The sequence below is a fragment of the Variovorax sp. M-6 genome (assembly GCF_052114385.1).
GTDB lineage: Bacteria > Pseudomonadota > Gammaproteobacteria > Burkholderiales > Burkholderiaceae_C > Variovorax.
Genome location: NZ_JBFREQ010000012.1, coordinates 113,268 through 162,262, shown reverse-complemented (window position 1 = coordinate 162,262; position 48,995 = coordinate 113,268). Strand labels below are relative to the sequence as shown.

The 48,995-nt window shown below is 67.4% G+C and carries 51 protein-coding genes (1 of these 51 only partly in view); 29 read left to right on the top strand and 22 right to left on the bottom strand.

Annotated elements, in window-relative coordinates; translation table 11 throughout:
* Positions 1-1,028 (top strand): DNA-binding protein (locus AB4Z46_RS16165; RefSeq protein WP_442284520.1); only part of this gene is annotated, 1,028 nt, incomplete at its 5' end.
* 282 nt (positions 1,029-1,310) lie between these two features.
* On the opposite strand, the gene AB4Z46_RS16160 is transcribed toward AB4Z46_RS16165, so the two are convergent.
* The 9 genes from AB4Z46_RS16160 to AB4Z46_RS16120 form a co-directional block, all read right to left on the bottom strand.
* A complete protein-coding gene (locus AB4Z46_RS16160; protein ID WP_442284519.1) occupies positions 1,311-2,012 on the bottom strand; it encodes a maleate cis-trans isomerase family protein in 702 nt (233 codons plus the stop codon).
* 53 nt (positions 2,013-2,065) lie between these two features.
* On the bottom strand, positions 2,066-3,112 hold the full coding sequence (locus AB4Z46_RS16155) for a carbon-nitrogen hydrolase family protein (protein WP_442284518.1): 1,047 nt from the start codon (positions 3,110-3,112) through the stop codon (positions 2,066-2,068).
* A 78-nt stretch (positions 3,113-3,190) separates the two neighbouring features.
* Positions 3,191-4,543, bottom strand: coding sequence for an FAD-binding oxidoreductase (locus tag AB4Z46_RS16150; protein ID WP_442284517.1), 1,353 nt, complete (start codon positions 4,541-4,543; stop codon positions 3,191-3,193).
* 35 nt (positions 4,544-4,578) lie between these two features.
* A complete protein-coding gene (locus AB4Z46_RS16145; protein WP_442284516.1) occupies positions 4,579-5,565 on the bottom strand; it encodes a tripartite tricarboxylate transporter substrate-binding protein in 987 nt (328 codons plus the stop codon).
* Positions 5,566-5,731: 166 nt separating this feature from the next.
* Entirely contained in the window at positions 5,732-6,643 is a 912-nt protein-coding gene (locus AB4Z46_RS16140; protein ID WP_442284515.1) for a fumarylacetoacetate hydrolase family protein, read from the bottom strand.
* Positions 6,644-6,751: 108 nt separating this feature from the next.
* Positions 6,752-7,873, bottom strand: coding sequence for a cupin domain-containing protein (locus tag AB4Z46_RS16135; RefSeq protein WP_442284514.1), 1,122 nt, complete (start codon positions 7,871-7,873; stop codon positions 6,752-6,754).
* 40 nt (positions 7,874-7,913) lie between these two features.
* Complete coding sequence (gene kynU, locus AB4Z46_RS16130; protein ID WP_442284513.1) at positions 7,914-9,143, bottom strand: kynureninase; 1,230 nt, start codon at positions 9,141-9,143, stop codon at positions 7,914-7,916.
* A 3-nt stretch (positions 9,144-9,146) separates the two neighbouring features.
* Positions 9,147-10,088: a tryptophan 2,3-dioxygenase gene (locus AB4Z46_RS16125; protein WP_442284512.1), complete on the bottom strand. Its 942-nt coding sequence runs from the start codon at positions 10,086-10,088 to the stop codon at positions 9,147-9,149.
* On the bottom strand, positions 10,085-10,924 hold the full coding sequence (locus tag AB4Z46_RS16120) for an alpha/beta hydrolase (RefSeq protein WP_442284511.1): 840 nt from the start codon (positions 10,922-10,924) through the stop codon (positions 10,085-10,087). The genes AB4Z46_RS16125 and AB4Z46_RS16120 overlap by 4 nt, the downstream gene beginning before the upstream one ends.
* Before the next feature lie 153 nt (positions 10,925-11,077).
* On the opposite strand from AB4Z46_RS16120, the gene AB4Z46_RS16115 reads away from it, so the two are divergent.
* Entirely contained in the window at positions 11,078-11,569 is a 492-nt protein-coding gene (locus AB4Z46_RS16115; protein WP_442284510.1) for an Lrp/AsnC family transcriptional regulator, read from the top strand.
* Positions 11,570-11,593: 24 nt separating this feature from the next.
* Here AB4Z46_RS16115 and AB4Z46_RS16110 read toward each other — a convergent pair whose 3' ends face one another.
* The gene (locus AB4Z46_RS16110) at positions 11,594-11,860 is read right to left on the bottom strand and encodes a hypothetical protein (RefSeq protein ID WP_442284529.1); all 267 of its coding nucleotides are present in this window, start codon (positions 11,858-11,860) and stop codon (positions 11,594-11,596) included.
* Here AB4Z46_RS16110 and AB4Z46_RS16105 point away from each other — a divergent pair.
* A complete protein-coding gene (locus AB4Z46_RS16105; RefSeq protein ID WP_442284528.1) occupies positions 11,753-12,022 on the top strand; it encodes a type II toxin-antitoxin system RelE/ParE family toxin in 270 nt (89 codons plus the stop codon). The genes AB4Z46_RS16110 and AB4Z46_RS16105 overlap by 108 nt on opposite strands.
* Positions 12,023-12,256: 234 nt before the next feature.
* Here the strand turns inward: AB4Z46_RS16105 and fba are convergent, their stop codons facing one another.
* The 12 genes from fba to AB4Z46_RS16045 all read right to left on the bottom strand — a co-directional run bounded on the left by fba (position 12,257) and on the right by AB4Z46_RS16045 (position 24,673).
* Positions 12,257-13,261 carry a class II fructose-bisphosphate aldolase gene (fba, locus tag AB4Z46_RS16100; RefSeq protein ID WP_442284509.1) on the bottom strand — a complete coding sequence of 335 codons (1,005 nt, stop codon included), beginning with the start codon at positions 13,259-13,261 and terminating at the stop codon, positions 12,257-12,259.
* 35 nt (positions 13,262-13,296) lie between these two features.
* Positions 13,297-14,475 (bottom strand): phosphoglycerate kinase, encoded by a 1,179-nt coding sequence (locus AB4Z46_RS16095; protein WP_442284508.1) that lies wholly within the window; start codon positions 14,473-14,475, stop codon positions 13,297-13,299.
* A 13-nt stretch (positions 14,476-14,488) separates the two neighbouring features.
* Positions 14,489-15,508 (bottom strand): type I glyceraldehyde-3-phosphate dehydrogenase, encoded by a 1,020-nt coding sequence (gene gap, locus AB4Z46_RS16090; RefSeq protein ID WP_442284507.1) that lies wholly within the window; start codon positions 15,506-15,508, stop codon positions 14,489-14,491.
* Positions 15,505-17,589: a transketolase gene (gene tkt / locus AB4Z46_RS16085; RefSeq protein WP_442284506.1), complete on the bottom strand. Its 2,085-nt coding sequence runs from the start codon at positions 17,587-17,589 to the stop codon at positions 15,505-15,507. Before tkt ends, gap begins: the two co-directional genes overlap by 4 nt.
* Before the next feature lie 13 nt (positions 17,590-17,602).
* On the bottom strand, positions 17,603-18,481 hold the full coding sequence (locus AB4Z46_RS16080) for a phosphoribulokinase (protein WP_442284505.1): 879 nt from the start codon (positions 18,479-18,481) through the stop codon (positions 17,603-17,605).
* 34 nt (positions 18,482-18,515) lie between these two features.
* Positions 18,516-19,586, bottom strand: a complete 1,071-nt coding sequence (locus AB4Z46_RS16075) for a class 1 fructose-bisphosphatase (protein ID WP_442284504.1) — start codon at positions 19,584-19,586, stop codon at positions 18,516-18,518.
* 23 nt (positions 19,587-19,609) lie between these two features.
* Positions 19,610-20,293 carry an HAD-IA family hydrolase gene (locus AB4Z46_RS16070; RefSeq protein ID WP_442284527.1) on the bottom strand — a complete coding sequence of 228 codons (684 nt, stop codon included), beginning with the start codon at positions 20,291-20,293 and terminating at the stop codon, positions 19,610-19,612.
* A complete protein-coding gene (gene rpe, locus AB4Z46_RS16065) occupies positions 20,293-20,991 on the bottom strand; it encodes a ribulose-phosphate 3-epimerase (protein ID WP_442284503.1) in 699 nt (232 codons plus the stop codon). The genes AB4Z46_RS16070 and rpe overlap by 1 nt, the downstream gene beginning before the upstream one ends.
* Complete coding sequence (locus AB4Z46_RS16060; RefSeq protein ID WP_442284502.1) at positions 20,988-21,803, bottom strand: HAD-IA family hydrolase; 816 nt, start codon at positions 21,801-21,803, stop codon at positions 20,988-20,990. The genes rpe and AB4Z46_RS16060 overlap by 4 nt, the downstream gene beginning before the upstream one ends.
* Positions 21,804-21,864: 61 nt before the next feature.
* On the bottom strand, positions 21,865-22,764 hold the full coding sequence (gene cbbX / locus AB4Z46_RS16055; RefSeq protein WP_442284501.1) for a CbbX protein: 900 nt from the start codon (positions 22,762-22,764) through the stop codon (positions 21,865-21,867).
* An 8-nt stretch (positions 22,765-22,772) separates the two neighbouring features.
* Positions 22,773-23,192, bottom strand: coding sequence for a ribulose bisphosphate carboxylase small subunit (locus AB4Z46_RS16050; RefSeq protein ID WP_442284500.1), 420 nt, complete (start codon positions 23,190-23,192; stop codon positions 22,773-22,775).
* A 23-nt stretch (positions 23,193-23,215) separates the two neighbouring features.
* Positions 23,216-24,673, bottom strand: coding sequence for a form I ribulose bisphosphate carboxylase large subunit (locus AB4Z46_RS16045; RefSeq protein WP_442284526.1), 1,458 nt, complete (start codon positions 24,671-24,673; stop codon positions 23,216-23,218).
* 122 nt (positions 24,674-24,795) lie between these two features.
* Here AB4Z46_RS16045 and AB4Z46_RS16040 point away from each other — a divergent pair, with 122 nt between their 5' ends.
* The 26 genes from AB4Z46_RS16040 to AB4Z46_RS15915 all read left to right on the top strand — a co-directional run.
* Positions 24,796-25,761 carry a LysR family transcriptional regulator gene (locus AB4Z46_RS16040; protein WP_442284499.1) on the top strand — a complete coding sequence of 322 codons (966 nt, stop codon included), beginning with the start codon at positions 24,796-24,798 and terminating at the stop codon, positions 25,759-25,761.
* Positions 25,758-27,035, top strand: a complete 1,278-nt coding sequence (locus tag AB4Z46_RS16035) for a DUF3422 family protein (RefSeq protein ID WP_442284498.1) — start codon at positions 25,758-25,760, stop codon at positions 27,033-27,035. The genes AB4Z46_RS16040 and AB4Z46_RS16035 overlap by 4 nt, the downstream gene beginning before the upstream one ends.
* A gap of 81 nt (positions 27,036-27,116) precedes the next feature.
* Positions 27,117-27,602: a nickel-responsive transcriptional regulator NikR gene (nikR, locus tag AB4Z46_RS16030; protein WP_442284497.1), complete on the top strand. Its 486-nt coding sequence runs from the start codon at positions 27,117-27,119 to the stop codon at positions 27,600-27,602.
* Positions 27,603-27,809: 207 nt separating this feature from the next.
* On the top strand, positions 27,810-29,894 hold the full coding sequence (locus AB4Z46_RS16025; RefSeq protein ID WP_442284496.1) for a TonB-dependent receptor: 2,085 nt from the start codon (positions 27,810-27,812) through the stop codon (positions 29,892-29,894).
* A gap of 318 nt (positions 29,895-30,212) precedes the next feature.
* Positions 30,213-31,304, top strand: coding sequence for a hydrogenase small subunit (locus tag AB4Z46_RS16020; protein WP_442284495.1), 1,092 nt, complete (start codon positions 30,213-30,215; stop codon positions 31,302-31,304).
* Positions 31,305-31,338: 34 nt separating this feature from the next.
* The gene (locus AB4Z46_RS16015) at positions 31,339-33,195 is read left to right on the top strand and encodes a nickel-dependent hydrogenase large subunit (RefSeq protein WP_442284494.1); all 1,857 of its coding nucleotides are present in this window, start codon (positions 31,339-31,341) and stop codon (positions 33,193-33,195) included.
* A gap of 27 nt (positions 33,196-33,222) precedes the next feature.
* Positions 33,223-33,840, top strand: coding sequence for a HupE/UreJ family protein (locus tag AB4Z46_RS16010; protein WP_442284493.1), 618 nt, complete (start codon positions 33,223-33,225; stop codon positions 33,838-33,840).
* A gap of 32 nt (positions 33,841-33,872) precedes the next feature.
* Complete coding sequence (cybH, locus tag AB4Z46_RS16005) at positions 33,873-34,601, top strand: Ni/Fe-hydrogenase, b-type cytochrome subunit (protein WP_442284492.1); 729 nt, start codon at positions 33,873-33,875, stop codon at positions 34,599-34,601.
* Positions 34,602-34,605: 4 nt separating this feature from the next.
* A complete protein-coding gene (locus AB4Z46_RS16000; protein ID WP_442284491.1) occupies positions 34,606-35,241 on the top strand; it encodes a HyaD/HybD family hydrogenase maturation endopeptidase in 636 nt (211 codons plus the stop codon).
* 7 nt (positions 35,242-35,248) lie between these two features.
* Positions 35,249-35,593: a HypC/HybG/HupF family hydrogenase formation chaperone gene (locus tag AB4Z46_RS15995; RefSeq protein ID WP_442284490.1), complete on the top strand. Its 345-nt coding sequence runs from the start codon at positions 35,249-35,251 to the stop codon at positions 35,591-35,593.
* Entirely contained in the window at positions 35,590-36,093 is a 504-nt protein-coding gene (locus AB4Z46_RS15990; protein ID WP_442284489.1) for a hydrogenase, read from the top strand. The genes AB4Z46_RS15995 and AB4Z46_RS15990 overlap by 4 nt, the downstream gene beginning before the upstream one ends.
* A 10-nt stretch (positions 36,094-36,103) precedes the next feature.
* A complete protein-coding gene (locus AB4Z46_RS15985; RefSeq protein ID WP_442284488.1) occupies positions 36,104-36,970 on the top strand; it encodes a hydrogenase expression/formation protein in 867 nt (288 codons plus the stop codon).
* A complete protein-coding gene (locus tag AB4Z46_RS15980) occupies positions 36,967-37,209 on the top strand; it encodes a rubredoxin (RefSeq protein WP_442284487.1) in 243 nt (80 codons plus the stop codon). The genes AB4Z46_RS15985 and AB4Z46_RS15980 overlap by 4 nt, the downstream gene beginning before the upstream one ends.
* The gene (gene hybE, locus AB4Z46_RS15975) at positions 37,206-37,763 is read left to right on the top strand and encodes a [NiFe]-hydrogenase assembly chaperone HybE (protein ID WP_442284486.1); all 558 of its coding nucleotides are present in this window, start codon (positions 37,206-37,208) and stop codon (positions 37,761-37,763) included. Before AB4Z46_RS15980 ends, hybE begins: the two co-directional genes overlap by 4 nt.
* A complete protein-coding gene (locus tag AB4Z46_RS15970; RefSeq protein ID WP_442284485.1) occupies positions 37,760-38,899 on the top strand; it encodes a hypothetical protein in 1,140 nt (379 codons plus the stop codon). Before hybE ends, AB4Z46_RS15970 begins: the two co-directional genes overlap by 4 nt.
* Positions 38,892-39,239, top strand: a complete 348-nt coding sequence (hypA, locus tag AB4Z46_RS15965) for a hydrogenase maturation nickel metallochaperone HypA (RefSeq protein ID WP_442284484.1) — start codon at positions 38,892-38,894, stop codon at positions 39,237-39,239. The genes AB4Z46_RS15970 and hypA overlap by 8 nt, the downstream gene beginning before the upstream one ends.
* A 13-nt stretch (positions 39,240-39,252) precedes the next feature.
* Positions 39,253-40,128: a hydrogenase nickel incorporation protein HypB gene (gene hypB, locus AB4Z46_RS15960; RefSeq protein WP_442284483.1), complete on the top strand. Its 876-nt coding sequence runs from the start codon at positions 39,253-39,255 to the stop codon at positions 40,126-40,128.
* A 5-nt stretch (positions 40,129-40,133) separates the two neighbouring features.
* Positions 40,134-41,282 (top strand): Kae1-like domain-containing protein, encoded by a 1,149-nt coding sequence (locus tag AB4Z46_RS15955; protein ID WP_442284482.1) that lies wholly within the window; start codon positions 40,134-40,136, stop codon positions 41,280-41,282.
* Positions 41,273-41,518, top strand: a complete 246-nt coding sequence (locus AB4Z46_RS15950; RefSeq protein WP_442284481.1) for a HypC/HybG/HupF family hydrogenase formation chaperone — start codon at positions 41,273-41,275, stop codon at positions 41,516-41,518. The genes AB4Z46_RS15955 and AB4Z46_RS15950 overlap by 10 nt, the downstream gene beginning before the upstream one ends.
* A complete protein-coding gene (hypD, locus tag AB4Z46_RS15945) occupies positions 41,515-42,669 on the top strand; it encodes a hydrogenase formation protein HypD (RefSeq protein ID WP_442284480.1) in 1,155 nt (384 codons plus the stop codon). The genes AB4Z46_RS15950 and hypD overlap by 4 nt, the downstream gene beginning before the upstream one ends.
* Positions 42,666-43,715, top strand: coding sequence for a hydrogenase expression/formation protein HypE (hypE, locus tag AB4Z46_RS15940; protein ID WP_442284479.1), 1,050 nt, complete (start codon positions 42,666-42,668; stop codon positions 43,713-43,715). Before hypD ends, hypE begins: the two co-directional genes overlap by 4 nt.
* Positions 43,716-43,788: 73 nt before the next feature.
* Positions 43,789-44,010, top strand: a complete 222-nt coding sequence (locus tag AB4Z46_RS15935; RefSeq protein ID WP_442284478.1) for a hypothetical protein — start codon at positions 43,789-43,791, stop codon at positions 44,008-44,010.
* A 1-nt stretch (position 44,011) separates the two neighbouring features.
* Positions 44,012-45,772: an enoyl-CoA hydratase-related protein gene (locus tag AB4Z46_RS15930; protein ID WP_442284477.1), complete on the top strand. Its 1,761-nt coding sequence runs from the start codon at positions 44,012-44,014 to the stop codon at positions 45,770-45,772.
* Positions 45,769-47,217, top strand: coding sequence for a sigma-54-dependent transcriptional regulator (locus AB4Z46_RS15925; RefSeq protein WP_442284476.1), 1,449 nt, complete (start codon positions 45,769-45,771; stop codon positions 47,215-47,217). The genes AB4Z46_RS15930 and AB4Z46_RS15925 overlap by 4 nt, the downstream gene beginning before the upstream one ends.
* Positions 47,218-47,221: 4 nt before the next feature.
* Positions 47,222-48,235, top strand: coding sequence for a HupU protein (locus AB4Z46_RS15920; RefSeq protein ID WP_442284475.1), 1,014 nt, complete (start codon positions 47,222-47,224; stop codon positions 48,233-48,235).
* Positions 48,236-48,244: 9 nt separating this feature from the next.
* Positions 48,245-48,995 carry the 5' portion of a nickel-dependent hydrogenase large subunit gene (locus tag AB4Z46_RS15915; RefSeq protein ID WP_442284474.1) on the top strand. 707 nt of this gene lie beyond the right edge of the window, so only the first 751 of its 1,458 coding nucleotides appear in the window; the start codon lies at positions 48,245-48,247; the stop codon falls past the right edge of the window.

The following is a 48,995-nucleotide window of genomic DNA, read 5'->3' as shown; positions in this document are numbered from 1 at the left end:
AGGAAGGTCTGCGCCCGACCATCGAGCGCGTGCGCCAGAAGATCGGCAGCGGCTCGCCCAACACCGTGAGCCCCATGCTGGAGCGCTGGTTCGCCACGCTCGGCAAGCGCCTGGACAGCCATGGCGCCAACATGGCCGATGGCGAGGCGTATCAGTTCCCGCTGGCCATCGTCCAGGCCGCCAAGCAGTTCTGGGACGCCGCCCGACGTGAGGCCGACCAGGTGCAGGTCCAGAAGACAGAGGCCGCACGGCGCGAGCTCGAACTTGAGCGCAGCGCCCTGGCCCGGAAGGAAGCAGACCTTCAGCAGCGCGAGACCTCCTGCGAGCAGGCCCGGGTGGCGCTCGACGAGGCCCTGACATCCTCGCGCCAGGCGGTCACGGCGATGGAGGCCCAGATGCACACGCAGCAGCAGGAGTCCGCTCGCCTGCTCGGCGACTCGGAAGCCGAGGTGCGACGCCTGCGCAAAGCCCTGGACGAGGCCGTGGCCAGCAAGGAAGCCCTGCGCGAAAAGGCGGCGATGGAACTCGGCGCGGCGCAACGCGATGCGAGGGAGGCCGAGCAACGCCATGTCGCCCACGAGCGCCGGCTTCTGGCCGACGTCGATCGCGAGCGGGTGACCATGCGCCAGGCGGCCGCGGATCTTGCGAAGGAGCAGAAAGCCCGCGCAGCGGACCTGGACGCAGCACGCACCGCGCAGGCAGCAGCACAGCAGGCACTCCAGGACGAGAAGGCCGTGCACCGCGATGCGGCCGCCGCGTGGTCCCGCCAGGAGCAGGAGGGCCAGGTCGAACGCGCGACCCTTCGAGAACGTGCCGCGGGGGCAGAGCAGCGCGCCAACGACCTTGCCGCCCAGCTGCAACGCCAGCAGGAGCAGGCCGAGCGGGAGATTGCACAATTGCGCGAGAGCCATGCGGCGACGGCGGCTGCGTTGCGCCAGCTCGAGGCGCACCGTGGAAAGGGTGATGGAGAGGGAGCCGAGAAGCCTCAGGCCGGCCGTGCCGCGAGGGGCAGGAAGACATCGGACTGAGCGCGTACAGCGAGAACCCGAGTCGTATGTTTTCCCATGCCACCTCGGCCTGGGCAAGCAGGCAGCCCAACGCAGCGTGGACGGCTAAGGAAGTAGCCCACCAGTGCTCGAATCGAAGGGTGGGGCCCTATTGGACCCGGAGATGAAACATCGCGGCTTGAGGCCCCTCGACGCCCGCGCAATTCACCAACACGCCCAGCGCACCGCCGCTGGCGGCGTGCGCCACTTGCTGCAGCGCGCGCACGTCGAACACAGGCGTCGGCGACGCTTCGGGTGCGCCTGCTAGTACCTGCCGCCGAGCAGCGCCCCCCCGCCGGGCACGTGGGTGCGGAGGCCCAGGCGCTTGAGCATCACGAAAGTCGTGGACACCGCCGACGAGACCACCGGCAACCCGGTGCGCTGCTCGATCAGCCCGACAGATGCCAGCGACGGCATCTGCACGCACGCCGATGCCACGATGGCATCCACACCCGAGGTCTTCAGGCGCTTCGTGATCTCCGCTGGCGCCAAGGGGTCCTGCCGCCCCACTTCCAGGTTGTCGGGAATCTCCAGCGAGATGCTGTCGATGACCTCGATGCCTTCGTTCTCAATGTAGTCGATCACCAGTTGCGTCAGCGGCTTCATGTACGGCGCCAGGATCGAGACCTTTCTGGCGCCGATCGCATGCAGACCGTCGACCAGCGCGCCCGCGCTGGTCACGACGGGCGCGGGCGCTCCGTTTTCCACGGTCCGCAGATGCAGCCGTTGCTCGGAGACGCGGTGATACCCCTTGCCCATGCTCATGATCGCCACCAGGCAGGCGTAGCCGAGCACGTCAACGCGCGCATCGGAGAGTTCCAGCGCACAGCGGTCGCTGTCGGCGTCCATCGCGGCCAGCTCTTCGCGTGTGACCTTCTTCATGCGCATCCGGCTCGCGTGGAAGGTGAAGCGTTCGGGCGCCACCGCCTCGCGCGCCCGCAATATCGCGGGGATCTCGGTCTCCATGGTCGTGTTGGATGACGGCACTATTTGCCCGATCCGAAACACTCGGCCTTGCGTCACTGCGCGCCCTCCCCGGCCTGGCCTGCGGCAAGCGCCATCGGGAACGCCGCATCGCCGCAATCGCCCGGGTCTGGAACCTCGTCGTCGCGGAACCGCGCCGGTGCCAGTGCCCGGCGATCAACGCGCAGGTCGAAGATGTCGAAGCGGTTGTAGTGCCCTGTGATGTCGTGCATCTGCCGCGGCTGGATACAGCGCGACAGGTCGATGTCGGCATAGACGATGCCTTCCTGGTCGATCAGGGGTTCTCCGATCGCGCGGCCGTCGGGCCCGAGGATGCCCGAGAAGGCGCTGCTGCGCCGTGACAGCAACTCGCGCGACTTCGGGTGCGTGGCCGCCATGGCCTCGATGATTTCCTCGGAGACCGTCGAGCATGCGACCACGGTGAACACCTTGCCTTCGAAGGAGTGCGCGGCGGCCCGAAGGCGGATGGCCTCGGCCATGTCGTAGTCCGGCGGTGCGACCGGCAGCGAGATGTAGCTGGCCACATGCACGAGCTCGCCCTGGGCCAGCAGGCTGAACCGGGCCAGCGTGTTGGTGTTCTCGCCGCAGGCCAGCGACCCCAGCGGACCTATCGCCGTCTTGTGCACGCGCAGCGACGAGGCATCGCCGTTGGCCCAGGTGAGTTTTTCTGCCCAGGTCGGCACCAGCTTCCGATGGCGTCCCAGCAAGGCGCCATCGGGGCCGATGGTCAGCAAGGTGTTGTAGAGGGTTCCGATGCCGGTCGGGCTGCGCTCGTTGACGCCGATCACGACGTGAACGCCGTGGGTGCGCGCGGCCTGCTGGATGCGCTGGACCTCCGGTCCCGGCACCTCGACGGCCGAACGGCACAGCCGTTCGAACCACGGGCTGCCCTCGATCGGGTTCATGACCCAGCTCCAGTACGGATACCCGGCGACGAAGACTTCCGGAAAGGCGATGAGGGTGGCGCCATGCGCCGCGGCTTCCGCGATCAGCGCGCAGACCTTGTCGATGGTCGCATCGGTATCGAGGTATACAGGCGCAGCCTGCACGGCCGCGGCCTTGAACTTGGGGAGATCGAGCATTTGTCAGTTTCCTGTGGTTCGAGATTTCAATGAGAAGTAGTGCATCCGTGCGTACGCCTGCACCGATGCAGCGGACCGTCAGTTCGTGGCATCGGCAGTCACACCCACGACCCGCCCGGGATTGAGAAGCGCGAGAGGATCGAGCGACTGCTTGAGCCGCCGCATCAGGTCGATCTCTTCGGTGGTCCGCGTGACGGACAGCCACGGCCGCTTCGCCATGCCGATGCCGTGTTCGGCGGACACCGCGCCGCGGCATCGCTTCAGCGGTTCGTAGACGATCTCTTCGACGATTCGCTGGATGCCGGCCTCGTGCGAAGCAGGCGCCACGGAGACATGCAGGTTGCCGTCTCCGATGTGCCCGAAGACCCAGCAGCGTCCCCCGACCCAGCGGCGCCGCACCTCGGCTTGCAGATGACTGACGTAGGCGTCCATCTCCACGATGGGCAGGGACACATCGAAGTGAAAAGCCGGAGAGAAGCTGTGCAGCGCTTCGACGCTGTCGCGAATGCGCCAGAACGCATCGCGGTGTTCAACACTCTGGGCAATGGCGGCATCGGCCACCCAGCCTGCCGTCATGGCGGCCTCCAGTGCATCGGCGAAGTGCGCGGCGTCCGACTCGCCCGCGGACCCGTCGCACTCGACCAGCACGCAAAGCGCAGGCTCGCGGTCGAAGGGCGAACGCCCCCTTGCCGGCAAGGTCGTGGCCAGGTGGAAGTAGTCTTGCCACATCACCTCGAAAGCAGCCAGGTCACCTGCCAGGCGGCGCCCCATGTGCTTGAGCAGGCGCTGCACGCTTTCGAAATCGTCGCACGCGACCATGGCCGTGCATTGACTGCTGGGCAATTCGTGCAGCCGCAACACAGCACGCGTGACGACGCCCAGTGTTCCTTCGCTGCCGATGAACAGCTGCTTGAGGTCATAGCCGGTGTTGTTCTTCAGCATGGCGTTCATCGACGAGATCACCGTGCCGTCGGCCAGCACCGCCTCGAGCCCGAGCACCGAGGCGCGCGTCATGCCGTACCGGATGACGCGGTTGCCCCCGGCGTTGGTGGCGATGCTCCCGCCGACGGTCGCGCTGCCGCGCGCGCCGAAGTCGACGCCGTAGTACAGGCCTTCTTTCTGCACGGCCTCTTGCAGCATCTGCAGCACCACGCCCGCCTGCACTGTGACGGTGCGCCCGACAGCATCGACCTCTTCGATGCGGTTCAAGCGCTCGGTCGAGAGAGCCAGTTCGCCCTGCCCGGCCTCGCAGCCGCGGACCAGCCCGGTGCGCCCGCCCTGGGTGACGACGGGCTGCCGCGCGTCCTTGCACAGCGCCAGTACGGCCGAGACTTCCTGCGTGCTGCGAGGGCGAACGATGGCAAGGGCCGCGACGTCGGTGCCAGTCAGCACCCCGGCATCGCCCGTCACCGCGCGCAGCTTGTCCAGCAACGTGCCTTGCGCCGCCTGCGATCCCGATTCGCCCGTCATTGCGGAACGTAGCCGGCGTTGCGAACCATCACCGACCACGAACGGGTGGTCGCGGCCATCCGCTGCGCCAGTTCGGCCGGCGTACTGGCGCTGGGGACGATGCCCAGCTTGCCGAGCTTTTCGCCGAAGCTCGCGGAGTCGACGATACGCGCGATGGCCGCGTTGTAGCGCTGCACCAGTTCGCGCGACGTGCCTGCCGGCGCGAACATCGCGGTGAAGATCACTTCCTCGTAGCCCTCGATCCCGAGCTCGGCATAGGTCGGCACATCCGGCAGCAAGGGAAGCCGCTTCGTTCCGTTGACCGCCACGATGCGAATCTTTCCGCTCTTCGCGTGCTGCAGCATGGTCCCGACGGAACCGATGCCACCGGACAACTGGCCACCGACCAGGTCCAGCGCAATCGGGCTGTCGCCGCGGTACGGCACGGACTGCAGATTGGCGCCCAGCGCCCGAGCGACGAGGCCCACCGCGAAATCGGGCGCGCTGGCCTGCGCGGGGACGCCGACGTTGCCCTGGCCCGGGTGCGACTTCGTCCACTGGCCGTACTCGCGCAGGCCGGCACTCGGCAGGTCCACGGCCGCCGTGCTGATGGCGAAGACGTCGGGGTTGACCGCGACCAGTCCCACCGGCGCGAAGTCCTTGACCGGGTCGAAGCCCGGCTTGCGCATCGTCAGCGGAATCATCGAGACGGTGTTGCTGTTGGCCAGGTAGAGCGTGGTGCCGTCTGCCGCGGCGGCCTTCAGCGCCAGCGCCGCGACCTGCCCGCCGGCGCCCGCGCGGTTCTCGACGATCACGCTGCGTCCGAGTTCGCGTTGCATTCCCTCCGCCAGAACGCGGGCGATGGCGTCGGTGCTGCCGCCGGCGGCATAGCCGACAAGAATCTTGATCGGCCCTTCTTCCACAGCGGAAGGCGGCGCGGCGCATGCGCTGCCGATCAGCAGCAGGGATTGAAAAAAGCCTAGAACGAGCTGCCTGGATCTCATGATGAGGTTTCCTTCGAGGGGGATGGAGAGCGTGGAGAGAAAGGAGAAGGAGGAAGAACGCGTGGGACGGCGCAGCCTCAGGTGATGACCCGCGCGATCGCGCCAGGATCGGATCGTTGGGACTGGCCGCGAGGTGGCTGAGCACGGGGCGTGCCTCGTTGCAGCCTCAGACGGCGACCACGGGATGGCGCAGCGTGCCGATGCCTTCGACGCCGGCCTCCACCACATCGCCCGGCCACAGCCACTCCTGTGGCGTGCGGCCCGCGCCCACGCCTTCGGGCGTGCCCGTGGCGATGATGTCGCCGGGCTCCAGCGAGATGCCGGCGCTGATGTCGGCGATCAGGTACGCCACGTCGAACAACAGATGGCGCGTATTGGACGACTGCTTCATCTGGCCGTTGACGGTGAGCCAGAGGTTCAGGCCGTGCGGGTCGGGAATCTCGTCGGCCGTGACGATGCAAGGGCCGAACGGACCGTAGGTGTCCTGCCCCTTCGAATAGATCCACTGCCCCGCGCGGCGGCAGTCGCGGGCACTCACGTCGATCATCACGCTGTAGCCGAAGACGTGCGACAGCGCCGCCTCTTTGGTCACGCGGCTGGCGCGCGTGCCCATGACCACTGCGAGCTCGACCTCCCAGTCGAGCTGTTGCGTCAGCCTGGCGTTGTGCGCAATCGCCTCGCCGGGGCCGATCACCGTGGTCGGCGGCTTGGAGAAGATGACCGGCTGCTTCGGCAAATCCTTGGCTGTGTCGAGCGTCCGACTGGATTCAGCCACATGCTCCACGTAGTTGAGCCCGATGCCGAAGATGTTCTTGCGCGGCCTGGGAATCGGCGCCAGCAAGCGCACATTGGCCAGCGGCAGTGCCGATGCGAGGGGCCAGCGCCCGGCGTGCTCCTTCACCAGTTCGCTGGCGACGCGAACGGCATGCGGCCCCAGGTCGATGAAGGCCAGCATGTCGTCGGGCAGGGCCACGCCGGCGGCGGCGCCCAGGGTGGCAAGGTCGACGACCTGTTCGTCCACCAGCGCGCCCAATCGGGCGGCGGCGGCAGGATGGGCGCGGTAGGTGACAAGACGCATGGGTCGGATCTCCGAGGAAAAAAAGACGACAAAGCACCTCCCCGCGCTCGGCGAGGAGCGCATGCGGATAGGACGGTGGGGAAACGAAGAAAGGAAAGCCGCGCGAGGTCAGCCCACAGGCTGGTGCCCCCCGTTCTCGGCCAGCGCCTCTTCGCGATAGAGGCCCAGCGATCGCATCACCGGCAGGTCGCTGAAGCAGAACAGGCAGGCGTCTTCTGTCGTGGAGGCGTTGGCATGTTCATGGAACATCCACGACGGCACGCAGAAGATGTCGCGCTCCTGCCAGTCGAAGCGCTGGCCATTGACGACACTGAAACCGCTGCCCTTGGCTACCTGGTAGATGAAGCTCCCGGTATGGCGGTGGGCTTTCGTGTGTTCGCCGGGGCGCAGCAACTGCATGCTCGCACCGATGGTGGGCATCACCGGGCCGCCGGTCACGGGATTGACGTAGTGCATGAGCACGCCGTCGAACGGACTGCCGCCACTCACTCTGGACCGCCTTAGCAGAGCCTCGTAGGTGGGGCCCCACTCGTACTTGAACAGCGGCGAGTAATTGTTGCTCCAGGCCACGTCGTGCGGCCTCAGGGCCACGCCGCCCCAGCTCGCGGTGGCGTCGTCGACCGCGTGCGTCACGGCTTGCGACAGGTCTGGATGCACCACGTAGAAACCCGCTTCCAGCGCGTTGATCAGCGGAATATCGAGCCCGTCCTGCCAGATGCAGGTGGTGCCTTCGGCGCCAACGCCGTGTTCGTGCCATGTGCCGTTGGGCGTCAGGACGAAGTCGTTGGCACCCAGCGTCATCTTGTGGCCGTCGACGACGGTGTAGGCCCCCGTGCCTTCCATGATGAAGCGCAACGCCGATGCGGAATGCGCGTGCGCCGATGCAGCCTCGCCAGGGTGCATGACCTGCAGGCCTGAATAGAGCCACCCCACCGCGGCCGCAGCATCGCGACGGCCCGGGTTATTCAGGTAGATCACGCGGCGGCCGGCTTTCTCCGGCGTCACCAGGTCGATCGAACGCAGCACATGCGCACGCAGGTCCCGATAGCGCCAGAGTACGGGCACCGAAGCCGATTGCGGTTGCCACGGTTCGATCTTGTTGGCCACAGTCCACAGCGCGGCAGTGTCGAGCCGTTCCAGCTCGTCGTAGTACGACAGCAGCTCCGGCGTGTCCGCCACGTCGGCACGGCCGGCCACGTTTTCGCGAAAGGCGTCATGAACTTTGACCATGGGTTGTCTCTCTTTTCTATGACTACTGGGGGGGAAATCGTCAGGTGAATGCGTGCCTGACCCGATGCTCTTCGCTGCTCCACGACGCATCGCGCATGACCTGCTCGATGGCATCGATCAGCGCCTCCACGTCTTCGAAGGTGTTGTAGAGCGGCGCGAAGCCGAAGCGCATGAAGTCGGGCATGCGGAAGTCGCCGATCAGCTGGCGTTGCGCGAGCGCCTGCATGACGCCATAGCCCTCAGGGTGTCGCAGCGAGACATGGCTGCCGCGCTGCTGCCTGCTGCGCGGCGAAGCAAGCGTGAAGCCATGGCGGGCCAGCCGGGTGTCCACGCCGTCGATGAAGGCATCGGTGAGCGCGCAGCTCTGCGCATGTAGCGCCTCCATGGACGTGCCATCGAAGGCATCGAGCGCCGCATGCAGCGCCGTCAACGCCAGCACCGGGCTGGTGCCGCACTGGAACCGATCCACGCCGGAGGCCGGGGCATAGTCCGGCAAAAACTCAAACGGCCGCGCATGGCCGAACCAGCCCGCCAATGGCTGGTCGCAGGCAGCCTGGTGGCGATGCGCGACATACAGATAGCCCGGTGCGCCCGGCCCACCGTTCAGGTACTTGTAGCCGCAGCCCACAGCGAAGTCCGCGCCGCTGGCGTCGAGTGCGCAGGGCACCGCGCCCGCGGTGTGCGAAAGGTCCCAGATCATCAGGGCGCCCGCCGCGTGAGCCGCCTTGTTGTACTGCGCCATGTCGTGGGCCTGTGCGGTGCGGTAGTCGACATGGGTCAGCACGATCGCCGCGACGTCCGCATCCAGGCTCGACGGAATGTCCGCCGCGCGCACCTGCTGCACGGACAGACCGAACTGCCGGGCGACCTCGTCGATGATGTACAGGTCGGTCGGAAACGAATCCACGTCGGTGACGATGCGCGTGCGGCCCGCGCGCAGCCTCACCGCACTGACGAGCACCTTGTAGAGGTTGACCGACGTCGAGTCGCAGGCGATCACCTGTCCCGGCTCGGCGCCGACCAGGCGGGCGATCTTCTCGCCAGCGCGCTGCGACAGCGTGCGCCAGCCCGCGCTGTTCCACGAACGGATGAGGCCGTCGGCCCATTCGCGCGACACCGCGTTCGACACGGCGTGCGCCACGACATTGGGCATGAGCCCGAGCGAATTGCCGTCGAAGTAGCGCAGCCCCGGCGGAATGTGAAAGCGGTGCCTGAAGCTGCCGGGCGCCGGGTCTTGCGAAGGGCCCGGATGAATGTCGATGAAGGTCACGGCTCAAGCCCCCAACACGGTGCGAATGGCCCAGAGCTCGGGAAAGAACCGGTGCTCCACCACATGCTTGAGCCAGCCGACGCCGGCCGATCCGCCGGTGCCGGGCTTGAAGCCCAGGATGCGCTCCACCGACGTGAAATGCTTGAAGCGGAACTGCGAGAACAGGTCGGCGATTTCGATGAGTGCCTCGCCCAGTTGGTAGGGCTGGTTCTCGGGCCAGGGTTCGGCGTACACCGCGAGCCACGCCTTCTCGACCTCCGGATCGGACTGGTAGGTTTCGCTCCAGTCGCGCTTCAGCGCGCGATCGGGCATCGCGAAACCGCGCCGGTGGAGCAAGGCGAGTGCCTCGTCGTAGAGGCTCGGGGATTCGAGCGACTGCAGCAGGTACGGATAGACATCGGGATTGTTCTCGTGCGCCTGCGCCAGCCTGCGAGACTTGTTGCCCAGCACAAACTCGACATGGCGGTACATGTACGACTGCTGTCCGGACGAGACGCCCAGGCAGTCCCTGAACTCGTTGAAGCCGCTCGTGGTGATGGTCGACAGCACGTCCCAGGTCTTGGTGAGGTACTCGAACAGGCGCTTGATGCGTGGCGCCAGCGCCAGCGCACCCGCCAGGTCGTCGTCGCGCAGGCGCAACTGCATGTTGAAGGCTTCGTAGTGAATGGCCTTGAAGATCAGCTCCTTGCACTGCGTCATCAGGATGAACACCATCTCGTCATGTCCCTCGCTGCGCATGTGCTGCGTGCTGAGCAGCAGGTCGTTGCGGTGGTAGTCGATGAACGGATTGCTCTCGCCGGTGAAATCGATCATCGGCTGGCCGGCGGTGGCCTTGACGGCCTCGTCGCGGCTGTCGTTGGTGGAGATGTCCACCGCCCGGACGAGCGACAGCTCCAGAGCCGGGTCTCTCACCGTGGGGATGACACGGAGTCTTGGTTTTCTCATGGGGTTCCTCGCAGCAGTTGGAAGGTGTCGCGGCCCAGGCGGGTGGCCGGATTGCACAGGTCGAAAACAATGTCGAAGTGGTTCCTGCCCGCGACTTCGTAGACGCTCGCCGAGCGGCCGTTCGCGCCGATGCGGGCGGCGTAGTCGCGGCTCTGGCGCTTGAACGCGCCGGTCTCGCTTTCACCCCAGCAGACAACGACGGGCACCTTGGCCGTCATTGGCAGGAACAGCGGACTCAGCCGCAACGCCCCTTGCGCATCCAGGCCCAACTTGTCGTTGATGTAGGTGCCGACCAGGGGCTGCAGGTCGTACACGCCCGACAGCAAGACCGCGCCCTGGAGCGGCGCGTCGATGTCGTCCAGCGACGCCAGCAGCATCGCCGCCAGGTGCGCGCCGGCCGAACTCCCGGTGATCACGATGCGGGCGCCGGGATGTTGGCGCCGGTAGAAGGCGCAAAGCGTGCGGACCGCCCGGATGCACTGCCAGACGATGGTGACCAGCGAAGCATGCGGCGCCAATGTGTAGTCGATGGCCGCGTAGGAAATACCCTCCCTGACGCATTGCAGTGCGGGGAAGCATGAATCGCTGGCAGACAACTCCTGCCAATAGCCGCCGTGAATGAATATCAGCAATGGCGGCGGTGTCGGAGATTTCGCCTCGAAAAGGATGATCTTTTCATCCGGCGAGTCCCCATAGCCGATTTTGCGTGATTGATGACGCTGCGACGCGAGCGCGCTGAGGCTTTCGTATTCGAAAATTATTTTTGCGAAATCCGGCGCCATGGAGCTTGGCGAATATGCCTTCGCCATTGCTTCTAAATTGACTAAATCCTGCATTCGTGGTGCCCTTTGAATGCATGAATTATGGTTAATTCATCCGGGAAATTCTTGCCTGTCTTGCCACCGCAAACACCGTATATAGGCATGAATTTTCTCCATGGATTGGTAAACTGGAAAAACATCCCCATTCAACGAAACACGGAGCAAAACATGAGCGAAACAGCGCTGACACCGGTCGACCTTGCATTGCTGGCGCAGCTTCAGCGGAACCCGCGCATCTCGATGGCCGAGCTGGCGGAGAAAACGAACAGCTCCGTCTCTCCCTGCTGGCGGCGCGTGAAGCGCCTGGAAGAGTCGAAGATCATTGAAGGTTATGGAATTTCACTGAACCGCAAAGCACTGGGCTTCGGCATCGAGGCTTTTGTCTTCGTGAAAATCGCCTCGCATTCGGAAGAACAGGCGGTTCAATTCGAAACGGCCCTGAAGCCGGTCCGGAATATTCTTTCCTGCCACATTCTTTCCGGGCAAGATGACTACCTTCTGCGCGTCGTGGCCCGGGATATCGACGACTTTGCGGAATTCGGACGCAAGGTACTCGCGGCCTTGCCGCATGTCCGCGAGGTGCGTAGCGCATTCGTGCTCCACACGATCAAGAGTTCGTCAGAACTGCCGTTCGACATTCCGGGCGCCGAGGGGCACTGAGCGGATCGCGGCCCCTTCGCTTCGTCACATGATCCCGGAGATGTCGACGATGTACATCAGGCGCTGCGACTCGTGCACGGAGTCGATGAAGACCTGCTGGCCGTTGCGGCGCCATCGCGGATGCGGGTGCCGGCCAGGACGTGGAGCCGCCTGAATGCCACGACTGATCTGGTCGCCACCGGCATTGCGCGACGTGCAGCGCGTCTTTACCGTTTTCTTTCCGAGAAAAGCCCAGATGCCGCCCGGCGCGCAGTCAAAGCTATCCGTGACGGCATGAAGGTCGTCGAGCAACAGCCAGGCATTGGGCGTCCCGTCGTGGACATGGAGCCCGAGTACCGGGAATGGCTGATCGACTTCGGCGCCAGCGGTTATGTGGCGAAGTACCGATTTGATGGCACTACAGCGGTCGTTCTGGCAGTGCGCCATCAACGAGAAGGGGGGTATGAAGAATGACTGCCAGCCCTCGTCGGTCGCCAGGCAAGTGATGTCTAGTCCAGTCGTAGACCTAAATGCTGCCCGCGAAGAAGGATGCGCTGGAATTCATCTGGCGCAGTCGGGATGCGGCGATTTCAGAGACGCGCGATCGGACTACTTCGAACCCCGCCGCTTCCAGATTGCGGGAGGTCTCGAACGGGGACGGCCGGAGGCTCCCTCGCGAACCACAAGACGGCCATTGGCAGCCGCGGATCATGATCCGATATTTGCGGCGTAGCCGGCACAGCCAAACGCTTCAAAGCGATCCACGCAGAGGTCGCGCGCGGCCAAGGTCGCATCCTTGAGGAACCTGCGGGGATCAAACTCTTGCGGGTTCCTGGTCATCGCGCGACGCAGCGCGCCTGTCATCGCCAAGCGGATATCAGTGTCGATGTTGATCTTGCGCACGCCATGGCGGATGCCTTCGCAGATCTCGGCCACCGGCACGCCGTAGGTTTCCTTGATCTCGCCGCCGTGCTCGCGGATGATCTGAAGCCACTCCTGTGGCACCGACGACGAGCCATGCATGACGAGATGGGTGTCGGGAATGCGCGCGTGGATCGCCTTGATGCGATCGATCGCGAGGATATCGCCGGTGGGTTGGCGGCTGAACTTGTACGCGCCATGCGACGTGCCGATGGCAATCGCCAACGCATCGATGCCGGTGCGCGCCACGAAGTCCGCCGCTTCGTCGGGGTCGGTCAGCAACTGGTCGTGCGACAGCACCCCGACCGCCCCCACGCCGTCTTCCTCGCCGGCCAAGCCCGATTCGAGCGAGCCAAGGCAACCGAGTTCGCCTTCGACCGACACGCCCACCGCGTGCGCCATCTCGACCACGCGACGGGTGACGTCGACGTTGTATTCATAGCTGGCTGGCGTCTTCGCGTCTTCCTGGAGCGAGCCGTCCATCATGACGCTGGTGAAGCCGGAGCGGATCGACTGCATGCAGACGGCCGGGCTCGAGCCGTGGTCCTGGTGCATGACGATCGGGATGCCCGGGTACATCTCGGCCGCAGCCTCGACCATCTTACGCAGGAACGGCTCGCCGGCGTATTTGCGCGCGCCGGCCGAGGCCTGCAGGATGACCGGGCTATCGGTCTTCTTGGCGGCTTGCATGATGGCCTGGATCTGCTCCAGGTTATTGACGTTGAAGGCAGGCACGCCATAGCCGTGCTCGGCGGCGTGGTCCAGCAGCTTGCGCAGGGAAATCATGGCCATAGGGGTCTCCGGTGGTTCAGGAAAAGGAATGTGATTCACGCGCGCTCCTGGAGCGCGCGCACGGCCGGCAAGGTCCTGCCTTCCAGGAACTCGAGGAAGGCGCCGCCGGCGGTGGACACGTAGCCCATCCGGTCGGCGACGCCGAAGGCGTTGATCGCGGCCACGGTGTCGCCGCCGCCTGCGATTGAGAAGGCGGCGGACCCGGCGATGGCCTGCGCCAGGGCGCGGGTTCCACCGGCGAACGCCTCGATCTCGAATACGCCCAGCGGGCCGTTCCACAAGACGGTCTTGCAGGCAGCCAGTTCGCCTAGCAGCAGGCGCATCGATTCCGGGCCGTAGTCGAAAATCATCTCGTCCGGTGCGATTGCGTCGACACCGCAGATGCGGGTGACCGCGGCCGCCGAACGTTCCGTGGCCGTGATCACGTCGACCGGCACGAACAGCCGTGCGCCACGGGCCGCGAGCGTGGCCATGACTTCGCGGGCTGCCGCCACCATGTCGGGCTCGCAGAGCGACCGTCCCACGGCCTTGCCGTCCGCCAGAAGAAAGGTGTTGGCCATGCCGCCACCCACCACCAGCAACTCGACCCGCGCGGCGAGCGCATTCAGGATCGACAGCTTGGTCGACACCTTGGCGCCGCCCACGATGGCGGCCATCGGCCGCGCCGGGTCGGCCAGCGCGCGGCCCAAGGCTTCGAGTTCGGAGGCCATCAGCGGACCGGCACAGGCTTCTGGGGCCATCCGAGCCAGCGCCTCGGTCGTCGCTTCGGCGCGGTGCGCGGTGCCGAAGGCATCGTTCACATAGACGTCGCACAGTTTCGCCATGCGCGCCGCCAGTGCCAGCGCATTGGCCTTCTCGCCCACGTTGGCGCGACAGTTCTCGAGCAGGACGACGCGGCCTTCGGTCAGCTCGAAGCCGCCGTCGAGCCAATCGCACACCAGCGGCACCGGCATGCCGAGCAACTCGCCCAGGCGTCGGGCCACCGGTGCCAGCGATTCGCCGGCAGTCAAAGCGCCTTCGTGCGGCCGCCCCAGATGGGAGGCGACCATCACGCGGGCGCCCTCGCCCAGCGCATGGCGGATGCAGCCGAGACTGGCACGGATGCGGGTGTCGTCCGTGATCCGCCCCGCGGCGTCCAGCGGCACGTTCAGGTCGCAGCGGATGAACACTCGGCGCCCTCGCAGGGCGACCGATGCCAGAGTCTTGAGCTTCATGGCGGCGCTTCTCTCAGGCCTGCGCCATCGCGCACGCGGTGTCGAGCATGCGATTGGAGAAGCCCCATTCGTTGTCGTACCAGGCGCAAACCTTCACGAGTCGGCCCGATACCTTGGTGCAGGTCGCGTCGAAGATGCTCGACCTCGGATCATGGTTGAAGTCGACCGACACCAGCGGCTCGTCGCTGTAGCCGAGCACGCCCGCGAGCGGACCGGCTGCGGCAGCTTCGCGCATCAGCGCATTGATCTCGTCCACGGTGGTCGCCCGGCCGGCGACGAAGCTCAGGTCGACCATCGACACGTTAAGGGTCGGCACGCGCACCGCGAAGCCGTCGAGGCGCCCGGCCAGCGCCGGCAGCACCAGGCCGACCGCCGCGGCCGCGCCGGTGCGCGTCGGGATCATCGACTGCGTCGCTGAGCGCGCGCGGCGCAGGTCCTCGTGGTAGAGATCGGTCAGGACCTGGTCGTTGGTGTAGCTGTGGATGGTGGTCATGAGGCCGTTCTCGATGCCGACCGTGCCGTGCAACACCTGCGCGACCGGCGCCAGGCAGTTGGTGGTGCACGAGGCGTTCGACACCACCGTGTGTGCCGGCCGCAGCGTGCCGTGATTGACGCCGTAGACGATCGTTGCATCCACGTCGGCGCCGCCGGGCGCGCTGATCAGCACCTTGCCGGCGCCAGCGGCGAGATGGGCGCTGGCCCGCGCCTTGGTGGTGAAAAGCCCGGTGCACTCCATCACGAGATCGATGCCGAGTGATTTCCAAGGCAGTTCCGCCGGATTGCGCGCCGATCTCACCTGGATGCGCTGCTCACCCACCACGAGGCAGTCGCCCTCGTGGCGCACCGGCAGCGCGAAACGGCCGTGCGTGGTGTCGTGGCGTGTCAGGTGGGCATTGGTCTTCGCGTCGCCCAGGTCGTTGATGGCGACGATACGGATCGCTTCGCCATTGCCGTGGGACGGCGACTCGAACAATGCACGCAGCACGTTGCGGCCGATGCGGCCGTAGCCATTGATGGCAACTCTCAGGGTCATGATTCTTGATGGGAAAGGGCTGAGGAATCAGCTGGACGACAGGACGAAGCGGGATCCGCCGCGGCGGCGCGCCGGACCAACGCCCGTGCCCGGTCCGCCACCGCGTCGGCGGTGATGCCGAAGAGCTCGAAGAGCGCACCGGCCGGTGCCGATTCGCCGAAGCGGTCGATGCCCACGACATCGCCCTCCTCGCCCACGAGCTTCCACCAGAGCGCCGTGCAGCCAGCCTCGATCGCGAGGCGCGGCAGATGGCGCGGGATCACATCGCGCCGATAGGCCGCTTCCTGGCGCTCGAACACGTCCATGCAGGGCATCGACACGATGCGCGCGGCAATGCCTCGTGCAGCCAGCAGGTCTGCGGCCGCGATCGCGACGCCCAATTCAGAGCCGCTGGCCAGCAGCACCACCTGTTCGTCCGCCGGGCGCCGCAACACGTAGCCACCGCGACCGATCGATTCGAGGCGCGGCGTCGCGTTCCCGGCGTGCGGCAGCGCCTGACGCGTGAGCAGCAAGCAGCTCGGGCCGTCGACGCGGCGCAACGCTTCGCGCCAGGCAACGACAGTCTCAGTCGCATCGCCCGGGCGCCACACGTCCACGCCGGGAATCAGTCGCAGGCTGGACGCCTGCTCGACCGGCTGGTGCGTGGGGCCGTCCTCGCCGAGGCCGATCGAATCGTGGGTGAAGACGTAGACCACCGGCAGCTTCATCAGCGACGACATCCGGATACCGTTGCGCGCGTAGTCGGAGAACGCCAGGAACGTCCCGCCGAAGGGTCGGTAGCCACCGTGCAGCGCCAGGCCGTTCATGACCGCCGACATGGCGAACTCGCGCACGCCGTAGTGCACGTGGTTGCCTGTGCCCTTGCCAAGCAGCGGGCGATGGCCGCGCCAGTCGGTGAGGTTAGATCCGGTCAGGTCGGCCGAACCGCCCAGCAATTCGGGAGTGGCCGGGCCGATGAACTGCAGCGTGTCCTGCGACGCCTTGCGGGTGGCCACCGCCGCGCGGGCGCCCTCGGCCGCGGCGCCGGCAGCCGACAGCGCAGCCTCCGTCGAAGGCGCCGGCGCCGCATCGCGCGCCTGCCGGCGCAGGAACTCGGCCGCCAGCTCGGGATGCGCAGCGGCATAGGCGGTGAACGACCGTTGCCAGGCTGCGTTCAGGCGCGTGCCGCGTGCGACGGCCGACCAGGCTTGCTGCACGGGCTGCGGGATGACGAAAGGCTCATCGTGCCAGCCCAGAGCCGCGCGCGTCTTCGCGATCTCGTCGGCCCCGAGCGGCGCGCCATGCACATCGGCGGTGCCGGCGCGGTTCGGTGATCCCTGCCCGATGGTCGTCCTGCAGCACACCAGCACCGGCTTGTCGGCGTCCAGAGCCGTTGCCATCGCACGGTCGAGCGCTTGGGTGTCGTGCCCGTCCACGTCGCGCACTACAGTCCAGCCATAGGCCTCGAAGCGGCTCGGCGTGTCGTCGGTGAACCAGCCGGCGACGTCGCCGTCGATCGAGATGCCGTTGTCGTCATAGAAGGCCACCAGCTTGCGCAGGCCCCAGGTGCCGGCGAGCGAGCAGGCTTCGTGGCTGATGCCCTCCATGAGGCATCCGTCGCCCAGGAACACATAGGTGCGATGGTCGACGATAGTGTGCCCCGGACGGTTGAATTCCTGCGCAAGCAGCTTCTCCGCCAGTGCCATGCCGACCGCGTTGGCCAGGCCCTGCCCCAGGGGCCCGGTCGTGGTTTCGACGCCCGGCGTCACGCCGATCTCCGGGTGCCCCGGGGTGCGCGAATGCAGCTGGCGGAATCTCTTGAGCTCGTCCATGGGCAACGCGTAGCCGCTCAGGTGCAGCAGCGCATACAGCAGCATGGAGCCGTGGCCGTTCGAGAGCACGAACCGGTCGCGGTCCAGCCAGGCTGGATCCGACGGATCATGGCGCAAGTGATGCCGCCACAGTGTTTCCGCAATGTCTGCCATGCCCATCGGCATGCCCGGGTGGCCGGAGTTTGCAGTCTGCACGGCGTCCATCGCCAGAACCCGCAGCGCGTTGGCGCAGACCGCCCGCGTCACGGGCTCAGTGAATTGAGTGTTCATGGTGCTCACTTGCTCAGGCGCCCAGCAGGTTCTTGCGACGCTCGACCAGGCGCATGACCATCGGCGTGAAGATCAGCTGCATCGCGAGCTCCATCTTTCCGCCGGGCACGACCAGGGTGTTGGCGCGCGACATGAACGAGTCGTGCAGCATCGACAACAGGTACGGGAAGTCGAAGCCGCGCGGGTTGGCGAAGCGGATCACCACCAGGCTCTCGTCGGCCGTCGGGATCGTGCGCGCCACGAAGGGGTCGGAGGTGTCGACGACCGGCACGCGCTGGAAGTTGATGTGCGTGCGCGTGAACTGCGGACAGATGTAGTGCACGTACTCGTGCATGCGGCGCAGGATCACGTCGGTCACCGCCTCGGTCGAATAGCCGCGCGTGCTGCGGTCACGGTGGATCTTCTGGATCCACTCGAGGTTGATCACCGGCACAACGCCGATGAGCAGGTCGGCGAACCGCGCGATGTCCACCGTGTCGGTCGTCACGCCGCCGTGCAGGCCCTCGTAGAACAGGACGTCGCTGGCCGCAAGCGACTGCCACGGCGTGAAGGTGCCCGGCGGCTGCGCAAAGGGCTGCGCCTCTTCCTCGTTGTGCAGGTACTTGCGGCTCATTCCGTTGCCAGTCTCGGAATAGCTCCGGAAGAGCTGCTGCAGATCCTCGAACAGATTGGCGTCCTCGCCGAAGTGGCTGAAATGGGGCCGCTCCTCAGCCTCGGCCTTGGCCATGGCGACTTTCATCGACTGGCGGTCATAGCGATGGAAGCTGTCGCCCTCGACAATGGCAGCCTCTACGTTCTCGCGCCTGAAGATGTTTTCGAACGTGCGGGTCACCGAGGTGGTGCCTGCGCCGGAAGAGCCGGTGATGGCGATGATGGGGTGCTTGGCAGACATGGGATTTCTTCGATACGGTGATTCGGTGCTGGTTTCAGGCGGTCGCGAACAGGCCGCGGTGACCGAACAAGGGAGAGTCGAAAGCGCGCGGCGGCTCGTCGCGGTGGTAGGCCTCGATGCGAGAAACCTCCTGCACCGAGCCGAACACGAAGCCGATGCGCTGGTGCAGCGCATCCGGCACGACCTCCATGAGCCGCGAGCGCCCGGTGCTGGCGCCGCCGCCGGCCTGCTCGATCAGGAATGAGATCGGGCTGGCTTCGTAAAGCAGGCGCAGGCGCCCTTCGCGCGCCGGCTCGCGCGTGTCGCGCGGATAGAGAAAGACGCCGCCGCGCATGAGGATGCGATGCGCCTCGGCCACCAGCGATGCGATCCAGCGCATGTTGAAGTCGGCCGCACGCGCACCGGACTGCCCCGCCATGCATTCGTCCACGTAGCGCTTCACGGCCGGCTCCCAAAACCGACTGTTCGACGCGTTGATCGCGAACTCCTGGGTGCGCGGCGGTATCTGCAGGTTCGGATGGCTCAGCACCCACTCGCCCAGCAACGGGTCGAGCGTGAAGGCATGCGTGCCGCGGCCCATCGTTAGGACCAGCATCGTCGACGGCCCGTAGATCGCGTAGCCGGCACAGACCTGCCGTGTGCCGGGCTGCAGGAAGTCCGCAGTCGCGGGGTCGGTACCCGGCGTGACTGCGCGCAGCACGGAAAAGATGCTTCCCACCGAGACATTGACGTCGATGTTTGACGAACCGTCGAGCGGGTCGAACAGCAGCAGGTACTTGCCACGCGGATGCTCGGGCGGCAGCGGATAGGGCGCTTCCATTTCTTCCGTTGCCATGCCAGCAAGGTGACCACCCCACTCGTTCGCGCGCAGGAACATCGTGTTGCTCAACACGTCCATGGTCTTCTGTTCCTCGCCCTGGACGTTGGCCGTGCCTGCGCTGCCCAGGACGCCGCCAAGCGCGCCATAGGCGACCTTGCGCGAGATGGCCTTGCAGGCCAGCGACACATCGGTAACCAGTGCGTTCAGGTCACCGGTGGCCTCCGGAAACCGTCGACGTTCCTCGATCAGGAACTGGGTGAGAGTGGACTTTCCTCCGGTGGGCATGGGCGTATCTCCAGGTAGTTGTTTCAATGGCAATGGGCTTGTGGCGGACTCATGCGAACCAGCAGATCCGCGGGTCGGTCGAGGCGCCAGACGGATTCGCTCTGTTCGATGTCGAGCAAGCCGTAGCCCCACCCGGCCCAGGCGGCACGGCATCCGGCGGCGCGCGCGGCCAGGCAATCGGTGGCCGCGTCGCCGACCATCAGCATGTGCCGCGGGTGCGCACCCAGGACCTGCGCGGCCTGCTCGATCAGCAGTGGCGAAGGTTTGCGCAGGGCGGCCGTGTCGGCGCCGTGCACGGCGGCGAAATGGCCGAGCAGTCCGGCTCCCTCCAGCACGGCCCGTGCCAGTTCGGTCGGCTTGTTGGTGACCACCGCCAGCGGCATGTTGTCGCGCCCGAGTTGATTCAGCAGGTCTTCGACACCCGCATAGACCGAGCTGTCGGCGAACGGCAGTCGCAGCGTCACCGCGTCGAAGCCCCGGCGCAGGCGAATCGACAGCCCTTCCAAGTCGACGTCCTGCGGGTCGATGGCGCGTAGCGCCCGCTCGATCAGCACGTCAGGCCCATCGCCGATCCAGCCGCGCACGCGCTGCAGGTCGAAGCAACGCAGATCGGCTTCGCGCAGCGCCGTGTTGAGCGCCAGCGCGATGCCACCGGCGCTGTCCACCAGCGTGCCATCCAGGTCGAAGGCGATCGCCTGGAAGGTCATCACGCCTGCCTCGCCAGACGCAGCGGCGCGGCGTCGCGGATGGCGGCGATCGCTGCGCGATAGTCCTTGTTCCCGAACACGGCCGACCCGGCGACCAGCGTGTCGGCGCCGGCGTCGACCGCACGGCACGCGTTGCCGGCGTTGATGCCGCCGTCGACTTCGAGCCACACGTCGCGACCGCTGGCGTCGATCCGGCGGCGCACCGATTCGATCTTCGGCAACACGCCATCGATGAAGGTCTGCCCGCCGAAGCCGGGGTTGACCGACATCAGCAGCACCAGGTCGAGTTCGTCGAGCACATGGTCGAGCCAGTGCAGCGGGGTCGCCGGGTTGAGCACCAGCCCGGCCTTGACGCCGAGCGACCGGATCAGGCGCACCGTCCGGTGCACATGCTCGCTCGCCTCGGGATGAAACGAGATGATCGACGCGCCCGCCTGCGCGAAAAGCGGTATCAGCGCATCGACCGGCCGCGCCATGAGGTGCACGTCGATGGGCACGGGCAAGCCGTCGCGCATGCAGTGCGGGCGGATGGCTTCGCACACCATCGGGCCAACGCTCAGGTTCGGCACGTAGTGGTTATCCATCACGTCGAAATGGATCAGGTCGGCACCGGCCTCGATCACGGCCTCGACCTCGTCGCCGAGATGAGCGAAATCGGCCGACAGCAGGCTCGGTGCAATGCGGGGGTGGCGGTTCATCGAAAGCTTTCCTGTGGGCGGGGGTGCAGCGTGGTGGCGTGGGTGGCTGTGCTGGCGGCGGTCGCGAGGCGAGCGAGTTCGGGCAGGCCGAGCCAGGCCGCGTCGCGCAGAAGATGGCCGGGCTCCCCCTGCAGCGGCGCGTCGACGTCACCGAGATTCGGTAGCACCAGGCCGGCGTCGCCGAAATCGGCGTCGTCGCTCCAGTAGGTCGGCGTCACCAGCGTCCAGATCCCGGCCGCACGGGCCGACCGCAGTCCGTTGAGGGAGTCCTCGATGGCCACTGCGGACGCCGGCTCGATGCCCAGGTTGCGCAGCGCCAATGCGTAGATGTCGGGCGCCGGCTTCTTGGCCTGCACGCGATCCCCGCACACGATCACGCTGAACAGGTCGAGGCCGCGCGCGCCGAGGGTGGCGGCCAGCAGCGCATCGACGTTCGCTGCGCTGGTGGTGCTGGCGATGGCCAGCCGGCAGCCCGCTGCGAGGGCCTCGTCCATGAGTCTTGCCACGCCGGGCCGCAAGGGCACGCCGCCGTCACGGACCACCGCGGTATAGAACTTCGTCTTGTCGGCATGAAGCGAGGGCACCAGTGCGAGCAGCCGCCGGCGTTCGGTGTCGGCGACATCGAGCGCATCGATGTGGTGACACAGCCGCTCCTTGCCACCGGTCACCTCGAGCAGCCGCCGATACGCTGCCGGCGACCAGGACCAGCCGAGGCCCTGGCGCTCGAACGCCAAGTTGAAGGCCACGCGGTGCGCTTCCTCGGTGTCGGCCATTGTGCCGTCCACGTCGAAGATCAGGGCGTCGATGCTCATAGGGCAGCCTCCGTGCTGCGCACTGCGGTGCGAGCCCCCTTCGGAGCGGCCGGGCGGGGGCTCATGCCGCTCTCCCTGCCGACGGCTTTGCCGCGAACACGCGACTCGCGAGCACGTCCTCGGCTTGCAGCGTGCACAGTTGTTCCCGCGTCAACGCCGTGCCCGCCGAGAACAGCCGCGTCGCATGCCGCAACCGGATCCGATCCAGCGCATTGCGGATCGAGCGTGCATTCGCGAAGTGGGGCTGCTCCTTGCGCAGGCTCACGTACCGCGCAAAGGCTGGCCCGGCTCCAGTATCGAAGCTGTAGTTCAACTGCTTCAACATCAGCTGCGCAATCTGCATCAGCTCGGCATCGGTGTAGTCGGGGAAGTCGATGTGGTGCGCGATGCGCGACGCCATCCCAGGGTTGCTGCCGAAGAAGGTGTCCATGCGGTCCTTGTAGCCGGCGAGGATCACGACCAGGTCGTCGCGGTTGTTCTCCATCACCTGCAGCAGGATCTCGATCGACTCCTGCCCGTAGTCGCGCTCGTTCTCGGGCTTGTAGAGGTAGTAGGCCTCGTCGATGAACAACACGCCGCCCATCGCCTTCTTCACCACCTCTTTCGTCTTCGGCGCGGTGTGGCCGATGAACTGGCCGACGAGGTCGTCGCGCGTCACCGCCACGAGGTGGCCCTTGCGCACGTAGCCGAGCTGCTTCAGCACCTCGGCCATGCGCATCGCCACTGTCGTCTTTCCGGTGCCCGGGTTGCCAGTGAAGCACATGTGAAGCGATGGCGGCGTCGACTGCAAGCCTTGCTCGCCACGCAGCTTGTCGATCAGCAGCAGCGCGGCGATGTCGCGAATGCGGCCCTTGACCGGCGCCAGGCCAATCAGATCGGCATCGAGCTTGTCGAGCAGCGTGCGCACGCCCGAGGCTTCGAGCAACGCACCGGGAGTCGAGGTGGTGGCCGCATCCATCATTGGCGGCCTCAGTAGCGCGAGCCTTCGGGCGCTCGCTGCGCCGCGTAGCCTTCGATGCTGTAGCGGATCGTGCGGCCCGGCTCCTCGGTGCGGATCAGGCGAAAGCCCGGCTCATCCTTCGGGCGGTTCACGATGAACGACATCACCACCGACTCGGTGCCGTGGGTCGAATCGAACGCGGTCAACCGGATGTAGTGGCTCGGGAAGGTTCTGCGGCAGCTCCTGAGCTCCAGCATCAGGCCGGCCGCGTCCACGATGTCGAACATCGGGTTGCCGAACATCTCCCAGTAGGTGTTGCGCGGGTGCGGGTCGTCGGTGTACTCGAGGCCGATCGCCCAGCCCTTGGCGAGGCAGTAGTCGATCTGCTTGGTGATCTGCGCGTCGGTGAGCTCGGGCAGGAACGAGAAGGTGCCTTGGGTGATTCGCATGGTGGCTCTCTTTAACGATGGCATCAGGACACGGCCGCGGTCGGAACGAAGTCCGAGGTGTCGGTCGAGGTGTAGTTGAAGCTGATCTCGCCCCAGGTGTCGAGCGCGGCCTTCAACGGCGTGCACCACTTGGCGGCGTCCCTCAGGATGTCCGGCCCCTCGTTCTTGATGTCGCGGCCCTCGTTGCGCGCCAGCACCATCGCTTCGAGCGCCACGCGGTTCGCGGTCGCGCCAGCCTGGATGCCTTGCGGGTGGCCGATCGTGCCGCCGCCGAACTGGAGCACCACGTCGTCGCCGAACAGGTCGAGCAGCTGGTGCATCTGGCCAGCGTGGATGCCGCCAGAGGCCACCGGCATGACCTTCTTCAGCGCGCCCCAGTCCTGGTCGAAGAAGATGCCGCGCGGCAGATCGACCACCGTGTGGGTATCGCGGCAGACGTTGTAGTAGCCCTGCACGGTCATCGGGTCGCCCTCGAGCTTGCCCACGGCGGTTCCGGTGTGCAGGTGATCGACACCGGCCAGACGCAGCCACTTGGCGATCACGCGGAAACTCACGCCGTGGTTCTTCTGCCGCGTGTAGGTGCCGTGGCCGGCCCGGTGCATGTGCAGGATCATGTCGTTCTGGCGGCACCAGTGGCTCATGCTCTGGATTGCAGTCCATCCCACCACGAGGTCGACCATCACGATGACCGAGCCGAGTTCCTTAGCGAATTCGGCGCGGCGGTACATTTCTTCCATCGTGCCGGCGGTGATGTTCAGGTAGCTGCCCTTGACCTCGCCGGTGGCGGCACTGGCCTTGTTGACCGCATCCATCACGCAAAGGAAGCGGTCACGCCAGTGCATGAAGGGCTGCGAGTTGATGTTCTCGTCGTCTTTCATGAAATCCAGGCCACCCTTCAGGCCTTCGTACACGACGCGACCGTAGCTGCGCGCCGACAGACCGAGCTTGGGTTTGGTGGTGGCGCCCAGCAGCGGGCGCCCGAACTTGTCGAGGCGCTCGCGCTCGACCACGATGCCGGTCGGCGGGCCCGCGAAGGTCTTGACGTATGAGACCGGGAACTTCATGTCTTCCAGGCGCGCGGCCTTGAGGGGCTTGAAGCTGAAGACGTTGCCGATGATCGAAGCCGTCACATTGGCAATCGAGCCTTCCTCGAACAGGCTCAGGTCGTAGGCGACGTAGCAGAAGTACTGGCTCGGATTGTTCGGCACAGGTTCGATGCGATACGCCTTGGCGCGGTACATGTCGCAAGCGGTCAAGCGGTCGGTCCAGACCACCGTCCAGGTGGCAGTGCTCGATTCGCCGGCCACGGCGGCGGCGGCCTCGATGGGGTCGACGCCATCTTGCGGGGTGATGCGGAAAAGCGCGAGGATGTCGGTCTCCTTCGGCACGTAGTCGCCGTTCCAGTAGCCCATCTGCGCGTACTTCAGGACGCCTGCCGCGTAGCGCTTGGCGCTGTCGGTGATCTGTGTCGGTTCGTTCATTTGGCCCACGGGCACTCTCCTTGCTGGGTTTGGTCGGTTCGAGGTATTTGGTGCCTTCAATGTACGAAGCCCTTTTCATTTGTAATAGTTAATCTTTTTCTCGCATTCATTTGCTTTCACTAATGATCAAGAACGCCACTTTTCGGCAACTGGCTGCCCTGCACGCGGTTTCGCGGCTCGGCAGCGTCTCGCGAGCCGCGAGCGAGCTGCACCTCACGCAGCCGGCGGTTTCGATCCAGATCAAACTCCTCGAGGAAGCTGCCGGAATGCCCCTGCTGGAGCGCGAGGGGCGTGGCGTGCGGCTGAGCGGCGCAGGCGAGCTGCTCTCGGGCTATGCGGGCCGCATCTTGGAGCTGTGGCGCGAGGCCGGCGACGAGGTGGCCGCCCAGCGGGGCGGCTTCTCCGGCACCCTGCGCGTGGGCGCGGTGACCACCGCGGAGTACCTGCTGCCACCGCTGCTGGTGGCGTTCGCCGACGGCCGTCCGGAGGTCAAGATCCAGCTCAAGGTCGGCAACCGCAACGACATCGTCCAGATGCTCGCCGGGCAGGAGGTGGACGTCGCCATCATGGGACGTCCGCCGGCCGAACTGAAGACCAAGGCCGTGCCCTTTGCGCGCCATCCGATGGCTTTCCTGGCAGCACCGACGCACCCGTTGATGACGCGACGCCGGCTGGCGATCGCCGATCTGTCGGGCGCCAAGCTGCTGGTGCGCGAACGCGGCTCGGGCACCCGCACCACCGTCGAGACGCTCTACCGGGAAGCCGGCATTGCCTTGCTCGTCGGCTCCGAGCTGTCGAGCAACGAGGCCATCAAGCAGATGTGCGCAGCCGGCTTCGGCGTGGCCTTCCTGTCGCTGCACACCTGCCGGCTCGAGCTGGACGCCGGCCTGCTCGCGCTGCTGCCCATGACGGCCAACCCGATCGAGCGCGATTGGTATGCGATGCATCTGGCGACGCGCCGGCTGCCTCAACTGGCCAGCGCCTTCATGCAATTCCTGGCCGACGACGGCCAGCGCCTGATCCTCGCGCAACTGCGCGCGACCTCGGGTTCATCGAAAAGGCGCAGCACTGCCAGGAGCCCGAAATGAAACTGCCGACCGAAGTCGAAGGACGCCAGCAGTTGGCCGACGAGATCCACGCGCGCCCATTCGAGCCACTCTCGACGCCGGGTGCGGCGCTGGCCGTCGCCACGCTGCGCGAAGGCCCGGCCGACGACGCGCGTTGCATCGCACATCTGGCGCGACTGGGCGGCGACGCCACCGAACCGGGCAATGCCATGCAGCACCAGGTGCGCTGCGGCGCGCTGCGCGTGCGCTGGGAACGCCACACGGAGTTCCACACCTTCACTGTGTTCGCCGACTTGGACTCCCTCGCGATGGACCGGGCATTCGACACCGGCTGGCTCGATGCCCTGCCGCACGATTGGCTGGCCACGCTCCCCGGCCGCATGATTTCCGCGACCCAGCTGGCCGTACTCCCCTGCCCCGGCAATCCGCCCCATGCGCGCGTGGTGGCACCGCTCTTCTGCAGCGAACTGCTGGTGGGAAACCGAGTCGCGGATGGCGCGGCGACCGTGGTCTCGGACCTTCGCTCGGTGGGCGGCGTGACGCGCTTTCTGGTGTTCGACCACGCGATGAACCGGCGCCGAGCGGGCCGCACCGTCCAGCGCCTGATCGAAGTCGACACCTACCGCATGATGGCCCTGCTCAGCCTGCCGCTCGCCACCCGCCGCATGGGCCAACTCGCCGTCGAGGAGACGCAGCTGGCGTCGCTGATGGCCCGCTTCCACGATGCGACGGACGGCGACGAGGTGCTGCTGCACGAGTTGGTCACACTGGCGGCCCGGGTCGAGTACGCGATGGCCGAGCACAGCGCGCGCTTCGCCGCGACCCGCGCCTACAGCGGCATCGTGGACCGGCGGCTGATCGAGCTGCGCGAGACGGTAGTGCCGGGGCTGCAGCCCCTGTCGGAATTCATGGAGCGCAGGTTCCGCCCCGCCCTGGACAGCTGCGCAGCCACGGCGGGCCGACAGACGCAACTGTCCGAACGGATCGCCCGGGCCGCGCAGTTGCTGCAGACCCGCTCCGAGGTCGAGCGCGAACGCCAGAACCAGGCGCTGCTCGGCTCGCTCGACCGGCGCCAGGGCATGCAGCTGCGGCTCCAGGAGACGGTGGAAGGCCTTTCGGTGATCGCCATGACCTACTACGGCGTCGGGCTGGGCAACTACCTGCTGAAGCCGTTGGCCAAGGCCATGGGCTGGCATGAAACCGCGGTGACTCTCGTCGCCGTGCCGGCGATCGCGCTGCTCGTACTGCTCAACATGCGCCGGCTGCGCCGGCACCTGCAGTCGCCGGACACCTGAGCAGCATCGCACCATATTGCGCGGGAGTCCGATTTGCTGATGGCTACCATCTTCGTTTCTCAAATCCACAGGGCGTACGTCATGCAACGCTTCACCATCTCGCTCGGCGACGAACTCGCACGGCAGTTCGATGCGCTCATCGCCGACAAGGGCTACGTGAACCGCTCCGAGGCGGTGCGCGACCTGATCCGCATGCGGCTGGGCAGCGCCACGCTCGGCAAGCCGGTGCGCGGCAAGGCGGCAGGCTGGTGCGTCGCCACCGTGAGCTATGTCTACGACCACCACGAGCAGACGGTGACGACGCGCGTGCTCGACCTGCAGCACGAGCATCACGACCTGGTCATCACCAGCCTGCACACGCACCTGGACCACGACCACTGTCTCGAAACGGTGGTGCTGCGCGGCCCCACTGCCGCGGTGCAGCTCTGCGCGGAGCAGTTGATCGCACTGCGCGGCGTGCGGCACGGCAACGTGCACCTGGTGCCGCTCGATGCCAGTGGTCACGAGCACCGCCATGCCAGCGGCGCACCCGCGGTGCCGCACACGCACCTCAAGCCGATCAACTGAGACGCGTGATGGAAGCGCATGTGCCAGTTTCGCCTGCAGACTGTCACTCGCGCTTTCTCATGGGCATGCGCATTCACTGAGGAAACGGCATCGAAGCCACGCAGCACCCAGGTGTTGCTACGGTTCCCGGTTGGTGGTTTCCCCTAGCGCCGAGGTTCTGGCACGGCATGTGTAAGAGGTTTTTCAGTTTTGTCCTACTGAATCACCATGCCCCCGTTTTCTCTGATGCGTTGCGGTGCCTACCTGATCCCACTGGTCAACAGCCCGCTGGCCGTCGCCCAGACCACCCACCTGCCGGAGATCGAAGTGCGGGGCCCGCGTGACTCCTCTATCGGCAGTGCCGACAGTGCGAGCGAAGGCGCGGCAGAGCGCGAGTCCTTCCAGTCGCGGCCCAAGCTGCGGCCTGGCGACATCGTCGAGGCCGTGCCCGGTGTCGTCGCCACGCAGCACTCGGGCGATGGCAAGGCCAACCAGTATTTCCTGCGCGGCTTCAATCTCGACCATGGGACCGATTTCGCGGTGACCGTCGATGGCATGCCGGTCAACATGCCGACGCACGGGCACGGTCAGGGCTTTGCCGACCTCAACTTCCTGACGCCCGAGCTGGTCTCCGGCGTGCGCTATCGCAAAGGACCCTACTTCGCGGACAGTGGCGACTTCTCGCTGGCCGGCAGCGCCAGCCTCGACTACCTGAGTGCACTGCCCGCACCGATCGTGGATGTCAGCTTCGGTTCGCACAATTTCCGGCGCCTGCTCGCCGCGGGGTCGCGCACCGTGGCCGACCAGACCTGGCTGGGCGCTATCGAGCTCGAAGGCAACGACGGCCCGTGGCAAGTGCCCGAGCAACTGCGCAAAGCCAATGCCGTCCTGCGCTACTCGCAGGGTTCCTCTGCGCGCGGCCTCAGTCTGACGGGGATGGCCTACCAAAGCCGCTGGAACTCGACCGACCAGGTGCCGCAGCGCCTGATCGACTCGGGAGAGATATCCCGCTTCGGTTCGATGAACCCGACGGACGGCGGCCGCACGCGGCGCCTGAGCCTGTCGGGCAAATGGTTCGACAAGGGGCGCGATGGCGAGACGCAGATCAGCGCCTACGCGATGGACTACCGCTTCGATCTGTTCTCCGACTTCACCTACTTCCTCCGCAACCCGGTCGATGGCGATCAGTTCGAACAGACCGACCGGCGCCGCGCGTTCGGCGCACAGGGCTCGCGCAGCATGCCCAACAGGATCGGTGGGCTCGATGGCCTGCTGAGTGTCGGTGCGCAATGGCGCGGTGACCGCATCGGCGAAGTCGGTCTCTACGACACCGTTGCGCGCGAGCGGCTGTCGACATTGCGCAACGACAAGGTCTCGCAGGATCTGGTGTCGATCTACGCCCAGCAGTTCGTGAACTTCAGCGATCACTGGCGTGGCTATGTCGGGTGGCGCAGCGATGCGCTGCGCTACGACGTGCAAGGCCGGGCGCTGGCGTACGGCTCGCTCAACAGCGGCAAGGGGCATGATGCGATCACAAGCCCGAAGCTTGGTCTCGCATTCACCGTGACGCCACAGCACGAGCTGTACCTGAATGCCGGTGGCGGCTTCCATAGCAACGACGTGCGCGGCGCCACCATCACGATCGATCCGCAAAGCGGGCTACCGGCCGAACGCGTCCCCGCGCTCGTCAAGGGGCGGGGCGCGGAACTGGGCTGGCGCTTCCAGCCGAACGACGACCTCACCGCCACGGTCGCCCTGTGGGAGCTCGGGCTTGACTCGGAGCTTGTCTACGTCGGCGACGCAGGCAGCACGGAGCCAGGCCGCGCCAGCCGTCGGCGCGGTCTCGAGGCGACGCTGCGCTGGAAAGTCGTCTCGCATTGGCGCCTGGAGGCCGATGCCGCCTTGTCGCGCGGGCGCTTTCGCGGCGAAGCGCCGGAAGGCGAAGGCGACCATGTCGACAACGCCGTGGAGCGGGTGTTCGCCGCCGGCGTGACCTACATCGGCGGGCCATGGACCGCGTCACTGCGGCTGCGGTACATGGGGCCGCGTGCGCTGGACACTCTCAACACGGTGCGTTCGCGTGCCACAGCGCTGCTGAACTTCGGCGCGCGCTATGCGGTGAACGAGCACCTCACGCTCGGGCTCGACGTGTTCAACCTGGCCGGCAGGAAAGGCAACGACATCGAATACTTCTACGCGTCGTGCACGGCGGGCGAAGTGGCGAGCGGCGCTTGCGGTGGCGGCATCGACGACCGGCACGTGCACCCGATGGAGCCGCGCAGCGCGCGGGTCAGCGCGCGCTGGACGTTTTGATGGCGGCCGGCCGGCCGTCCTGCATCCCCGGCGCGCGAGCGCCAGTGGAAGCACTGCTTGCACTTCGACGACCGGATTGGAAGAGCCGCTGCGACATGCCGTCCGACGGTCGCCGCGCCTTGCTCGGCGCAGCCGTCTTTGCCCAATCAAATCAAGTACTTGCAGCAGTCATTCAGGGTTTTCCCCGGGAGATGAGTGAACTGGTCCGCGAGTTGCAATGAAGAGGGTGCGGCAAGGCATGGCCTTTGGGCTGGCCCGGCCCCTCGCAAGCCCGCCGCCCCCAACGACATCGCCGCAAAGGCAAGGAGACAGCACACGATGGAAACGTTCTACGAGGTCATGCGCCGCCAGGGAATCTCGCGCCGCAGCCTGCTCAAGTACTGTTCGCTGACCGCCACGTCACTGGGTCTCGGCCCGGCCTTCGTGCCGCAGATCGCCCATGCCATGGAGACCAAGCCGCGCACGCCGGTGCTGTGGCTGCACGGGCTGGAATGCACCTGCTGCTCGGAATCGTTCATCCGCTCGGCGCACCCGCTGGCCAAGGACGTGGTGCTGTCGATGATCTCGCTCGACTACGACGACACGCTGATGGCCGCCGCCGGCCACCAGGCCGAGGCGATCCTCGAGGAGATCATGAAGAAGTACAAGGGGAACTACATCCTCGCGGTGGAGGGCAACCCGCCGCTCAACCAGGACGGCATGAGCTGCATCATCGGCGGCAAGCCCTTCATCGATCAGCTGAAGCACGTCGCCAAGGACGCCAAGGCGATCATCAGCTGGGGCTCGTGCGCAAGCTGGGGTTGCGTGCAGGCTGCCAAGCCGAACCCGACGCAGGCCACGCCGATCCACAAGGTGATCTTCGACAAGCCCATCATCAAGGTGCCCGGCTGCCCGCCGATCGCCGAGGTCATGACCGGCGTGATCACCTACATGCTGACCTTCGACCGCATCCCCGAACTCGATCGCCAGGGCCGCCCGAAGATGTTCTACAGCCAGCGCATCCACGACAAATGCTACCGCCGCCCGCACTTCGACGCGGGCCAGTTCGTCGAGGCCTGGGACGACGAATCGGCGCGCAAGGGCTACTGCCTCTACAAGGTCGGTTGCAAGGGCCCGACCACCTACAACGCCTGCTCGACGGTGCAGTGGAACGAGGGCACGAGCTTCCCGATCAAGGCCGGCCACGGCTGCATCGGCTGCTCGGAAGACGGCTTCTGGGACAAGGGCTCGTTCTACAACCGCCTGACCGACATCCACCAGTTCGGCATCGAGGCCAATGCCGACCGAGTCGGTGCCACGGCCGCAGGGGTGGTCGGGGCGGCAGCGGTCGCGCATGCCGCCGCATCGGCGATCAAGCGGGCCGCACAGCACAAGGCCGAAAGCAAGACGGCCGACATCGCCGAGCGCTGAAACATTCGATGCCCCAACGGCAAGGACGACAACAATGAGTGCATACGAGACACAAGGCTTCAAGATGGACGATACGGGTCGCCGTATCGTGGTGGATCCGGTCACGCGCATCGAAGGCCACATGCGCTGCGAAGTGAACGTCGACAGCAACAACGTCATTCGCAACGCGGTGTCGACCGGCACGATGTGGCGCGGGCTCGAGGTCATCCTCAAGGGCCGCGACCCCCGCGATGCCTGGGCCTTCGTCGAGCGCATCTGCGGCGTGTGCACCGGCTGCCATGCGCTCGCCTCGGTGCGTGCGGTCGAGGATGCGCTTGGTATCACGATCCCGAAGAACGCCTACCTGATCCGGGAGATCATGGCCAAGACGCTGCAGGAGCACGACCACGCCGTGCACTTCTACCACCTGCATGCGCTCGACTGGGTCGATGTGGTGTCTGCGCTGAAGGCCGATCCGAAGAAGACCTCGGAGCTGCAGCAGACCGTATCCCCATCGCATCCGATGTCGTCGCCTGGCTATTTCCGCGACATCCAGAACCGGCTCAAAAAGTTCGTCGAGAGCGGCCAGCTCGGCCCGTTCATGAACGGCTACTGGGGCAGCAAGGCCTACGTGCTGCCGCCCGAGGCCAACCTCATGGCGGTGACGCACTACCTCGAGGCACTCGACCTGCAGAAGGAGTGGGTCAAGGTCCACACCATCTTCGGCGGCAAGAACCCGCACCCGAACTACCTGGTGGGGGGCGTGCCCTGCGCCATCAACATCGACAAGGACGGCGCCGCGGGCGCACCCGTCAACATGGAGCGGCTGAACTTCATCGAAGCGCGCATCCGGGAAATGATCGAGTTCAACAACAACGTCTACATCCCCGATGTGCTGGCGATCGGCACCATCTACAAGCAGGCCGGCTGGCTCTACGGCGGCGGCCTCGCCGCGACAAACGTGATGGACTACGGCACCTACGAGAAGGTGATGGGCGACCACAGGACCCAGCAGCTGCCCGGCGGCGCGATCCTGGGCGGCAACTGGGACGAGATCCTCCCAGTGGACCCGCGCGACCCCGCGCAGGTACAGGAGTTCGTCAACCACAGCTGGTACAAGTACGCCGACGAGTCGAAGGGGCTGCACCCGTGGGACGGCGTGACCGAACCCAACTACGAGCTCGGCGCGAAGACCAAAGGCACGCGAACGAACATCGAGCAACTGGACGAAAGCGCAAAGTACTCCTGGATCAAGTCGCCGCGCTGGCGCGGCCATGCGATGGAGGTCGGCCCGCTGTCGCGCTACATCCTCGGCTACGCGCACGCGCTGAAAGGCAATCCGCACTGCCAACGGGTCAAGGAGCAGGTCGACCGGTCCGCTTCGATCATCAACAAGGACTTCCCGAAGGCGCTGGGCATGCCGGAGACGCAGTACACCGTGAAGCAGCTGCTGCCCACGACCATCGGCCGGACGCTGGCGCGGGCGCTCGAGGCACAGTACTGCGCCGAGATGATGCTCGACGACTTCAACGAACTCGTGGCCAACATCAAGGCCGGCGACACCAGCACGGCCAACGTCGAAAAATGGGACCCGTCCACCTGGCCGAAGGAGGCCAAGGGCGTCGGCACCGTCGCTGCGCCGCGCGGCGCGCTCGGGCACTGGATCCGCATCAAGGACGGCCGCATCGAGAACTACCAGTGCGTGGTGCCGACTACCTGGAACGGCAGCCCGCGCGACACCAAGGGCCAGATCGGCGCGTTCGAGGCGAGCCTGATGAACACCCCGATGGCCAACCCGGAGCAGCCGGTAGAGATCCTGCGCACGCTGCACTCGTTCGACCCGTGCCTCGCATGCTCGACCCACGTGATGAGTCCGGACGGCCAGGAACTCACCAGCGTCACAGTGCGCTGAATCACCCCAAGGAACGGAGACAAGCACATGAAGATTCAGACAGCACGCAGCACCCGCGCTCGGGTGTCGGTGGCCAAGGCCCTGGCCGCGGCCGTCGCGCTCGCGGCGGCCTCGGCGGCGCAGGCCCATCCCGGCCACGGCACCGAAGGCTTCGCCGCCGGGCTGGCACACCCGCTCGGCGGATACGATCATCTGCTCGCCATGGTCGCGGTGGGGATGTGGTCGGCGGTCGCGCTGCCGAAGGCCTGGCGCGCCGCAGGTCCGGCGGTATTCCTCACGACGCTGCTGCTGGGCGCCGTGCTGGCCATTCGCGGCATCGGTTTGCCGGGGGTCGAGGCGGGCATCGCGCTGAGCGTGGTCGCGCTCGCAGCGTTGATGCTGGGCGCCCGGCGCATCGCGCCGATGGCCGGCCTCGCGCTGGTCGCGTTCGTCGGGCTGCTGCATGGCCATGCGCACGGCGGTGAGCTGACCGGCGGCCATTCGTTCATGGCCTACGCAGCCGGCTTCATGCTGGCCTCGACGCTGCTGCACGCCGTGGGCCTGGGGGCCGGCGCCGCGCTGCAACGGCTGCCGGCCTGGGCCTGGCGCACGGCGACCGCATTGATCGGCGGCAGCGGGCTGCTGATGCTCGCGGCGCGCCTCTGAGGCCAGCGCGCACACCATCCCGGGACCAAGCCATGAATACGACCTCATCCCCTGTCGCGCCGCCCCGCAGCGGCGAGGACAGCGCCGTGGCGCACGGCCAGTCGATCAAGTCGGTCTATGTGTACGAGGCACCGGTGCGCATCTGGCACTGGATCAACGCGCTCGCAATCACGGTGCTGGCCATCACCGGCTATTTCATCGGCTCGCCGCTGCCGACCCAGCCTGGCGAGGCCAGCGCGAACTTCCTGATGGGCTACATCCGCTTTGCGCATTTCGCCGCCGGCTACCTGCTCGCGGTCGGGCTGCTCGGGCGCATCTACTGGGCAGTCGTCGGCAACGACCACGCGCGCGAGCTGTTCTGGGTGCCGATCTTCCAGCGCATCTACTGGCAGGAGATCTGGGGCATGGTGAAGTGGTACGCTTTCGTCAGCGCGCGACCAGGGCGCTACGTGGGCCACAACCCGCTGGCGCGCTTCGCGATGTTTTACGGTTTCCTCCTGCTGTGCGTCTTCATGATCGTCACCGGCTTCGCGCTGTATGCGGAAGGCGCCCAGCGCGGCTCTTGGCAGGACCGGTTGTTCGGCTGGGTCATCCCGCTGTTCGGGCAGTCGCAGGACGTGCACACTTGGCACCACCTCGGCATGTGGGGGCTGATCGTGTTCGTGATCCTGCATGTGTACGCCGCGATCCGGGAGGACATCATGGGCCGCTCCAGCGTGGTCAGCACGATGATCTCCGGCCATCGCACGTTCAAGGACTGAGCACATGTCGCCGGATGAATCAATTTGCGTGCTCGGCATCGGCAACGTGCTGTGGGCCGACGAGGGTTTCGGCGTGCGTTGTGTCGAAGCCCTGCAGCAGCGCTACGAGTTCGCACCGCATGTCGCGCTGATAGATGGCGGCACGCAAGGCCTCTACCTGATCCAGCACGTCCAGCAGGCCAGCCGCCTGCTAATCTTCGACGCTATCGACTACGGCCTGCCACCCGGCACGCTCAAGCTGATCGAGGACGACGAAGTGCCTCGCTTCATGGGCGCCAAGAAGATGAGCCTGCACCAGACCGGATTCCAGGAAGTGCTCATGCTGGCGCAACTCACTGAGCGCTATCCACAGCGCGTGCTGCTCGTCGGCTGCCAGCCCGAGGAACTGGACGACTACGGCGGCAGCCTGCGCCCGAGCGTGAAACAGGCGATGGAGGATGCGCTCGCGCTCGGCGTCGACGCACTGCGGCGCTGGGGTGCCGCGCCGCAACCGCGCAGGCAGCCGCTGGCCGGCGCCGACGCCGTCACCTTCCGCCAGCTCGACCTCGGGCGCTACGAGGCCGGACGGCCGGCCGAGGACGCAGCCTGCCGCCGCGGCGACGAACGCTTCCTGCCGGCGCCCGCGCGGCAGGCAGCCTGAGCGCGCCATGTGCATCGGCATCCCCATGCAGGTCGTCGCCGTCGAGCCGGGACACGCCCTCTGCGCCGGACGGGGCGAGCAGCGACGCGTCCGGACCGCGCTGGTGACGCAACCGGCGGTCGGAGACTGGGTACTCGTTTTTCTCGACAGCGTCCGCGAGCACATCGACGCGCGGCGCGCCAGCGAGATCGACGCCACGCTCGACCTGCTTGCGGCAGCGCAGGCCGGTGCCGCGAGCGGAGCTCCGGCTGCGTTCGACCTTCCTTCCAGCGCCAGCACGCAAGACCTCCTCGCGCTGTGCGGCCAGCAGCCGCCGCGCCTTGCCACCGAACCCACCGAAAGCCTTCCATGACACCCGAAATCACCGGCAGCGAAACGCTCGTCAATCTGCCGGTCCAGCCGCCGGAGCCCCGGCGCGAGGGCTCGGCCCTCATTGCCCGCCTGGTCGACGACTTCGGCGCGACCTGGGTCGACGACCAAAGCCTCGACGCCTGGTCTGCCCTGGGCGGTGACCGGGTCGTGCTGTTCGCCGGCGACCCTGTGCGCTTTCCCGAGGGCCAGGACGTGGCGGCCGTGCTGCCCGAGTTGCAACGCAGCTTCCCGGGCCGCTTTGCCGTGGCTGTGGTGCCGCGCGACCTGGAGGAAAAGGTCGCGCGCCGATTCGGCTCGCAGCGCTGGCCCACGCTGCTGTTCCTGCGCGACGGCGGCTACGTCGGCACAGTGTCGGGCATGCACGACTGGGACGTGTTCCTCCAGCGGGTCGAGAGCGCATTGGCGAGTCCGGTGACGCGCGCACCGACGATCGGCATCCCGCTGGTGAGCGCCAGCGGCGCGGCCGCCTCCTGCCACTGAGGACCGCACGATGAAAGACTTCCCGATTCCCGTGCGCACCATCGGCCCCGGCTCCCAGCCCGAGGAGGAGGAGCTCGCTTATATGGCGATGCCGCAGGGCATGGAAACCTTTCGCGCACCCGTGCTGCCGGAACCCGGGGAAATCGCAGCCCATCAGCCGGCGCACGCTGCGCTGCGCGACTCGCTCGCGCAACTGGCCGTGGTCTGCCGCGAAGGCGGCAACCGCCGCATCGCGCTCGACGGTCTCGCACGGGGCGACCTTGCCCTCGTCAACCAGGTGCTCGGCGAGGGCGAGGTCAGCGCCCTGGTGCGGCACGAGGGCACGCCGCAGCGCGAGCTGCGCGCCCAGGAGTCGGTCTTCGCCGGCGTCTGGCGCGTGATCGGATCGGTCGACGGCGTGGTCGCGACCGACTGCATCGAACTCGGCGCCATTCCCGATGCGCTGAAAGACGTTGCGCGCGAAGACGTGGCGCCCGTCGTGCCGCGCTGGTCGGGTGCGTTGCCGCCCAACGTGCAGAACGCGCCGGCCCTGCTGGCCGAGATCGAGGACCATTGGCGCGCCTGGGTGCCGGGCCGCCCCGCGCAAGTCATCAACCTCACGCTGCTGCCGATGTCGGTGGAGGACATCGGATTCCTCGACCATCACCTGGGCACCGGCCGCGTGCTCATCCTGTCGCGCGGCTATGGCAACTGCCGCATCACGAACACGCGAATGCCGAACTGCTGGCGCGTCGTCTACTACAACTCGCAGGACGTGGTGATCCTGAACACGGTCGAGGTTGGCGACCTGCCCGAAGTCGCCCAGGCCGCGCGCGAGGACCTGGAGGACTCGCACGAGCGGCTGGCGGAGGTGCTGCAGTGGCTCGAGAGCGCATGACTGCCACCAGCCCCGCACGGTTCGAGGGCAGCTATCTCGGCGACCGCGCGAAGCTGGGCGCCTTGGCGCGGCTCGAATGCAAGATCTGCTGGTGGGTGTACGACCCGGCGCTCGGCGACGAAATCTGGCAGATCGCCCCCGGCACCGCATTCACCGCGCTGCCGCCCTACTGGCGCTGCCCGCAATGCGACGGCGATGCCGACCAGTTCATGGTCCTCGACGACGCGAGCCCGCCATGACCGACGCCGGTGGCACTGGAGACGCCGAGTTGACGCTGCGGACGCGGGCGCTCGAAGCAGTGTTCGCCGGCATCTCGCGCTCGCGCATGGCCGGCTTGCCCGTCATGAACACCGCGTTGCAGGTGGAAGCGGTCGGCTTCGGGCTCGAACCGGCACGCCCGCGCGATGACGAGCAGCACCGGCCGGCGCCCCGGGACGCGACCGGCATCCTGGTCACACCCTGGTTCATGAACCTGGTGTGGCTGCCGCTCGCGCGACGCGATACGCCGGCACTGATCGGCGCGACGCGCGTGCGCAACATCGGGCATGAGCAGTTCGCCTTCACGGGCGCGCACGAAGACGGCCTCGGATCGTTCGAAGCCTGCTCGATGTTCTCGCCCATGTTCGAGTTCGCAACGCAGGCCGACGCGATCGCCACCGCCTCGGCGCTGCTGGCGCAGCTGCGCCGGCGCGTCGACGCACTGCCTGACGCACGCTCGGACTCCGCCTTGGCGACGCCGGCACGGCGCGCCTTTCTGCTCGGGCGCGCTGGCATGCGGGAACACGCGCCGTGAGTACGGCCCAGACTCTTGGGGGCATGCTGCGGGTGCGGCCGGGGCTGCGGCGCCCGCACACCCTCACCAGCAACCGTCGCGCACTCGCCGGCCTGTTGCTGACGGGTCAACCCGCGACCGCGGCGCCGCGCCTGCTGGCGAGCCTGTTCACCCTGTGTGGCCACGCCCACGCCTTGTGCGGCACGCTGGCGCTGGCGGCGGCGCAAGGGCAGGAAGCATCCGCATCGGTGGCGCAGCTGGATGCGCTGCGATGGGAGACCGCGCGCGATCACGCGCTGCGCATCGGCCTCGACTGGCCGGTCGAATTGTGCGCGCCAGGCGCAGTGCAGGCATCGGCCGACGGCAATCGCAATGCGCTGCAGGGCTGTCCGTGGCTGGCCGGCGCGGCGCGGTCGCACGGCGATGTCGATCGCACCGCCTGGCTCACGCATCTGCTGGGCAGCTCGCCGCGCGCCTGGCTGGACCTGTGGGAACAGGAACCTGCCAGCTGGCTCGCACGATGGTGCGAGCGCAAGCACGGTTGGCTGCCCGCATTGCTGCGCGCCTGCGCCCCGCTGGCGGTCGACTCGTTGCTGCCTGCGGCGCCGCTGCGTCCGCACGCCAGCCCGGCGGACCTGCATGCACTCGCAGCCGGCATGGGCACCACGTTCGACGCGACTGCGCCCACCTGGCGCGGCCAATGCGCCGAGACCGGAAGCTGGACCCGGCTGCACGACCCGCGCGCCGACCCGCCCGCGAACGCATGGGAACGGCTCGGCGCACGCATCGCCGACCTGGCACGCCTTTCGCTGCCGGACGCGCCAGGACGCAGCGGCGCGGCGTGGCTCGCCACGGGCGCGTTGCAGACCGGTCCCGGCGAAGGGCTGGCATGGGTCGAAATGGCGCGCGGCCTGCTGCTCCATCGCGCACGCGTCGAAGGACCGCCCGGTGACCGGCGCGTGGCCGGCTACGAAGTCGTGGCGCCGACAGACTGGAACTTTCATGCGCACGGCGCCGTGGCGCATGCACTCGAGCGCATGCCCGCAGAGGGCAGCGAAGCGCAGGCGTCGGTGCGTATCCTGATGGCCGCGTACGATCCGTGCGTGCGCTTCGCGGTCGAAGTGCATGCAGCGACCACGGAGTACCACCATGCATGAAGCCAGCCTGGCCGGCGGCATCCTGAAACTCGTCGAAGACGCGGCGCGCCGGGAGGGATTCCGGCGCGTCACCGCCCTGCGGCTGGAGGCCGGACAGCTCTGCGGCGTGGAGACGCGTGCCCTGCGTTTCGCGCTGGAGGCGATCGCACCCCGAACCTGCCTCGAGGGCGCGTCGATCGACATCCACGAGCCGCCCGGCACCGCATGGTGCATGCCCTGTGGCGCCAGCGTGGAGATCCAGCGGCGCGGCGATGCCTGCCCGCGCTGCCGCAGCCATCAGCTTCAGGCCACGGGCGGCACCGAGCTACGCGTGCTCGAGCTGCAAGTCGAAGATCTATAAGGAGACCCCCACCATGTGTGTCGTTTGCGGATGCGCTGAAACTGAACACGAACACGGCCATGATCACAGCCACGATCACGGACACGATCACGGACACGGACACGGACACGGACACGTTCATTCTTCCCACGGCGACCTGCATTTCGGTGCGGGCGCGGCCCGCGTCTCGGTGCCTGGCCTGAGCCAGGAGCGCACGATCCGCCTGGAAGCCGACATCCTCGGCGAGAACAACCGCATCGCCGCGCGCAACCGCAGCCACTTCGCCGCGCACGGCGTGAACGCGCTGAATCTGCTGTCCAGCCCTGGATCGGGCAAGACCACCCTGCTGTGCGCCACCATCGACGCACTGCGGGCGCGCCACGCCGGGATGGATATCTCGGTCATCGAAGGAGACCAGCAGACGAGTTTCGACGCCGAGCGCATCCGCGCGACCGGCGTGCCGGCGGTCCAAGTAAACACCGGCAAGGGCTGCCACCTGGACGCACCGATGGTCGCGCATGCCTTCGCGCAGTTGCACAGCCACGCGCACGACCCCGCGCACCCAGGCGACCGAAGCCTGCTGTTCATCGAGAACGTCGGCAACCTCGTCTGCCCGGCCCTGTGGGACCTCGGCGAGGCCGCCAAGGTGGTCCTGCTGTCGGTCACGGAGGGCGAAGACAAGCCGCTCAAGTATCCGGACATGTTCGCGGCCGCCCGGCTGATGGTGCTTACCAAGATCGACCTGCTGCCGCACCTGCGCTTCGACGTTGCACGCTGCATCGAAGGCGCGCGCCGCGTCAATCCGGGCATCGAAGTGATCCAGTTGTCGGCCACCAGCGGCGAAGGCATGGGTGCCTGGCTCGACTGGCTCGCCGGAGCCGACGACGACACCGGCCCGGTCGGCGCCTGAAGCCGATGCAACAGCCGCTTCCCGCCGTGCTCGCCAGCGGCGCATGGCTCAAGAACACCGCATGCCTGCTCGAGCATCGCCAGGTGCGCTGGTCTGCGCTGCACGGGGACCTGCAGGACCCGACGGCATGCCGTCAACTGGAGGCCTCGCTGCGGGCGCTCGCACGTGACGCGCGTGCGCCGGTGGCCGCGCTGGCACATGACCTGCATCCCGACTTCTTCAGCACGCGCATCGCCATCGCCCTGGCGCACGAGTGGGGCGTGCCGGCGATCGCCGTGCAACACCACCACGCACACATCGCGGCCGTGATCGCCGAACACGACCTGGACGAGCCGGTCATTGGCCTCGCCCTCGACGGCCTCGGATTCGGCACCGACGGCACGGCCTGGGGCGGCGAACTGTTGCGGGTCGACGTGAACGGCTGGGACCGCCTGGGCAGCCTGTGGCCGCTGGCGCTGCCCGGCGGCGATGTCGCGGCACGCGAACCCTGGCGTATGGCGGCGTCGGCCCTGCACGCGCTCGGTGCCGGCGACCGGATCGCCGACCGCTTCTCGCCGACCGTCGGGCCTGCCCTGGCCGGCGGCGTGCAGCGCATGCTCGCCGCCGGGTTGAATTGCCCGCCCACGAGCAGCACCGGTCGCTGGTTCGACGCGGCGGCCGGCGCGCTGGGCCTGAGCGTGCGGCAGGCCCACGAAGCCGAGGCCGCGATGGCGCTCGAGGCGGCGGCCGCACGCTGGCTGGCCGGGCACGCGATCAAAGCGACTGCCACCTGGCCGGACGCCGGCGACCTGCGGCTGCTCGATCCGCGCCCGCTACTCGAGCGACTGCTCGCCTGGCCCGCGCCGCAACGCAACGCCGACGAGGCCGCGGCCTGGTTCCACCTGTCGCTGGCGCAGGGCCTGGCCGGCTGGGCCTCGGCCGCGGCACGCCAGGCCGGGTGCGGCACCGTCTGCCTCGGCGGCGGCTGCTTCTTCAACGCGATCCTGCGCACCCATGTGACGCAAGGGCTCCAGGCGCACGGCCTTCGCGTGCTGTCGGCCAGTCATTCAGGTTGCGGCGACGCGGCCCTCGCGCTGGGCCAGGCCTGGGTCGCCGCCCACAGCCTGCGCGCCCGAACCTTCCCCACCCCTCGAAAAGCCATGCCATGTGCCTAGCCATTCCCACCCAATTGATCGAGCTGCGACCGGGCGCGCTGGCTCTGGTCGAGCTCGGCGGCATCCGCAAGGAGATCTCGGTCGCGCTAGTGCCCGACGCGGTAGTCGGCGACTACGTGATCGTGCACGTAGGCCACGCGATCGGCCAGATCGACCCCGAGGAGGCCGAGCGTACGCTGGCGATGTTCGGCGCGCTCGCACAACTCGATGCCGAGAACGGAGCGACCCTGCCATGAAATACATCGACGAGTTCCGCGACGGGGCAATTGCAAAAAAGATCGCCACCCGTCTGCGCGCCGAGGCGCTGCCGGAACGCCAGTACAGCTTCATGGAGTTCTGCGGCGGCCACACGCACGCGATCTCACGCTACGGCATCAGCGAACTGCTGCCCGCGAACGTGCGCATGATCCACGGCCCCGGCTGCCCGGTGTGCGTGCTGCCGATCGGCCGCATCGACTTGGCGATCCAGCTCGCGCTCGACCGCGGCGCAATCGTCTGCACCTACGGCGATGCGATGCGCGTGCCAGCTTCCGACGGCCTCTCGCTGGTGCGCGCCAAGGCGCGCGGCGGCGACATCCGCATGGTCTATTCGGGCGCCGACGCACTCGAAATCGCGCGCCGCGAGCCGGAGCGCGAGGTCGTGTTCTTCGCGATCGGCTTCGAGACCACGACACCGCCGACCGCGCTGACGATCCGAACCGCTCAGCAAGAGGCGCTGAAGAACTTCAGCGTGCTGTGCTGCCATGTGCTCACGCCCTCGGCGATCACGCACATCCTCGAATCGCCCGAGGTGCGACAGTTCGGCACCGTGCCGATCGACGGCTTCGTCGGGCCGGCACATGTGAGCATCGTCATCGGCTCGGCGCCGTACGAGCATTTCGCGCAGGAGTATCGCAAGCCGGTCGTGATCGCCGGCTTCGAACCGCTCGACGTGATGCAGGCGGTGCTGATGCTGGTGCGCCAGGTCAACGAGGGCCGCACTGAGGTCGAAAACGAGTTCACCCGCGCGGTGAATCGCGACGGCAACCTGCACGCGCAGGCGCTGGTCTCGCAGGTGTTCGAGTTGCGCAGCAGCTTCGAGTGGCGCGGCCTCGGCGAGGTGCCGTACAGCGCGCTGAAGATCCGCCCGGCGTATGCCGAGTTCGATGCCGAACGCCGCTTCGGCCTGGGCTATCGGCCGGTGCCTGACAACAAGGCCTGCGAATGCGGCGCGATCCTGCGCGGCGTGAAGAGGCCGACCGACTGCAAGATCTTCGGCACGGTCTGCACGCCGGAGAACCCCGTCGGATCGTGCATGGTCTCGTCCGAAGGCGCGTGCGCGGCGCACTACTCGTATGGGCGCTTCAAGGACATCGCGATCAAGGTCGAAGTGGAGGTGGCGGGGTGAGCACGAAGAAGGATTACGTTCGTCCGCTCGACATCCGCCACGGCCGCGTCGACATGGGTCACGGCGCCGGCGGCCGGGCGGCCGCGCAACTGATCGAGGAGTTGTTTGTCGCCGCGTTCGACAACGAGTACCTGCGCCAGGGCGACGACGGCGCGGCTCTGGCGATTCCCGTCGGCGCCAAGCTCGTGATGGCAACCGACGGCCACGTCGTCTCGCCGCTGTTCTTTCCCGGCGGCGATGTCGGCTCGCTCTCGGTGCACGGCACGATCAACGACGTGGCGATGTGCGGCGCGACGCCGCTGTACCTCGCGGCGAGCTTCATCCTCGAAGAAGGCTTCCCGCTCGTTGACCTGAAGCGCATCGTCGAGTCGATGGCGGCGGCCTCGCGCGCGGCCGGCGTGCCGGTGGTCACCGGCGACACCAAGGTCGTCGAGCAGGGCAAGGGCGACGGCGTATTCATCAGCACCACCGGCATTGGCGTGGTCGCGGCCGGGGTTCGCATCTCGGGCGCGAACGCGCGCCCCGGCGACGTGGTGCTGCTCTCGGGCTCGATCGGCGAGCACGGCGTGGCGGTACTCTCGAAGCGAGAATCGCTCGACTTCGAGACCACGATCGAATCCGACAGTGCGGCGCTGCACGGGTTGGTGGCGGCGATGCTCGCGGCCTCGAACGGCGTGCGCGTGCTGCGCGACCCGACCCGCGGTGGCCTCGCGACGACGCTGAACGAGATCGCGCACCAGTCGAACGTGGGCATGCTGCTCGACGAGGCGGCGATTCCGGTGCGGCCGCAGGTCGAGGCGGCCTGCGAACTGCTCGGGCTCGATCCGCTCTACATCGCGAACGAAGGCAAGTTGATCGCCATCTGCGCGCCCGACGCGGCCGCCGCGGTGCTGGCCGCGATGCGCGCACACCCGCTGGGCTCGAAGGCGGTGCGCATCGGCAGCGTCACCGAGGACCCGCACCGCTTCGTGCAGATGGAGACGAGCTTCGGCGGCCGCCGTGTCGTCGATTGGCTGAGCGGCGAGCAGCTGCCGCGCATCTGTTGAGAGGCCATGCTGGCGCCAACCCAGATGGACGACGAGACGCCCACGCGCATCTTCATCAAGTTCGACGCTTGTCGTGCGGCGATGGCCGAGCGAGCGCCTCGAACCGCTGAAGCGCGAAGCGCTCGTCCGCCTGGCCCCGCACTTCGGCCCCGATGTGCCGATCGTCGCCGCAACCCTGCTGGCGGCCACCCACGCCACGGCCTACAACGCCGCGCTCGGCAAGATCGAGGTCCGGCTTGCCCTCTACCTCGGCAAGGCGGGTGCCGCGCAGGTCCTGGCCGGCCTGAAAGGCTGAGATGACGCACGCGCCGCTGCGCATCCTGCTGCTGTGCCACAGCTTCAACAGCCTGAGCCAGCGCTTGTTCTGCGAGCTGCGCGCGCTGGGCCACGAAGTCTCGGTCGAGCTCGACATCGCCGATCGCGTCACCGAAGAGGCGATCGAGCTGTTCCGCCCCGCACTGGTGATCGCGCCGTTCCTGAAGCGGCTGATCCCGGCGTCGGTATGGCAGCGCCAACCCTGCCTGATCGTGCACCCCGGGCCGGTTGGCGACCGCGGCCCCGCGGCGCTCGATTGGGCGGTGCGCGAAGGCCACGCGGACTGGGGCGTGACCGTGCTGCAGGCGAACGAGGCCTTCGATGCCGGCCCGGTGTGGGCCCACGCCGGCTTTGCGATGCGGGCCGCCGCGAAGGGCAGCCTGTACCGGTGCGAAGTGACCGCGGCGGCGGTCGATGCGGTGCTGCGCAGCGTGACGCAATTCGCGGCCGGCGGCACCTGCGGCGGACGGCCAGAGCCGCAAAGGGCTTCGATCTGGCGCAGCCCGCTGCGCCAGGCCGAGCGGCGCATCGATTGGTCGGGCGACACGACGGCCACCGTGCTCGCAAAGATCCGCAGCGCCGATGGCCAGCCCGGCGTGCACGACGAGCTCTTCGGCCAGCCCTGCCACCTGTTCGATGCGCACGCGGCCACCTCGCATGCCTTTGCCACTTCACCGCCCGGCGCTTTGATCGGACGCCGCGACGGCGCCGTGCTGCGCCGCACGACCGATGGTGCGGTCTGGATCGGCCACGCGAGCCTTGCCGCGGCCTGCGGCGGCAAGGCTTTCAAGCTGCCGTGCGAGCTCGCCTTCGGCGCCGCCTTCGAGGCGCTGCCTGCGCTGCCCGTGCCGCTGGAGCGGGCGAGCGACGAGTGGGGCGAGATTCGCTACCGTGAACTCGGCGCGCCGGGCGCACGCGTCGGCTGCCTGTCCTTCGAGTTCTACAACGGCGCGATGTCGACCGCGCAATGCCACCGCCTGCTCACCGCCTGGCGCGACGCCACCAGCCGCGACACCCGCGTGCTGATGCTGCTGGGCGGCGCCGACTTCTTCAGCAACGGCATCCACCTGAACTGCATCGAGGCGGCGGCGCACCGCGAGGGCGACAGCGCCGCAGACGAGTCGATGCGCAACATCGAGGCGATGGACGACCTTGCCGAAGCCGTCATCCGCACCACCGACCGGCTGACAATCGCGCTGCTGCGCGGCAACGCCGGTGCCGGCGGGGCTTTTCTGGCGCTCGCGGCCGACGAGGTCTGGGCACACCGCGGGGTGGTGCTGAACCCGCACTACAAGAACATGGGCAACCTGTACGGCTCGGAGTACTGGACCTATCTGCTGCCGCGCCGCCTCGGCGCCGAGGGCGCGGTCGCGCTGATGGCCGGCCGCCTGCCGATGGGTGCGCCCCAAGCCCTGTCGATCGGACTCATCGACCGGTGCATGGGTGTAGCGGCGCCGGATTTCGAAGCGCTGGCAATCACCGAGGCCATAGCACTGGCCGCAGCGCACAATATCGACGATCGAATTACCGCGAAGGGACGTCGGCGCGCCAATGACGAGGAAAAGCGCCCTCTCGCCGACTACCGCCGCCTTGAGCTTTCACGCATGCATCGCAATTTCTACGGCTTCGACCCGAGCTTTCACATCGCGCGGTACCACTTCGTCCACAAGCTGCCGATGGCATGGACGCCCCGGCACCTGGCCCGGCACCGCGACGGCCTGAAAGCCGCGAGCGCCGAATGATGCCCGTGGCGTCGATGCCGACCGTTCTGGTCGTCGATGACGAGGTGCGCTCTCAGGACGCGATCCGCCGCACGCTCGACGAGGAGTTCACCGTGCTGACGGCCGACGATGCAGACCAGGCCCGCCAGCAGCTCGAGCGCCAGCCGGTCAGCGTGATCCTGTGCGACCAGCGCATGCCCGGCGAGACCGGCGTCACCTTCCTGAAGGAAGTGCGCGAGCGCTGGCCCGACACGGTGCGCATCGTGATCTCGGGCTATACCGATTCCGAGGACATCATCGCGGGCATCAACGACGCGGGCATCTACCAGTACCTGCTCAAGCCGTGGGTCCCCGACCACCTGCTGAGCACGGTGCGCGAGGCGGCGGAAGCCCAGACGCTCCAGCGCGACATGAACCGGCTCGACCTGGAGCTGCGCACCAGCACGCCGGTGCTGCGGCGTCGGGCCGCCACCAAGCTGGAGCGGGCGCGCAACGCCTTCGACTTCGACCGCATCGAGCGCGCGGACGGCAGTCCGCTCGATGCGGTGTGCGAGCTGGCGGCACGTGTGGCACGCTACGACCTCAGCCTGCTGGTGCTGGGCGAGTCGGGCTCCGGCAAGGAGCTGCTGGCGCGCGCGGTGCACTATGCCAGCCCGCGCGCAGCCGGCCCGTTCGTGGTCGAAAACTGCGCCGCGATTCCCGATACGCTGCTCGAGTCGGAGCTGTTCGGCCACAAGCGAGGCGCTTTCACCGGCGCGTTCGATGACCACGTCGGTCTGTTCCAGCGCGCCAACGGCGGCACCGTCTTCCTCGACGAGATCGGCGAAACCTCGGCGGCGTTCCAGCTACGCCTACTGCGCGTGCTGCAGGAGGGCGAGGTGCGACCCGTGGGCTCGCCGCGCACCGTGCCGGTCGACGTGCGCGTGATCGCGGCGACCCACCGCAACCTCGAACAGCGGGTGCACGAAGGGCACTTCCGCGAGGACCTGTTCTACCGCGTCGCCTGCGTGACGATCACGGTCCCGCCGCTGCGCGAGCGCGGTGGCGACATCGGGCCGATCGCTCGGCGGCTGGTGAGCGAGGTCGGCGTGGCGCTGGGGCGTCCAGGCGCCGCGCTCTCGGACGAGGCAATGGCCTGCCTCATGGCCTACCCCTGGCCCGGCAACATTCGCGAGCTGCGCAACGAGATCTCGCGCGCTGTAGCGCTCAGTGCCGACGATCTGATCGACGGCACCGCGTTCTCGTCGCGTGTCCTGCAGGGCCAGGCCGGGCGCACGGCCACGGCCCAGTCACCGTCATTGCCTGCCAGCGGCACGCTGGCCGAACGCCTCGATGCGATCGAGGCCATGGTGCTGCGCGAGACGCTGCTGCGGCACCGCTGGAACAAGACGCGCGTGGCCAAGGAACTGGGACTCTCCCGGGTCGGGCTGCGTGGCAAGATGGCCCGCTTCGGGCTGGAGGGTTGAGCCGATGGACACGATGCCGAACTTCAACGTCTTGTGGCTGCAGTCGGGTGGCTGCGGCGGCTGCAGCATGTCGCTTCTTTGCGCCGACACGGCGGACTTCCACGGCCAACTGCGCGATGCCGGCATCAACCTGCTGTGGCATCCGTCGCTGTCGCTCGAAAGCGGCACCGAGCTGATCGACCTGCTCGAACGCGCCATCGATGGCCGCCTGCGTGTCGACGCGCTGTGCATCGAAGGATCGTTGCTGCGTGGCCCGAACAACACCGGCCGCTTCCATGTCCTCGCCGGCACCGGCATCCCGATGATCGACTGGGTCCGCCGGCTGGCTGCGACGGCACGGCAGGTCGTGGCGATCGGCAGTTGCGCGGCCTGGGGCGGCATCACCGCAGGCGGGAACAATCCGACCGATGCCTGCGGCCTGCAGTACGACGAGGATCGCCCCGGCGGCCTGCTCGGCGCGGCATTCCGCTGCGCCAGCGGCCTGCCGGTCATCAACGTGGCAGGCTGCCCGACCCATCCGGGGTGGGTGATCGACAGCCTCATGGCGCTCGCCGCCGGACAGTTTTCCGCCGCCGACCTGGACCCCTTGAACCGGCCCCGCTTCTATGCCGACCAGCTGGTGCACCACGGCTGCACCCGCAACGAGTACTACGAGTTCAAGGCCAGCGCCGAGAAGCCGTCCGACCTCGGCTGCATGATGGAGCACATGGGCTGCAAGGGCACCCAGGTGCATGCCGACTGCAACACACGGCTCTGGAACGGGGAAGGCTCCTGCACCCGCGGCGGCTATGCCTGCATCGCCTGCACCGAGCCGGGCTTCCAGGAGCCCGGCCATCCCTTCCACGAAACGCCCAAGATCGCCGGCATTCCCATTGGCCTGCCCACCGACATGCCCAAGGCCTGGTTCGTCGCGCTGGCGTCGCTGTCAAAATCGGCCACGCCCAAACGCGTGAAGACCAACGCCACCGCGGACCACCTCAAGGTGGCGCCCGCGGTGCGCAAGACGCGCCTGCGCTAGCCTGCCGCCATGACACGCCTGCTCGTCGGCCCTTTCAATCGCGTCGAGGGAGACCTCGAGGTCTCCCTCGACATCGAGGATGGCCGCGTGTCGTCCGCGCGCGTGAACTCGCCGATGTACCGAGGCTTCGAGCAGATCCTGCAGGGAAAGCGGCCGCACGACGCACTGGTCTATGTGCCCCGGATCTGCGGTATCTGCTCGGTGTCACAGTCAGTCGCCTCGGCCCGCGCTCTCGCGGACATGGGCGGCCTGCGGATGCCGCCGAACGGCCAGCACGTGACCAACGTGATCCTCGCCACCGAGAACCTGGCCGACCACCTGACGCATTTCTACCTGTTCTTCATGCCCGACTTCACGCGAGCCGTGTATGCCGGGCGAACGTGGCATGCCGAGGCCCTGCGTCGGTTCGACCCGACCACCGGCGAGCAGGCGCGTCAGGCCATCGCGGCGCGGCAGCGCTGGTTCACGATGCTCGGCCTGCTGGCCGGCAAGTGGCCGCATACGCAAAGCATCGAGCCCGGTGGTTCCACGCGCGCGGTCGATGGCGCCGAGCGCACGCGCCTGCTGGCGCGTATCCGCGAGTTCCGGCGCTTCCTCGAGCAGCAGTTGTTCGCGGCGCCGCTGGAGCAGGTGCTGTCCCTCGCCAGCGCCGACGCGCTTTGGGCCTGGGATGACCGGGCCCCCCTGCAGGGCGATTTCAGGATGTTCCTGGCCATCGCGCGCGATACTGGCCTGATGGGCCTGGGCAGCGGCCCGGGCC

Bases quoted from the DNA above. Each gene is read 5' to 3' on its own strand.
- AB4Z46_RS16160 (WP_442284519.1), bottom strand. From the start codon at position 2,012: ATGGAGACCGAGATCCCCGCGATATTGCGGGCGCGCGAGGCGGTGGCG.
- AB4Z46_RS16155 (WP_442284518.1), bottom strand. From the start codon at position 3,112: ATGCTCGATCTCCCCAAGTTCAAGGCCGCGGCCGTGCAGGCTGCGCCT.
- AB4Z46_RS16145 (WP_442284516.1), bottom strand. From the start codon at position 5,565: ATGAGATCCAGGCAGCTCGTTCTAGGCTTTTTTCAATCCCTGCTGCTG.
- AB4Z46_RS16140 (WP_442284515.1), bottom strand. From the start codon at position 6,643: ATGCGTCTTGTCACCTACCGCGCCCATCCTGCCGCCGCCGCCCGATTG.
- AB4Z46_RS16135 (WP_442284514.1), bottom strand. From the start codon at position 7,873: ATGGTCAAAGTTCATGACGCCTTTCGCGAAAACGTGGCCGGCCGTGCC.
- AB4Z46_RS16125 (WP_442284512.1), bottom strand. From the start codon at position 10,088: ATGAGAAAACCAAGACTCCGTGTCATCCCCACGGTGAGAGACCCGGCT.
- AB4Z46_RS16120 (WP_442284511.1), bottom strand. From the start codon at position 10,924: ATGCAGGATTTAGTCAATTTAGAAGCAATGGCGAAGGCATATTCGCCA.
- AB4Z46_RS16115 (WP_442284510.1), top strand. From the start codon at position 11,078: ATGAGCGAAACAGCGCTGACACCGGTCGACCTTGCATTGCTGGCGCAG.
- fba (WP_442284509.1), bottom strand. From the start codon at position 13,261: ATGGCCATGATTTCCCTGCGCAAGCTGCTGGACCACGCCGCCGAGCAC.
- AB4Z46_RS16095 (WP_442284508.1), bottom strand. From the start codon at position 14,475: ATGAAGCTCAAGACTCTGGCATCGGTCGCCCTGCGAGGGCGCCGAGTG.
- gap (WP_442284507.1), bottom strand. From the start codon at position 15,508: ATGACCCTGAGAGTTGCCATCAATGGCTACGGCCGCATCGGCCGCAAC.
- tkt (WP_442284506.1), bottom strand. From the start codon at position 17,589: ATGAACACTCAATTCACTGAGCCCGTGACGCGGGCGGTCTGCGCCAAC.
- AB4Z46_RS16080 (WP_442284505.1), bottom strand. From the start codon at position 18,481: ATGTCTGCCAAGCACCCCATCATCGCCATCACCGGCTCTTCCGGCGCA.
- AB4Z46_RS16075 (WP_442284504.1), bottom strand. From the start codon at position 19,586: ATGCCCACCGGAGGAAAGTCCACTCTCACCCAGTTCCTGATCGAGGAA.
- AB4Z46_RS16070 (WP_442284527.1), bottom strand. From the start codon at position 20,293: ATGACCTTCCAGGCGATCGCCTTCGACCTGGATGGCACGCTGGTGGAC.
- rpe (WP_442284503.1), bottom strand. From the start codon at position 20,991: ATGAACCGCCACCCCCGCATTGCACCGAGCCTGCTGTCGGCCGATTTC.
- AB4Z46_RS16060 (WP_442284502.1), bottom strand. From the start codon at position 21,803: ATGAGCATCGACGCCCTGATCTTCGACGTGGACGGCACAATGGCCGAC.
- cbbX (WP_442284501.1), bottom strand. From the start codon at position 22,764: ATGATGGATGCGGCCACCACCTCGACTCCCGGTGCGTTGCTCGAAGCC.
- AB4Z46_RS16050 (WP_442284500.1), bottom strand. From the start codon at position 23,192: ATGCGAATCACCCAAGGCACCTTCTCGTTCCTGCCCGAGCTCACCGAC.
- AB4Z46_RS16045 (WP_442284526.1), bottom strand. From the start codon at position 24,673: ATGAACGAACCGACACAGATCACCGACAGCGCCAAGCGCTACGCGGCA.
- AB4Z46_RS16040 (WP_442284499.1), top strand. From the start codon at position 24,796: ATGATCAAGAACGCCACTTTTCGGCAACTGGCTGCCCTGCACGCGGTT.
- AB4Z46_RS16035 (WP_442284498.1), top strand. From the start codon at position 25,758: ATGAAACTGCCGACCGAAGTCGAAGGACGCCAGCAGTTGGCCGACGAG.
- nikR (WP_442284497.1), top strand. From the start codon at position 27,117: ATGCAACGCTTCACCATCTCGCTCGGCGACGAACTCGCACGGCAGTTC.
- AB4Z46_RS16025 (WP_442284496.1), top strand. From the start codon at position 27,810: ATGCCCCCGTTTTCTCTGATGCGTTGCGGTGCCTACCTGATCCCACTG.
- AB4Z46_RS16020 (WP_442284495.1), top strand. From the start codon at position 30,213: ATGGAAACGTTCTACGAGGTCATGCGCCGCCAGGGAATCTCGCGCCGC.
- AB4Z46_RS16015 (WP_442284494.1), top strand. From the start codon at position 31,339: ATGAGTGCATACGAGACACAAGGCTTCAAGATGGACGATACGGGTCGC.
- AB4Z46_RS16010 (WP_442284493.1), top strand. From the start codon at position 33,223: ATGAAGATTCAGACAGCACGCAGCACCCGCGCTCGGGTGTCGGTGGCC.
- cybH (WP_442284492.1), top strand. From the start codon at position 33,873: ATGAATACGACCTCATCCCCTGTCGCGCCGCCCCGCAGCGGCGAGGAC.
- AB4Z46_RS16000 (WP_442284491.1), top strand. From the start codon at position 34,606: ATGTCGCCGGATGAATCAATTTGCGTGCTCGGCATCGGCAACGTGCTG.
- AB4Z46_RS15995 (WP_442284490.1), top strand. From the start codon at position 35,249: ATGTGCATCGGCATCCCCATGCAGGTCGTCGCCGTCGAGCCGGGACAC.
- AB4Z46_RS15990 (WP_442284489.1), top strand. From the start codon at position 35,590: ATGACACCCGAAATCACCGGCAGCGAAACGCTCGTCAATCTGCCGGTC.
- AB4Z46_RS15985 (WP_442284488.1), top strand. From the start codon at position 36,104: ATGAAAGACTTCCCGATTCCCGTGCGCACCATCGGCCCCGGCTCCCAG.
- AB4Z46_RS15980 (WP_442284487.1), top strand. From the start codon at position 36,967: ATGACTGCCACCAGCCCCGCACGGTTCGAGGGCAGCTATCTCGGCGAC.
- hybE (WP_442284486.1), top strand. From the start codon at position 37,206: ATGACCGACGCCGGTGGCACTGGAGACGCCGAGTTGACGCTGCGGACG.
- hypA (WP_442284484.1), top strand. From the start codon at position 38,892: ATGCATGAAGCCAGCCTGGCCGGCGGCATCCTGAAACTCGTCGAAGAC.
- hypB (WP_442284483.1), top strand. From the start codon at position 39,253: ATGTGTGTCGTTTGCGGATGCGCTGAAACTGAACACGAACACGGCCAT.
- AB4Z46_RS15955 (WP_442284482.1), top strand. From the start codon at position 40,134: ATGCAACAGCCGCTTCCCGCCGTGCTCGCCAGCGGCGCATGGCTCAAG.
- AB4Z46_RS15950 (WP_442284481.1), top strand. From the start codon at position 41,273: ATGTGCCTAGCCATTCCCACCCAATTGATCGAGCTGCGACCGGGCGCG.
- hypD (WP_442284480.1), top strand. From the start codon at position 41,515: ATGAAATACATCGACGAGTTCCGCGACGGGGCAATTGCAAAAAAGATC.
- AB4Z46_RS15930 (WP_442284477.1), top strand. From the start codon at position 44,012: ATGACGCACGCGCCGCTGCGCATCCTGCTGCTGTGCCACAGCTTCAAC.
- AB4Z46_RS15925 (WP_442284476.1), top strand. From the start codon at position 45,769: ATGATGCCCGTGGCGTCGATGCCGACCGTTCTGGTCGTCGATGACGAG.
- AB4Z46_RS15920 (WP_442284475.1), top strand. From the start codon at position 47,222: ATGGACACGATGCCGAACTTCAACGTCTTGTGGCTGCAGTCGGGTGGC.